At 37.3% G+C, this 57,671-nt stretch carries 49 protein-coding genes (2 of these 49 running past the window's edge); 16 read left to right on the top strand and 33 right to left on the bottom strand.

Going from position 1 to position 57,671, the window contains the following annotated elements:
- Nucleotides 1-248: the final stretch of an aldolase/citrate lyase/malate synthase family protein gene (locus tag A6E04_RS14940; protein WP_017023297.1), read on the top strand. 316 nt of this gene lie to the left of the window's left edge; 248 of the gene's 564 nt are visible here — the last part of the coding sequence; the start codon falls outside the window, past its left edge; the stop codon is at nt 246-248.
- A 53-nt stretch (nt 249-301) separates the two neighbouring features.
- Here the strand turns inward: A6E04_RS14940 and A6E04_RS14945 are convergent, their stop codons facing one another.
- Both A6E04_RS14945 and A6E04_RS14950 read right to left on the bottom strand, forming a co-directional pair.
- Complete coding sequence (locus tag A6E04_RS14945; RefSeq protein ID WP_065611728.1) at nt 302-1,651, bottom strand: diguanylate cyclase; 1,350 nt, start codon at nt 1,649-1,651, stop codon at nt 302-304.
- 119 nt (nt 1,652-1,770) lie between these two features.
- Nucleotides 1,771-2,130, bottom strand: coding sequence for an MmcQ/YjbR family DNA-binding protein (locus tag A6E04_RS14950; RefSeq protein WP_065611729.1), 360 nt, complete (start codon nt 2,128-2,130; stop codon nt 1,771-1,773).
- A gap of 68 nt (nt 2,131-2,198) precedes the next feature.
- Here A6E04_RS14950 and A6E04_RS14955 point away from each other — a divergent pair, with 68 nt between their 5' ends.
- Entirely contained in the window at nt 2,199-2,390 is a 192-nt protein-coding gene (locus A6E04_RS14955) for a hypothetical protein (RefSeq protein WP_065611730.1), read from the top strand.
- Nucleotides 2,391-2,393: 3 nt separating this feature from the next.
- Here the strand turns inward: A6E04_RS14955 and A6E04_RS14960 are convergent, their stop codons facing one another.
- Nucleotides 2,394-3,188: an AraC family transcriptional regulator gene (locus tag A6E04_RS14960; protein ID WP_023604280.1), complete on the bottom strand. Its 795-nt coding sequence runs from the start codon at nt 3,186-3,188 to the stop codon at nt 2,394-2,396.
- Nucleotides 3,189-3,688: 500 nt separating this feature from the next.
- Here A6E04_RS14960 and A6E04_RS14965 point away from each other — a divergent pair, with 500 nt between their 5' ends.
- Nucleotides 3,689-4,072 (top strand): helix-turn-helix domain-containing protein, encoded by a 384-nt coding sequence (locus A6E04_RS14965; protein WP_017023302.1) that lies wholly within the window; start codon nt 3,689-3,691, stop codon nt 4,070-4,072.
- Between the two features lie 274 nt (nt 4,073-4,346).
- Nucleotides 4,347-5,576 carry a peptidase T gene (pepT, locus tag A6E04_RS14970; protein WP_065611731.1) on the top strand — a complete coding sequence of 410 codons (1,230 nt, stop codon included), beginning with the start codon at nt 4,347-4,349 and terminating at the stop codon, nt 5,574-5,576.
- Between the two features lie 90 nt (nt 5,577-5,666).
- Here the strand turns inward: pepT and fdhF are convergent, their stop codons facing one another.
- Entirely contained in the window at nt 5,667-9,824 is a 4,158-nt protein-coding gene (gene fdhF, locus A6E04_RS14975) for a formate dehydrogenase subunit alpha (RefSeq protein ID WP_065611732.1), read from the bottom strand.
- Nucleotides 9,825-10,118: 294 nt separating this feature from the next.
- Between fdhF and glpA the strand changes: the two genes are divergently transcribed.
- The 6 genes from glpA (at nt 10,119) to A6E04_RS15005 (ending at nt 20,321) form a co-directional block, all read left to right on the top strand.
- Complete coding sequence (gene glpA / locus A6E04_RS14980; RefSeq protein ID WP_065611733.1) at nt 10,119-11,801, top strand: anaerobic glycerol-3-phosphate dehydrogenase subunit A; 1,683 nt, start codon at nt 10,119-10,121, stop codon at nt 11,799-11,801.
- A complete protein-coding gene (glpB, locus tag A6E04_RS14985; protein WP_065611734.1) occupies nt 11,798-13,156 on the top strand; it encodes a glycerol-3-phosphate dehydrogenase subunit GlpB in 1,359 nt (452 codons plus the stop codon). Before glpA ends, glpB begins: the two co-directional genes overlap by 4 nt.
- A complete protein-coding gene (glpC, locus tag A6E04_RS14990; protein WP_065611735.1) occupies nt 13,153-14,427 on the top strand; it encodes an anaerobic glycerol-3-phosphate dehydrogenase subunit GlpC in 1,275 nt (424 codons plus the stop codon). Before glpB ends, glpC begins: the two co-directional genes overlap by 4 nt.
- 186 nt (nt 14,428-14,613) lie before the next feature.
- On the top strand, nt 14,614-15,645 hold the full coding sequence (locus tag A6E04_RS14995) for a cytochrome-c peroxidase (protein ID WP_244886282.1): 1,032 nt from the start codon (nt 14,614-14,616) through the stop codon (nt 15,643-15,645).
- Entirely contained in the window at nt 15,642-18,473 is a 2,832-nt protein-coding gene (locus tag A6E04_RS15000; RefSeq protein ID WP_065611737.1) for a PAS domain-containing hybrid sensor histidine kinase/response regulator, read from the top strand. The genes A6E04_RS14995 and A6E04_RS15000 overlap by 4 nt, the downstream gene beginning before the upstream one ends.
- A gap of 162 nt (nt 18,474-18,635) precedes the next feature.
- A complete protein-coding gene (locus A6E04_RS15005) occupies nt 18,636-20,321 on the top strand; it encodes a GGDEF domain-containing protein (protein ID WP_065611738.1) in 1,686 nt (561 codons plus the stop codon).
- Between the two features lie 73 nt (nt 20,322-20,394).
- On the opposite strand, the gene A6E04_RS15010 is transcribed toward A6E04_RS15005, so the two are convergent.
- From A6E04_RS15010 to A6E04_RS15035, 6 genes are all read right to left on the bottom strand, one after another.
- A complete protein-coding gene (locus A6E04_RS15010; RefSeq protein ID WP_065611739.1) occupies nt 20,395-21,483 on the bottom strand; it encodes a linear amide C-N hydrolase in 1,089 nt (362 codons plus the stop codon).
- 159 nt (nt 21,484-21,642) lie between these two features.
- On the bottom strand, nt 21,643-23,190 hold the full coding sequence (glpD, locus tag A6E04_RS15015) for a glycerol-3-phosphate dehydrogenase (protein WP_065611740.1): 1,548 nt from the start codon (nt 23,188-23,190) through the stop codon (nt 21,643-21,645).
- A gap of 181 nt (nt 23,191-23,371) precedes the next feature.
- Nucleotides 23,372-24,139 carry a DeoR/GlpR family transcriptional regulator gene (locus A6E04_RS15020; RefSeq protein ID WP_012551736.1) on the bottom strand — a complete coding sequence of 256 codons (768 nt, stop codon included), beginning with the start codon at nt 24,137-24,139 and terminating at the stop codon, nt 23,372-23,374.
- A gap of 190 nt (nt 24,140-24,329) precedes the next feature.
- Entirely contained in the window at nt 24,330-25,844 is a 1,515-nt protein-coding gene (gene glpK / locus A6E04_RS15025) for a glycerol kinase GlpK (protein ID WP_065611741.1), read from the bottom strand.
- Nucleotides 25,845-25,925: 81 nt separating this feature from the next.
- Nucleotides 25,926-26,780, bottom strand: a complete 855-nt coding sequence (locus A6E04_RS15030; protein ID WP_065611742.1) for an MIP/aquaporin family protein — start codon at nt 26,778-26,780, stop codon at nt 25,926-25,928.
- Between the two features lie 478 nt (nt 26,781-27,258).
- Nucleotides 27,259-28,119: a 5'-methylthioadenosine/S-adenosylhomocysteine nucleosidase gene (locus A6E04_RS15035; protein WP_017023313.1), complete on the bottom strand. Its 861-nt coding sequence runs from the start codon at nt 28,117-28,119 to the stop codon at nt 27,259-27,261.
- A 238-nt stretch (nt 28,120-28,357) separates the two neighbouring features.
- On the opposite strand from A6E04_RS15035, the gene A6E04_RS15040 reads away from it, so the two are divergent.
- Both A6E04_RS15040 and A6E04_RS15045 read left to right on the top strand, forming a co-directional pair.
- Nucleotides 28,358-28,753: a hypothetical protein gene (locus A6E04_RS15040; protein ID WP_012551732.1), complete on the top strand. Its 396-nt coding sequence runs from the start codon at nt 28,358-28,360 to the stop codon at nt 28,751-28,753.
- Nucleotides 28,754-28,773: 20 nt separating this feature from the next.
- Nucleotides 28,774-30,981 (top strand): ATP-binding protein, encoded by a 2,208-nt coding sequence (locus A6E04_RS15045; protein ID WP_065611743.1) that lies wholly within the window; start codon nt 28,774-28,776, stop codon nt 30,979-30,981.
- A 35-nt stretch (nt 30,982-31,016) separates the two neighbouring features.
- Here A6E04_RS15045 and A6E04_RS15050 read toward each other — a convergent pair whose 3' ends face one another.
- The 19 genes from A6E04_RS15050 to A6E04_RS15140 form a co-directional block, all read right to left on the bottom strand.
- The gene (locus tag A6E04_RS15050) at nt 31,017-32,093 is read right to left on the bottom strand and encodes a phosphatase PAP2 family protein (protein ID WP_065611744.1); all 1,077 of its coding nucleotides are present in this window, start codon (nt 32,091-32,093) and stop codon (nt 31,017-31,019) included.
- A 14-nt stretch (nt 32,094-32,107) separates the two neighbouring features.
- The gene (locus A6E04_RS15055; protein ID WP_017023316.1) at nt 32,108-32,749 is read right to left on the bottom strand and encodes an OmpA family protein; all 642 of its coding nucleotides are present in this window, start codon (nt 32,747-32,749) and stop codon (nt 32,108-32,110) included.
- A 34-nt stretch (nt 32,750-32,783) separates the two neighbouring features.
- Nucleotides 32,784-34,052 carry a TadE/TadG family type IV pilus assembly protein gene (locus A6E04_RS15060; protein WP_139078836.1) on the bottom strand — a complete coding sequence of 423 codons (1,269 nt, stop codon included), beginning with the start codon at nt 34,050-34,052 and terminating at the stop codon, nt 32,784-32,786.
- Nucleotides 34,053-34,054: 2 nt separating this feature from the next.
- Nucleotides 34,055-34,594, bottom strand: coding sequence for a tight adherence pilus pseudopilin TadF (gene tadF, locus A6E04_RS15065; protein ID WP_017023319.1), 540 nt, complete (start codon nt 34,592-34,594; stop codon nt 34,055-34,057).
- Complete coding sequence (locus A6E04_RS15070) at nt 34,578-35,066, bottom strand: TadE family protein (protein ID WP_012551727.1); 489 nt, start codon at nt 35,064-35,066, stop codon at nt 34,578-34,580. Before A6E04_RS15070 ends, tadF begins: the two co-directional genes overlap by 17 nt.
- Nucleotides 35,053-35,784, bottom strand: a complete 732-nt coding sequence (locus A6E04_RS15075) for a tetratricopeptide repeat protein (RefSeq protein ID WP_241802846.1) — start codon at nt 35,782-35,784, stop codon at nt 35,053-35,055. The genes A6E04_RS15070 and A6E04_RS15075 overlap by 14 nt, the downstream gene beginning before the upstream one ends.
- A 19-nt stretch (nt 35,785-35,803) precedes the next feature.
- A complete protein-coding gene (locus tag A6E04_RS15080) occupies nt 35,804-36,682 on the bottom strand; it encodes a type II secretion system F family protein (RefSeq protein ID WP_017023321.1) in 879 nt (292 codons plus the stop codon).
- The gene (locus A6E04_RS15085; protein WP_017023322.1) at nt 36,679-37,590 is read right to left on the bottom strand and encodes a type II secretion system F family protein; all 912 of its coding nucleotides are present in this window, start codon (nt 37,588-37,590) and stop codon (nt 36,679-36,681) included. The genes A6E04_RS15080 and A6E04_RS15085 overlap by 4 nt, the downstream gene beginning before the upstream one ends.
- Nucleotides 37,587-38,873 (bottom strand): TadA family conjugal transfer-associated ATPase, encoded by a 1,287-nt coding sequence (locus A6E04_RS15090; protein ID WP_017023323.1) that lies wholly within the window; start codon nt 38,871-38,873, stop codon nt 37,587-37,589. Before A6E04_RS15090 ends, A6E04_RS15085 begins: the two co-directional genes overlap by 4 nt.
- Nucleotides 38,873-40,099, bottom strand: coding sequence for a CpaE/TadZ family protein (locus tag A6E04_RS15095; protein ID WP_241802848.1), 1,227 nt, complete (start codon nt 40,097-40,099; stop codon nt 38,873-38,875). Before A6E04_RS15095 ends, A6E04_RS15090 begins: the two co-directional genes overlap by 1 nt.
- The gene (locus tag A6E04_RS15100; RefSeq protein WP_017023325.1) at nt 40,092-40,601 is read right to left on the bottom strand and encodes a hypothetical protein; all 510 of its coding nucleotides are present in this window, start codon (nt 40,599-40,601) and stop codon (nt 40,092-40,094) included. The genes A6E04_RS15095 and A6E04_RS15100 overlap by 8 nt, the downstream gene beginning before the upstream one ends.
- Complete coding sequence (locus tag A6E04_RS15105; protein WP_370527176.1) at nt 40,598-41,935, bottom strand: type II and III secretion system protein family protein; 1,338 nt, start codon at nt 41,933-41,935, stop codon at nt 40,598-40,600. Before A6E04_RS15105 ends, A6E04_RS15100 begins: the two co-directional genes overlap by 4 nt.
- A gap of 1 nt (nt 41,936) precedes the next feature.
- Nucleotides 41,937-42,719 (bottom strand): Flp pilus assembly protein CpaB, encoded by a 783-nt coding sequence (gene cpaB / locus A6E04_RS15110; protein WP_017023327.1) that lies wholly within the window; start codon nt 42,717-42,719, stop codon nt 41,937-41,939.
- Between the two features lie 8 nt (nt 42,720-42,727).
- On the bottom strand, nt 42,728-43,162 hold the full coding sequence (locus A6E04_RS15115) for an A24 family peptidase (protein WP_017023328.1): 435 nt from the start codon (nt 43,160-43,162) through the stop codon (nt 42,728-42,730).
- 10 nt (nt 43,163-43,172) lie between these two features.
- On the bottom strand, nt 43,173-43,382 hold the full coding sequence (locus A6E04_RS15120) for a Flp family type IVb pilin (RefSeq protein ID WP_012551717.1): 210 nt from the start codon (nt 43,380-43,382) through the stop codon (nt 43,173-43,175).
- A 435-nt stretch (nt 43,383-43,817) separates the two neighbouring features.
- Entirely contained in the window at nt 43,818-44,138 is a 321-nt protein-coding gene (locus tag A6E04_RS15125) for an Hpt domain-containing protein (protein ID WP_017023329.1), read from the bottom strand.
- Nucleotides 44,113-45,261, bottom strand: coding sequence for an EAL domain-containing response regulator (locus A6E04_RS15130; RefSeq protein ID WP_065611745.1), 1,149 nt, complete (start codon nt 45,259-45,261; stop codon nt 44,113-44,115). The genes A6E04_RS15125 and A6E04_RS15130 overlap by 26 nt, the downstream gene beginning before the upstream one ends.
- The gene (locus tag A6E04_RS15135; protein WP_017023331.1) at nt 45,251-46,141 is read right to left on the bottom strand and encodes a helix-turn-helix transcriptional regulator; all 891 of its coding nucleotides are present in this window, start codon (nt 46,139-46,141) and stop codon (nt 45,251-45,253) included. Before A6E04_RS15135 ends, A6E04_RS15130 begins: the two co-directional genes overlap by 11 nt.
- 439 nt (nt 46,142-46,580) lie before the next feature.
- The gene (locus A6E04_RS15140; RefSeq protein WP_017023332.1) at nt 46,581-47,723 is read right to left on the bottom strand and encodes an ABC transporter substrate-binding protein; all 1,143 of its coding nucleotides are present in this window, start codon (nt 47,721-47,723) and stop codon (nt 46,581-46,583) included.
- Nucleotides 47,724-47,861: 138 nt separating this feature from the next.
- Here A6E04_RS15140 and A6E04_RS15145 point away from each other — a divergent pair, with 138 nt between their 5' ends.
- The 4 genes from A6E04_RS15145 (at nt 47,862) to A6E04_RS15160 (ending at nt 52,650) form a co-directional block, all read left to right on the top strand.
- Nucleotides 47,862-48,767, top strand: a complete 906-nt coding sequence (locus A6E04_RS15145; protein ID WP_017023333.1) for a LysR family transcriptional regulator — start codon at nt 47,862-47,864, stop codon at nt 48,765-48,767.
- 111 nt (nt 48,768-48,878) lie between these two features.
- Nucleotides 48,879-50,318, top strand: a complete 1,440-nt coding sequence (locus A6E04_RS15150) for a DUF1254 domain-containing protein (RefSeq protein WP_017023334.1) — start codon at nt 48,879-48,881, stop codon at nt 50,316-50,318.
- Nucleotides 50,319-50,382: 64 nt separating this feature from the next.
- Entirely contained in the window at nt 50,383-51,921 is a 1,539-nt protein-coding gene (locus A6E04_RS15155) for a sulfatase-like hydrolase/transferase (RefSeq protein ID WP_065611746.1), read from the top strand.
- Nucleotides 51,922-51,993: 72 nt separating this feature from the next.
- The gene (locus A6E04_RS15160; RefSeq protein WP_017023336.1) at nt 51,994-52,650 is read left to right on the top strand and encodes a hypothetical protein; all 657 of its coding nucleotides are present in this window, start codon (nt 51,994-51,996) and stop codon (nt 52,648-52,650) included.
- Between the two features lie 58 nt (nt 52,651-52,708).
- Here the strand turns inward: A6E04_RS15160 and A6E04_RS15165 are convergent, their stop codons facing one another.
- The 4 genes from A6E04_RS15165 to A6E04_RS15180 all read right to left on the bottom strand — a co-directional run.
- Complete coding sequence (locus tag A6E04_RS15165; RefSeq protein ID WP_017023337.1) at nt 52,709-54,148, bottom strand: sensor histidine kinase; 1,440 nt, start codon at nt 54,146-54,148, stop codon at nt 52,709-52,711.
- Nucleotides 54,136-54,822 (bottom strand): response regulator transcription factor, encoded by a 687-nt coding sequence (locus A6E04_RS15170; protein ID WP_012551707.1) that lies wholly within the window; start codon nt 54,820-54,822, stop codon nt 54,136-54,138. Before A6E04_RS15170 ends, A6E04_RS15165 begins: the two co-directional genes overlap by 13 nt.
- A gap of 117 nt (nt 54,823-54,939) precedes the next feature.
- Complete coding sequence (locus A6E04_RS15175; RefSeq protein WP_065611747.1) at nt 54,940-56,568, bottom strand: phosphoethanolamine transferase; 1,629 nt, start codon at nt 56,566-56,568, stop codon at nt 54,940-54,942.
- A gap of 117 nt (nt 56,569-56,685) precedes the next feature.
- A protein-coding gene (locus tag A6E04_RS15180; protein WP_065611748.1) for an OmpP1/FadL family transporter crosses the window boundary here: on the bottom strand, nt 56,686-57,671 show its 3' portion. Its footprint extends 238 nt past the window's final position; only the last 986 of its 1,224 coding nucleotides appear in the window; its start codon lies beyond the right edge, outside the window; the stop codon is at nt 56,686-56,688.

Genomic DNA, 57,671 nt, shown 5'->3' on the forward strand with positions numbered 1-57,671 from the left:
GTGGCAGTCATGTAGAAATTGTTTTTGGTCATCATGAATCAGGGAAAAACAAACTGGTGACAATTGATGATATTGAAATGGAAACCTGTACTACGTTTAGTCAAGATTTCAGTTTAGCGGCGATGCGTTATTGGATCAGTTTATTAAAACGAGACGACAAATCACAACCGAAAGCACGCCAAGAAGACAAAGATTATACGGCTAAAAATGGGGGCGATTACCAACTGGCCTGTTGCTTCAGTTTATAATAAAAAGGCCGCTGTATATGAAATAGCGGCCTCTTTTAACGGTTTGATCTAAGCTACTTATGTTTGTTGTAATACATGCTTCTATCTGCTTGATGTAAGAGCTCATCTACGGATTTCATTTTAGAATTAAAACGAGCATAGCCAATACTGGTTGCTACATGAATCGTACAGTTTTCATATAAAAATGGCTTTCGGTTAATACTGTATAACACTTTATTCATGATGAAATGAATATCTTGTTTTTTAAAGGTTCGAGGCAATAATATTAAATACTCATCACCGCCCACTCTTGCCACAATATCGTTACTGCGTAGCACTGTTGCCACTCTTCTAGCCACTTCTTTTAAAACAAAGTCACCAACGGAATGGCCATAAGTATCATTAATCGCTTTAAACTTCTCTAAATCCAAATTCAATAACGTAAATTTCTCACCTTTCTTATGGCCTTTTAAAAAAAGGGTTTTTAAAGTGAACATAAAATAACGTCGGTTTGGCAACTTGGTGAGTTCGTCTTCTAAAGATCGTCTTGTCGCTGTTACGTATAGGCGATAAATGACAATCAAGGAAAGCAAAGCAAGACCAAAGAATGAATAACCAATAATACGAAGTAAATTTATTCGGTACCACGGGAATATACTTTCTAATGATTGTCCTTTTATTGCGATTTGCCAGCTACCATAAGGTAATGTTACCGTTTCAATCGCCGTTGGCTCAACAAACGTATCTAAATACCCAAGAAAAACCTCACCTTCACTGCCTAAGCTGTGTCTTCCTCTTACGGCTACTTGATAAGATTCTTTCAGTTTATATAAACCAGTCCCATAAAAAAGAGCTTCGTTATCAATAACAAGGCTGACCGAACCCCAATAAATACGATTAGTGGGAGGATCTAAGAAAGTAGGCATTCGAACAATAAAAGCATCTCCACCCTGCACTAAGGCAACGGGTCCGGCAATGAATATATTTTCTATTTCTCGTGCCATATTAATGCCAGGCCATCTCTCTGGTGCACGTTTAAAATTTAATCCAATTGCTCTTTCATTCCCTTTTAAAGGAAACACATATTCAACAACATCATCAGGAGCAACGCCCAAACTACGGATATAGCTTGAATCTCGATAAAGCTCCTCAGCAATGGGACTCCATTCATTGAGCGTTGTTCTTGGGTTTACTGTAATTAATGTTGCTAAGCTATTCGCAATAAAGATATCCGAATGAATGGCGGCTTCCAGCTTTGCTCGTACAATCGCCAACTCTTCTTTTGCTTGTCTGCTTACTTGATTCTTCAAATAGATGTACTGCTTCGTATGAAGTTCTTCAACAACAAACACGATAAGTAGAACACTACTGATTAGTGCTGAAAATAACGTTACCTTTCTATTTAAAAATAACAGCAATTTCACTGATTTTTTCCTAATTTGAAAGTACATTTACAATGCCACGAAAACATAAAGCATTCCATATTGATAATATACTATAGTAGCATTTAGCATGGTATTTATCTGTGTCTTTTTAAATCACACTATAGTTTGGTGTTCAAATTCATTTTCTCAGCTTTTGTTAATTTTGAAGTGACTAAAAAGTAAGAATTATCAATCCACGCCTCTAGCATTCCTCTCGATACTTCATCATCAAGAGTAATGGTTATCCAATGTTTTTTACTCATGTGATAGCCTCGCTGGATACAAGTGAATTCTTCGCTTAAAAAAGTAACATCACAAGGTTCTGCTTTCAGCGTAATACATACCCTTCCATCTTTGTTACCAATGAGAGCAAACATTTTATTGAACACTTTAAACACTAATGCATCGGGACCAAATGGGTAAGAACTCTCGCAGCAAGGTTTCGCTAATAAATAATTATTCAATTCGTTTTCTGTCACTTGTTTTCCCTCAATTACAGGTTCATTTATTGGTGATACACTCTTGGCTTAACTCTAGGAGCCTATTTATGTCATCAGAATTAAAACTGATCCCAATTGTATTCTTATGTGCTTTCTTGTCTATTATTGGGCATTTTATTTTAAGCAGTTTGTTTTCTGAAGAAAATTGGCTTGAATATATCGCAGCGATAATACCAATATCGATGATTGTCATTGGGTATTGTGCATTTAAATTTGCGGCAAAAAACGACAATCGATAGGACTCATATCGAGTGCTTTAATTTATATTGTTCAGGGGTACAATCTGCATACCTTTTGAACATGGTAATAAACGGGCTTGCTTGATTATAACCAAGACTGAATGCCACTTCTTTAATCGACATATTCTTACGTAATAAATCTAACGAATATAAATAACGCATTCTCAAGCGCCATTCAGTAAAACTCATTCCTAGTTCATTTTGACAATGTCGAGATAGCGTTCGCTCTGTTGTATGATTTCTACTTGCCCATTCAGAAAGTGATGTCTCATCTGCCGGATTTGCTTCTAGTGCTTTCAATATTGGTTTTAATAATTTATGTTTGGAAGAAGGTACAAATCGTTCGCTAATTTTTGCTACTAATAATTGATCAAATAATACGCCAATTAAACGTTCTTCTTCTTCCGTTGTCGCTTGCTGTATATCTCGTAATCTCAACTCTGAAATAAGTACTTCAACAAGTGGGGAAACTTCTAATAAACAGGTATGTTGAGGCATCCGATCAGCCAAAGAGGGGATGATATTTACCGAGCAATAATCTATCGGCTTTCGGTTATAGCTTTGATGATTGACCCCAGCAGGTACCCAAATGGCAAAATGAGAAGGTGCTAAAAAACGCTGCCCTCCTGACTTCAACTCTAAAATACCACCACTAATGATCTGTAATTGTCCCCAGAGATGAGAATGTGCACGCGTTTCAGTATTCGATCGAAAAGCATCAAACAGTAGAAAGATATCCGATGGTAAGGCATCAAAACTGACCGATGCTTGTATATGCCGTGAGTTTTCCACCTTCATCATTTCCTATTCGTTCACAATTCTTATCACAATATATCTCTTTTAGCCTAATAGGTGAATCTTAGATTCACAAATAAAATAATCATAAGGGAGTATACAAATGTAAAATTACGTTTACACATAAAGATTACTATTCACATTCTATTAAATTATAATAACGTTCTGTTTTTAACCGTTTATTATCTCGCTTTAAACGTAAAATTAATTATAAATCGATTGCATTGATTCTATAATATCATTACTATCCATGCACAAAATGTAACCAAGAAACACGCTTTACACATCAGAAAAAATGCCAGTAATAATATATCTATAAATAACGAAAATATATTTTACATGACTTCTAAATCGCATTTATGATGTGCTCATTCTAAAATAAAAAACATCGATTTACATATTTCAATTCTAGCCTTTCGTGATGTCATTAAAAAATCACTGAAATAAAAAATCTATCATTGAATACACTTCGATATATTATTACGATTTTTCATAGGCATATTATGTTAGATGAACAAACATCTATGGAAAGCATTTCTCGACGGATCGAGGCAAGAAAAACAGAGCTGGGATTATCAAATACTCAAATCTCGACGGCGTGTAACGTATCAACAAGAACCGTCATCAACTGGACGAGTGGTTTATCTAGCCCACATATTTCAAAACTGATCCCATTGAGCTTTGTGCTAAGAAAAGAATTGAGCTGGATCATATCGGGAAGTGAAAACATTCCAGATTGGCTTGGTGTTACTATGCCTGAAGTGATCGATTTTCATAAAGAATTAGCTAAATACTCAAAATCTGAGCGTACCATGTTATTCAAATCGATCAGCAGCTTAATCGAACAGTTTGGTTTTATTTTAAAATCAAAAGATAAAAAAGACTAATACCTAATTAAAAGTATTTAGCATTATTATTTTATAATGCTAAATACTATCGATATATTAATTTAAATTATAAAAATAGATTTATAATCGCTAATTATAAATCGCATTACTTTATTTTAACATTGTCTTCAATCACATAAAAATAACGTTATATTCCCCCAATGTATTTTATCGATAAATACTTATCACTTTCATTTTTTATGATGTACCGCAACAACACATTCTGCATTTAGATCCATACTCATTCCACATTTTTTAATTATGCAGAGGCTCCATGAAACAACTTGTTGAACGCTTTCTTTCTTATGTGAGTATCGATACTCAATCCAACCCTTCAGCACCACAATGTCCAAGTACAGAAAAGCAGCTTAATCTTGCTAACCAATTAGTTATCGAACTAAAAGAATTAAAGCTTGCCGATGTCTCTGTTGATGAGAATGGCTATGTCATGGCTCGTTTGCCTTCAAACGTTGATTATGATGTGCCAGCTATTGGATTTGTTGCCCACATGGATACTGCACCAGATGCGTCTGGTGAAAATGTTAAACCACAAATTATTAAGAATTATCAAGGTGATATCATCGCACTTGGTACGAGTGGTGAAGAACTCAATCCAATTCAATTTCCTGATTTAAATACGCTTATTGGTCACGATTTAATTACCACAGATGGTACAACATTACTTGGTGCCGATAATAAAGCGGGTATTGCAGAAATTCTAACAGCAATCGCAGTACTGCAAGCAAACCCTGAGATCCCACACGGTGATATTTGCATTGGTTTTACGCCAGATGAAGAAATTGGCCGTGGTGCTAATTTATTTAATGTTGAAAAATTCAACGCACAATGGGCCTACACTATTGATGGTGGCCCTGTTGGCGAGTTGGAATATGAAAACTTTAATGCAACTAGCGCTGATGTGATTTGTCATGGTGTTAACGTTCACCCAGGCACAGCAAAAGGCAAGATGATCAACTCAATGAACATTGCCGCACAATTCCAGCTGATGATGCCGACCGATGAAACACCAGAAGGCACAGAAGGCTACGAAGGTTTCTATCATTTGAAATCAATGGAAAGCGGCGTGGCAAAAACCGAGTTGGGTTATATCGTGCGAGACTTTAGCCGTGAAGGCATGGCAGAGCGTAAAGCGTTTATGCAACAAAAAGTCGATGAGCTAAATGCAAAACTAGAAAAAGGCCGTGTTGAACTGATTTTAACTGACAGCTACTTCAATATGCGTGAAATGGTGGAGCCTCATCCTCACGTCATTGAATTAGCAAAACAAGCAATGACAGCGTGTGATGTGCAACCAGACATCAAGCCTATTCGTGGCGGCACAGACGGCGCTCGTTTGTCGTTTATGGGGTTGCCTTGTCCTAATATCTTTACCGGTGGTTACAATTTCCACGGTATTCATGAGTTCATTACGATTAATGGCATGAAACAAGCGGTTGATGTAATTGTAAAAATTGCAGAGCTAAATGCACTGAACAATAAGTAATTTAACTCTGTTCAAAAAGAGAAAAGTCACAAACAAAAACGCCCGATGATTACATAACCATCGGGCATTTTTTATTTTAACGAATAATGATTATTCACACATTTCTGGTACTACGATCTTCTCGACTTTCACTGCGGCAACTTTAAACTCTGGGATCTTCGCATGAGGATCTAACGCTGTTGTGGTTAATTTATTCGCCGCCGCTTCAACAAAGTGGAACGGAACAAACACCACCCCTTCTTGCATACGCTTAGTCACAAATGCAGGAGCCTCAATGGTGCCACGACGGGTCGAGACTCTAACCATTTCACTGTTAGAGATACCAAGACGCTCTGCATCTGCCACACTGATCATAGCTCGCGGCCCTGCAAGGTTGTTCAACCCTTTGGTTTTACGAGTCATGGTGCCGGTATGATATTGCTCTAATAAGCGACCCGTTGTAAGGACTAATGGATACTCTTCATCAGGCAGTTCTGCGGCGTATCGGAATGGCACCGCGGCCATCTGACCTTTTCCACGAATGAATTGTTCGCTATGCATGATGCGAGTACCTTCTGGATTCGCATCATTACATGGCCATTGAAGTCCATTTTTACCAATCGCATCCCAATGCATGCCTTGATACTGCGGCGTAACCTGAGTGATTTCTTCAGTAATGTCTTCAACCGATTGATAGTTCCAATCTCCGCCCATCGCTTTCGCAATTTCTTGAATGATCCACCAATCTTCTTTCGCTTCACCCGGAGGATTAACCGCAGGTGAGATACGCTGAACACGACGCTCAGTATTAGTAAAGTGGCCCGCTTTCTCTGCAAACGAACACGAAGGCAAGATCACGTCTGCGTATGCGGCGGTTTCTGTCATGAAGATGTCTTGTACCACTAAGAAATCTAACGTCTCTAAACCGTGAATAACGTGCGCTTGATCAGGATCACTCAATACCGGGTTTTCACCCATCACGAATAAGCCTTTCACTTCAGAATGACACGCGGCATCGATGATTTCCGTTAGCGTTAACCCTTTCTTATTTGGTAAGTTTGGCTTGTTCCACGCTTTAACGAACTTCTCGTAAACCGCAGGATTCTCCACTTTTTGGTAACCCGGGAAATCCGTTGGCAACGCGCCCATATCACACGCACCTTGTACGTTTGATTGACCACGCAGCGGGTTAATGCCACCACCTTCAATACCAATATTGCCACACAGCATTTGCAGGTTAGCAATAGAACGAACGTTATCATGCCCTGTCGTATGCTGCGTAATGCCCATTGAATAGTAAATAGCCGTACGTTTTGCTGTACCGATATAACGCGCCATTTCAATCACATCGTGCGCTTTCACACCGGTGATAAGTTCAATCTTATCTGGTGTATACGCATCCGACATGACTTCATTTCTCAAATCATCAAAACCCTCAACACGTTCTGTTATGTACGCTTGATCATGCCAGTTATTCTTAATGATCTGCTGCATAATACCGTTAAGTAACATCACATCGGTACCCGGACGCTGCGCTACATATAACTCAGCATGATCCGAGATATCCACTTGCTTAGGATCCGCCACAACCAAACGCGCACCGTGATGACGAATAGCTTGTTTGATATGCGAAGCAATGATCGGGTGAGCAGATGTGGTGTCTGAACCAATAATAAAGATCAGATCTGAATGTTTGATACTTGGAATATCATTGGTCATTGCACCACTGCCGATAGAAGCTTCTAAACCCGTTACCGTGGTTGAGTGACAAAGACGCGCACAATGATCGAGGTTATTGGTTTCAAACTCACAACGAACCAATTTTTGGAAGGCGTAGTTATCTTCATTGGTGGTTTTTGCCGAAGAGAATCCCGCTAATGCATTTCCGCCATGTTGCGTTTTAATTGCACTAAACTTGTCAGCAACAAGCGTTATTGCCTCTTCCCAACTTGCTGGTACTAATTCACCATTTTTACGAATTAATGGTGTTGTTAAACGTTGATCACTACCAACGAAATCAAAACCAAAACGTCCTTTCACACATAACATGCCCTCATTAACTGGAGAGCCTTTCGCGCCTTGTATGTACTTAATTTTGTTTTTCGATTCATCCACTAACATTGTCAACTTACAGCCGACACCACAATAAGTACAAATAGTATCGACCGGTTTTAATAACTCAATTCGACCTTGTGATTTATCACGTGCATCAACCAATGCACCAACAGGACACGCTTGAACACACGCACCACATTGCACACAATTGGAGTTACCCATGTCATAACCATGCTCAAAACCAGCACGACATTCAGGGCGAGAAGCATTGGTACCGTCTTCATTTTTCATGAAGCTCAATACGCCATGTACGCCTTTTTCGTTACACGCTTCTACGCATTGACCACAGCTGATACAACGGTTAGCATCAAACACAATGAACTCAGAGCTGGTATCAATCGCAAATTTCTGCTTACTTTCGTTACTTAAATCGGTTTCATCGGCTTTGTACTCCGTCGCGTAATCACGCAAGCCACAATCAGTATTCGCCTGACACGCACACTCTAAACAACGCTCTGCTTCACGGATCGCATCCGCATTATCAAAGCCCGTTTCGACTTCTTCAAAACTTTGTTCACGCTGCTCTGCCGTTAATTCAGGCATGATAACGCGCATCGCTTTTTGGATGTGCTCAAAATATGCAGGATCAACCTGCTTGGTCTTCTTCTCTTTTTGAGAATTAAACAACTTAGTCGGGATTTTTTCCATATCGCCTTTAAAGAAACGATCAATCGCTTCAGCGGCAATACGTCCATCAGCAACGGCTTCAATCGCTGTTGCAGGACCACGACGAAAATCACCAATACTAAAGATGTTTTTCACACCACTGTGCATGGTTAGGCTATTAGAATCAGCCGTGTTCCAACGTGTTAACGGTAAATCAATAGTGTCGTTTTCTAAAAATCTTAAATCTGGTTTTTGAGATACCGCTGAAATTACAGTATCAAAGTCTTCAATGAAGAATTCACCTGTCGCTTTAGGGCTTCGGCGGCCTGATGCATCAGGTTCGCCCAATGCCATTTTCTCTAAGCGAACTTGAGTAACACGGCCTTCTGAATCTGCAATATTCTCAACAGGATTAGTTAAGAAATGGAATTTAACGCCTTCATGTTCAGCTTCAACCACTTCATAGTCTTCGGCTGGCATGTCTTCACGAGTACGACGATAAATAAGCGTGGTATCTGCACCATCACGTACCGCTGTACGCGCACAATCAATCGCGGTATTACCACCACCAATCACGGCTACTTTTTTACCCGTAATAAGTTTGGATTCCATTACGTAATCTTTTAGGTAATCGACACCTAAATAACACCCACCCAGATCACTGCCTTGATAATGCATTTCAACCGCTTTAGACGCACCAACAGCCAAACACACCGCATCATAATCATCACTTAGTTGCGATAACGAGAAATCTTCACCTAATTTAACCGAGGTTTGGATCTCCATACCGTTGCGGCACATCAACTCAATTTCTTTATCTAAAATCGATTTTGGTAAACGGTATTCAGGGATACCATAGCGTAACCAACCACCTGCTTTAGGCATCGAATCAAATACCGTGACGCTGTAACCTTCGTTGGTTAGGTAATAACCACAGGTTAATCCACCAGGGCCACTGCCAATAACAGCTATGGATTTACCTTTGTCTGCTTTTTTTGGCGGTACATACGATTCTTGAGCATGTAAATCTGCATCAGCCGCGTGACGTTTTAGTTGACGGATAGCCAATGGCTCATCAACTAAACCACGACGACACTCTGTTTCGCAGAAAGCAGGGCACACACGACCAATCGATAATGGCATTGGTAATGTTCGTTTAATGACTTCAATGGCTTTTTGATGATCATTCTGTGAAATATGATACAGATATGACTGTATATCTACGCCAGCGGGACACGCGGTTTGGCACGGCGCTTCGCAATCGGCGTAATGATCAGAAAGTATTTTATTTAATGCACTTTGACGACGTTTTGCTAATGCTTCAGACGAAGTGATCACTTGCATACCATCAACGACTTGAGTTTCACAAGCACGCTGAACTCCTTGCCCTTCAATTTCAACTACACACAAATCACATGGCAATTTTTCACCATTGATGTTATTTCCGCACAGTGAAGGGATTTCAATATTGCATTCCTTTGCCGCTGCTAACAGTGTTATCTCTTCATCGATAGTGAATGTTTGTTTATCTATAGTTATTTTCATCATTCAGTACCTAGATTTACTAATAATTACCTCGATTATATCATTACTTTTTAAGTGGATTTGAACCCCATCGCATCTTTGCAATATTGTCACGACAAAAACGCTTTTTTTACCCATGAACCATCTGGTAAATAGCCTACTTTTGTGTTCGTTTATTTATTTGAATGTGACCTACCCACCAAAACGAAAGCAAATCGAACGCTCGAACGAACATAATTGAGCTAAATCAAAGAAAGTGTCGAACATAAATATCATCATGGTTTCATACATCAAAAGTGGTAAAAAAGAGACCAAATTATGGATAAAACTTCTCGATTAGAAACCTCTGTTATTATCATTGGAGGCGGCGCTACAGGCACAGGAATCATGCGTGATTGTGCACTGCGTGGGATCAATTGTATTTTGATTGAGAAAGACGATTTGGCCTCAGGAACCACTGGTCGAAATCATGGTTTACTGCACTCAGGCGCTCGCTATGCCGTCACCGATCCTGAATCTGCCAAAGAATGTATCCATGAGAATAAAATCCTTAAAAGCATCGCAAAACATTGTGTTGAAGATACCCAAGGCTTGTTTATCTCACTGCCTGACGACGATTTAAATTTCCAAGCACAATTCATTGAATCATGTAAAACCGCAGGCATTGACGCCAAGCAATTAACCCCCAAAGAAGCCCTATTATTAGAACCTAATGTAAACCCTAATCTTATTGGTGCGGTTCAAGTGCCAGATGGAACGCTCGACCCTTTTCGTTTATGTGCAGCAAATGTGCTGGATGCGAAAGAAAATGGCGCGCGTTTGCTCACACACACTCACGTAACTTCACTTATTCGCCATCAAGATACGGTACTTGGTGTGAATTGTATTGATGTTCGTACCAATCAAAAGATTGAGATTTTCGCTCAAGAAGTCATTAATGCGGCAGGGATCTGGGGACAAAATATTTGTGAATACGCCGATTTAAGCATCAAGATGTTCCCAGCCAAAGGTTCTCTGCTTATCTTAGATTATCGTATTAATAATTTGGTAATCAACCGTTGCCGTAAGCCATCAGATGCTGACATTTTAGTTCCCGGTGACACAATTTCACTGATAGGAACCACCTCTGAGCACATTGACTACGATAAAATTGATGACTTACATGTCACAGCTAAAGAAGTGGATATTTTACTGAGTGAAGGCGCTAAGTTAGCCCCAATAATGGCGAATACTCGTGTACTTCGTGCTTATGCAGGTGTTCGTCCGTTGGTCGCTGTTGATGATGATGGTTCAGGTCGAAATATCAGTCGTGGCATTGTGTTGCTTGATCACGCAGAAAAAGACGGGCTCAACGGCTTTACGACGATTACGGGAGGTAAATTAATGACCTCTCGACTCATGGCTGAAATGACCACCGACATGATCGCTAGAAAACTGGGAAACAACCAAGAGTGTACGACTCACTTACGATCGCTTCCTGGATCGAACGGTGCCTCTATTGCCGCCAAGAAAACAGCAAGCCTAGCAAAACCCGTTTATCAAAGTGCGATTTATCGTCATGGTGAACGAGCAGATCAATTCTTAACGGATGATGCAAAAGATCAAGCCGTGATCTGTGAGTGCGAAATGGTGACTCAAGGTGAAATCAATTACGCCATTAAACAATTAGACGTGCATAACTTAGTGGATTTACGCCGCAGAACACGGTTAGGAATGGGACCGTGCCAAGGTGAACTCTGCACCTACCGCGCGGCAGGATTATTTGAAGAATATGGTCAAGTCAGCGGTAATCAATCAAGCCAATTATTAAGTCACTTTTTAGAAGAGCGTTGGAAAGGCATTAAACCCGTATTTTGGGGCGATGCTCTGCGCGAGGCCGAATTCAGTTACTGGGTTTATGAAGGCTTATTCGGTGCCAGTGACATACCGACACTCTCTACAAAAACGGACCAGAGCACTTCGTCTCAACCAAAACAAGAACAACAAGAGGCCACATTATGAAATTTGATACTATCATCATCGGCGGCGGCATGGCCGGCTTAAGTTGTGCACTTCGTTGTCTTGAAGCCGGATTAAAAACGGCCGTAATCGCATCGGGACAAAGTGCTTTACATTTCTCTTCTGGCTCTGTGGATGTATTAGCAAAAACACCCGATGGAAAGCATGTTGTAGACCCAATGAGGACGATTGAGTACTTTAAAGATAATTACCCTACCCATCCTTATTCAGTTCTTGGAAAAGAGACCGTCAGTCGTGCTTTAGCTTGGTATCAAACCAAGCTGTCCGACATCGGGGTGCCATTACGCGCACAACAAGATGGTCATAATCATTATCGTTTAACACCATTAGGCACCATGAAATCGACTTGGCTATCACAACCTTTTGTTCATCAGTTCCCAATGACATTAGAAAATAGCAGCGTAAAGAAAATGGTGTTGATCACCATTGATGGCTTTCGTGATTTTCAACCAAAACTGGCGCAAGACAATTTAAAATTGGTACCTCAATTATCTAATCTTGAGATCACAACCGCGTCTGTTTCTTTGTCTGCATTTAAAGGCATCAAACGTAATCATTGTGAATTACGATCCATTGATCTTTCTCGAATTCTGTCAAAACGCGCTAACTTACAAGAGTTTGCCCACGCATTACAGCAACACGCAAATCCGGGTGATCTTGTTGTGATCCCCGCTATTTTTGGTAATGGCACTGGCCTGGCATTATTAAAAGAAATTGAAGCCCTAACGCAACTGACATTATGCGAAGTCCCTACCATGCCACCATCACTTTTAGGAATACGTTTAGAGGAATCGATGAAACACGCTTTCATTAATCAAGGGGGCACCTTATTTAATGGTGATCACGTAATTCAAGGTGAGTTTTCTTATGTAGAAAAAGAAGACCCGACCAATTCTTATTACCATTTAAACCGACTATTTACTAAGAATCATGGTGATTTTCCACTGCAAGCAAAACACTTTGTTTTAGCCACGGGCAGTTTCTTCAGCCAAGGGTTAAAGGCAAGTGTGGATTCAATGCGAGAACCTATTTTTGGTTTAGATATCGACCAAACCGATTCTCGAACGGATTGGTACAATCCTGAATTTTTTAGTCCACTATCCCATCCATTTTTAAGTATGGGCGTTAAAACTAATGACCAATTTCAGGCCTTAAAGTCAGAGCATGTCATTAATAATCTTTTTTGTGCGGGTGCTATTCTTTCTGGTTACAACCCAATACTAGAAGGCTGTGGCAGTGGTGTGGCAATTAGCACTGGATTCCATGCGGCTGAAACCATTATTAAGCAGCAATCGGTAAAGACTCAACCAATACAACACGCTGAGGTCGCATTATGAGCAGCCCACTATTTCGCTCTAATTTATTAAAAGACAGCTTCTCAAAAGAAAATCTGATTTTCAGAGCGCCAGCTAATACCAGTTTTGATCAGTGTTTAAAATGCACCGTATGTACTGTTTATTGCCCTGTGGCTAAAGAAAACCCTGATTACCCTGGCCCAAAACAATGTGGTCCAGATGGCGAACGTTTACGCTTTAAAAGCCCTGAATATTTTGATGAAACCTTAAAGTTATGCACCAACTGCAAACGTTGTGAAACCGCTTGCCCGTCTGGTGTAAAAATTGGCGATATGATCGCAGTCGCCCGTGGAAAATACGGAAAGCCCGCGTATAACATGAAAGGTATTCGTGATTTCGTATTAAGCCATACCGATCTGTTTGGATCGGTAGCAACCCCGGTAGCTCCTATTGTGAATGCGATGACGAGCGTACCATTAGTCAAAAAAGTGATGCATAAAACGATTGGGGTTCATGATCATAAATCGTTGCCAAAATACTCTCACGGCACCTTTCGTAAATGGTATAAAAAAGAAGTCACTGATCAATCGATTTATCAACAACAAGTGCATTATTTTCATGGTTGTTTTGTTAATTATAATCACCCACAATTGGGCAAAGACTTTATTAAAGTCATGAATAACATGCACATTGGGGTTCAGTTATTAGACAAAGAGAAATGCTGTGGCGTACCTCTTATCGCAAATGGATACCATAAAAAAGCACAGAAAAATGCAGAATTTAATGTCGCTAATTTAGAAGCAGCAATTGAGCGTAGAGACGTGCCGATTTTATCGACCTCTTCAACGTGCTCCTTCACATTGCAACAAGAATACCCACACGTACTGGATGTAGATAACAGTAAAGTGGCGAAGAAAATAGAATACGTAACCCGTTTTTTATTAAAAGAGATCATGAATGGTCGTGGTCCAAAAATGAAACCACTGAATAAAAAAATTGTTTACCACACGCCTTGTCACTTAGAGCGCAGTGGCGGCAATATTTATACCATTGAATTACTGAGGGCTATTCCCGGTTTAGAAGTGCAAGTTTTAGACAGCGAATGCTGTGGTTTAGCAGGCACTTATGGGTTCAAAACCGAAAACTACGATACCTCTATTGCGATTGGTAAAAACGTATTTGACCAAATAAAAACCGCTAAACCTGATTATGCCATTACCGATTGTGAAACCTGTAAATGGCAAATAGAAGAGAATACAAATGTTACGACCATTCATCCAATTTCATTATTATGTGAAGCACTGATGGCATAAACAACATCTACGTAAGATACGTGCTGGTAGGTAAAGGAAGAAATGCGACGTCTTTCTTTACCTTTCTTTTCATACGCAAATGATTATTGATAATTATAACGTTAAGACAACTAAAGCTAGGCACTTTAAATCGAGTTACCTTGTACTATACTTTTCAATAGAGTGTATATACACAAGGAATCAACCGTGCAATTTTTACCATTACGTTGGATTATTCCACTTATCATTATTAGCGTTTGCAGTATTTACTTATATTTCTCTTTTCAAGAGCCTATTTGGGATCTTGATACTCAAACTCAAACCCCAAAAAGTAATGAGTTTTTTTCTAACGCCATCACTGCTATAAATAAGGTTGAAATTAAAGAAAAAAGCAAAGCTAAATTAGGTTTAGAACTCTTTCTTGACCCAAGATTGTCCTCTAACGGGCAAGTAAGTTGCGAATCTTGCCACCACATATTTACGAATGGTGCTGAATCTATTCCCGCTTCTATTGGTGTTCATGGCGAAGGTACTCGTAATTCTCCCACCTTATTCAATATCAGTTTAAACACCCGTTTCTTTTGGGATGGACGCGCAGCCAGTCTAGAGCAACAACTTGATGGCCCTATTCACAATCCATTAGAAATGGACAGCAATTGGACTGACATCATTCAATTTCTTACCTCTTCAGATCACTACTCCAATCGTTTCAAACAGGAATACAATGGAGATATCACAGAAGCCACTGTCAAAGACGCTTTAGTCACTTTTATGGCAACGCTCAATACACCAGATACACCGTTTGATCACTATTTAAAGGGCGACAAAAGAGCCATATCCCAAATAGCCGTCAATGGCTGGGATAAATTCCAACAACTGGGGTGTGTATTTTGTCACCAAGGACAGAATGTAGGGGGAAACTTGTTTCAGAAGTTTGGCAATTTAGCCGCATTAGAAACACAATTTGGTGACTCTGCAAACAACGATCTCGGTCGATTTGATATCACAGGAGACAGCAATGATCGCCACGTCTTTCGTGTTCCTAGCTTGCGAAATGTTGCTATTACTGCGCCTTATTTTCATCATGGAAAAACAGAAACCCTTGAAGAAGCCATTATCATTATGGCTAGAGTGCAATTAGGACAAGAGCTGACACCCATGACCGTTGTGGAGATCAGTGCATTCTTAAACACCTTAACGGCACCAAGACCTGCTGCGTTAGAGGAGTTAATCCAATGATATTAATTAATACGAACAAACTCAGTCTTATATTGATCGCATTTATTACCTGTGCTGCTCTGTATTTGTCGTTGATTATCACCAAAAGTCATTTGGTCGAACAATATCAACGTGCTTATTTGTCATTGTCTGACAGCATCATTCAATCTAGAGAAAGTCTCTATTATTTTAATCATCAAGACAATAAAGCCTATGACTCTTACTCATCTCAGCTGGTCAATGCCGATTTAAAAGCCTCTTTCCTTTCTGAACACTTAGAAAATGACCAAAACTATTGGTTATCAAGTTTCCTCATTAGTAGTGATCAAGCCGTTATTTATGCAAAAAACACCCAAGTAAGCGTCTCGACCTTAGTTAACGATCTAGAAACACTACTGAGATTAAAAGTCTCATACGAATATTCAACACTCACGACTTTACTATTAGAAAAAAAACTATTAACTACCCTACCAAAACTAGAAGATAAACTGTATGTCTCACAATTTACATTAACGGGTTTAATGAGCTCTCCGCCCAGTAATGAATTAAAAAACCAAGTTGGGTTTAAAAGCTTATCTAATTACATCGCCTTTCGTGAACGTATTAAAGTCGAAAGTAAAAACAAAGAAAAAGACATTTTTACCAACAATGTAAAACAAATGCTGACACAACAAAATAATTATTGGTTATCTCAATCCGAATCAATAAAGAATCATATGTTCATTACCGTTATGTTATTTATCTGCGCGATTGCCGCCTACTTCTATCTTCAATTACGTGAACGGTTACAACAAACCTTAATTATAAAAAGAGAACTGGTAAACTCAGAAAAAGAAAAATCGAAGCTTGCCCTTGTTGCCGAGCATGCACACGATGCCATTCTTATTACCGACAACAATGGCATGTTAACTTGGGCAAACCAAAGTTTTTTTACACTCTCAGGCTTCCAACTCGATGAAGTACTAGGAAAGAAACCGGGAGATCTCTTACAGGGTGAAAACACCTCAAAAGACGACGTTACACGCATCTCTGCCGCCATCAAAGAAGGGGGTTCGATTGAATCAGAATTAATCAATTATCATAAAGACGGCTCAGAGTACTGGATAGATATGTCCATTACTCCCACCTTTAATTCTGATGGCTCAGTGGAGCAGTTCATTGCGGTAGAAAGAGACATAACCAAGCGTAAAGCCCTTGAAATTGATTTATTCAATGCAGCAGAACAAGCGGAAGTATCCAACAAAGCCAAATCAACCTTCTTAGCAACCATGAGTCATGAATTAAGAACACCACTTAATGGCATTTTAGGCATGGCACAGATCATTGAGAGTAATATAAAAGATCCCGAACAACACAAACAGATTAGCGTTCTACTCGAATCAGGAGATCACCTACTTTCTTTACTTAATGACATTCTTGATTTCTCTAAAATTGAACAAAATAAACTGGAATTAGATAACCTTCCTTTTGATTTTAAAGATGTGATTAGTCCTATTGCAAATACCTACATCCCGATCTGTGAAGATAAAGGATTAGAATTAATTATCCATGATCAGATTAATGCGGGTGCAGTATTTAATGGTGACAAACCTCGAATTCGACAAATCATCTTCAACTTAATCAGTAATGCCGTGAAGTTCACCCATAAGGGCAGTATCACATTAACCTTCAGTCATACCCTTACCGCAAAAAGTAAACAAGGTCTGCTTATCAAAATAGAAGACAGTGGTATCGGCATACGCGAAGAGCGCCTTGACTATATCTTTGATCCTTTCATTCAAGCAGAATCAGCAACAACACGACAATATGGTGGAACCGGGTTAGGCTTAGCAATAGTGAAGCAACTCGTTGATGCTATGCAAGGTTATATTTCAGTAGAAAGCGTGGAAGGAGAAGGCACTGGCTTTACTATTATGCTGCCACTTGAAACCGTTATAAAAAAACAAATTCACAAAGAAAAAACTCCCGAAGCCCTTGTCTCTAATGACAATGAAGAACTCATCCATCAAAAATTATCGATTTTAGTCGCCGAAGACAATAAAGTGAATGCTTTGGTCGCCAAAATGTTTTGTGAGCGTTTGGGTCATCAAGTCGTCGTTGTCGAAAATGGACAGCTTGCAATAGAAACCCTAAGGTCACAGATATTTGACCTTATCATTATGGATAATCACATGCCGATCATGGACGGTATTAGCGCAACAAAGATCATCAGAAAAGAGCTTAAACTGCCCACCGTTATTTTTGCCTGTACCGCCGATGTATTCCAAGAAGCCCATGATAATTTCATTGAAGCGGGCGCAAACTACGTATTAACGAAGCCTCTTCAAGAACAAGGGTTTATGGATGCAATAAAACAACATCAACAGTTAATTACTTGTAATAATACGGAAACCAAACCATTCGATAAATCGACTGAAAATGTCATCGAATTAAAACGTCATTCAAAAGAAAAAATAACGACATTAGCACTCACCGAAGCCGAGTTAAGCTTAGCATCATTAATTGCTATTTGTGGTGACGATAATGATATTTTAGATGAGTTCTTACTGTCATTTATTGATATCTCCGAAGAGAGCATTACTTCATTAATCACCGCTTATGACAATAAAGAAATTGCAAATATTCGCTTACATTCCCATTCAGTAAAAGGAATGGCAAGTAACTTTGATGCTCTCCGCCTTGTTGAAAGCGCAACATCCATTGAAATGTTGACGAAAGTAGGTTCAATGCCTGAACTGAATGACATACAACAACTTATCAATTTATTAGAAGTAAATATTCAACAAGCTGTCCGTTTATTACACAGAAATATCAATAAAAACACAAATAATGTTCATATTTATCCGTAATGCTTTACAAAGTAAAAATCATTACTGACGGTAATGTTACTTCATTACTCATTCAAACTATAAATTTGGCATAGCTCGCATTTTGTGTGATTATTCATACAAGTAACTTGTCATTAACCATGATAAATTAGCAAAAATTTCAATTGGGATATAATAAAAATAATGCTTGAGAATAAATACTTCATTTATCAGCCTAATTTCTTTGAAGGTTCTATTGTCTCTTATGAAGCACTACTAAGATTCAAAAACTCTGACGAATCGCCTTTGCACTTCATTTCTACGATTGAAGATAAAGAGAACTTTGATAAAGCTGTAATCTCTCAAGTACTTTCCGACAAATTAAGCTTAAAGAACCCAAAAAACATTAATCTATCCATTAACATTTTTGCCCAAAGCTTAGTATCAGAATCATTTATTGAATATTGTGAATCCGTGTTCCAAAAACACAAAGGGTTTACCTTAGAGTTGAACTTCAATCATCAACAGTTTGACTTAGAAAAAATCCGCTTGCATATGCAGCGCTTAAAAAATCTAGGGGTTCTTTTTACCTTAGATGATTATGGTACAGAATGTGTTAATTCTGACCCCTTGTTAGACTTAAACTTTGACTATATAAAAATAGACCGCTCTCTTATTAGCGCCATTAGCGATGATTATTTATCGTTTTGTTTTTTACGTTCGCTTTACCACAAATTGAATAAATTTTTAGGCAATACGGTCATTATAAAAGGCATAGAAAGCGTTAATCAATTAAACCTGATTAACTCTTTTGGTTCAGTGATAGCACAAGGTTATCACCTTTCATACCCATTGCCGCTGTCAGCCCTTGACGATAATCTTGATACACAATCAGAACAATCGTTAAGTAAAGAGAATTCGGTAAACCCACCGATTGACCGTTTTATTTACAATATTAATATTGCAAAAAACAAGACAGAATTAACTGCCGCTTTAGCGCTGTTCAAGCCTCAAGACCCATTCAATTTATTAGGCATTGATTACAATAATTTTGATCTGGACGCACTCAATCGAAAGTACCAAGAATTATTAGATGGCATTAAAAGCCCATCGATTCTATTCACTACCAATTTAATGAAGCATTGTAATTGCCTTTTTATCTTAAGAGACGAACAAGGTGTGGCCATTTATAACAATAAAAAGCATGTCGATTATTTAGAATGTGATTTAGTTGGGATGCCTGCCGATGATGTACTCGCTCGATTCCCAGATTATCAAATGTGCTTACAGCTTGATCAGCAGTTATTAAATAATGACTCTGATATTTTAATGTCCAATGAAACGGTTGAAGTCGGCTCACAAACGACACACTTCCACACCTATCGCCAAAAGATAAAATATTTCGATAAAACATTTATCATGATTTTTGTGTATGAAGATACGCAGGATACACAAACATCAATTGATCCTTTGACTGGCTGTTTTACAAAATCAAAATTAGAACGTCTTGATATTAATACCTATAATTCCTTGGTCTTTATTGATTTGGATGGATTTAAAAATATTAATGATAAGCTTGGTCATCAAATCGGAGATTTACAACTAAAAGAAGCCGCTCGATTAATCAAGCAATATTTGAGAAAAGAAGATCTTCTTATTCGATTTGGAGGTGATGAATTTGTACTTTGCTTTAACTCGTATTCTGTTGAGGATATTCACGCAAAGATGTTGGTCATTCGATCCCATTTCGAGCGCTATTTTGAAAAAAAAGACATGTATCTTTCCTTTTCATTTGGTACCGCTTTAATTCATACCGATGTTAAAGAAGCCTTAGATCTTGCCGACCAACTGATGTATACAGAAAAAAGACATCGAAAGCTGCAAATCTAATTTACATCTAGCCCATGAAAAAGCCTCAAATATGAGGCTTTTTATCTAGTCGTTCTGTTTATAACGTATTATTTTATAATATAGGCGTAACATCTTGAACATGAAACTGCCCAGAATCTAATCGGCGCTTCTCTTCTGTTTTACCATTAAAGTTAATCTTATTTAAATCCACTTTTTTAATGGTGCTGTCTCTCATCGTTTTATAAAAAAACTGTCCATTTGTTTGATCAATCACTGAAGTCCATTGCGTCGCACTCGGTAGATCTGGAATGTGAGCTTTACTATTGAATTCACTCCCGATAGGAATATCAAAGTTATTTAATATATGAAACGCTTGAGACACGGCTTCTTCTTCATCTTTCATCACTGGTGCCGAATTAACATAAAACGCGGCACGTATGAATCGAGATGGTGGCGTAATATCGCCTGGTAAACCTAAAAAGCTAGAACCCACACCAAAGGAAAACGCTTCTACATCGTTAATTTTTTGCCCTTTACTTACCCCCGGAGTCAAATGAATATAGTTATTAAGATTCGTGACTTGCCATTGATAATCAGGTGCATTGGTTAATACTTTTGCCGTATTTTTATGAATCTTAATTTTGCCGTTATTCATAATTTCAATAACGATATTATTGCCCGCTTTATCTGAAACACGCCAATGAGCAGTAGGCGATGGGATCCCTTTTGCATCAAGATAAACAGGCACTATTTTTATCGTATCTAACGCATTTTCAACCTCAGCAACGGTGGTAAATTGTGACAACATCCAACGAATAAAGTCCATGTCGGTTATCGTTGTTTTTGTGTCTTTCGAATTGTATTTTTCTAGCGACCCATAGTTTTTAAAATAAAATAAACCGGCGCTTAATCCCTCTTCATTTATCCCCTCAGCAATAAAACGATCATCACTGACAGAAATACCAACAAACCCGTATTTAGACGTCCAATCTAACCCTTGCTGTTGATTTGGCATTGTCGAGGAGTAGTGATAATTACGAGGCGATATTATCAACTTGCTCTCTAAATCATTCTGCCCCCACTCAATCGTTCGACCTTGAATATAATCATGATTGGTTGTTGAAAGAGAAATACCAGTACAAGCACTGGCTGAATACGCTACGCAAGACGCAATAAGCATTGAGAGGAATTTAATTTTCATTTTACTATCTCATTTTAATGACATTCAGATAGTACTCTTATCGATAATAATGCCAAGAGTAATCTTAATTCATTGGTAATTTATATAATAAAAAATGCACCTAATTAGAATTAGATGCATTTCATTTATTGAATTATCTGAGTACTTTTTATCTCTTATTTAACTCACTTGTTCTAATTTAACGTCAACCTTTGATGCTATTGAACTATTCATATAATCAGCTACTTTTGCTTGTTCTTCTTTGTTTAAATACAGACCAAGTTTAGTTCTTCTCCACAATACGTCTTCTGCTTTTTGTGAGAACTCATGGTGCATTAAATAATCAATTTCAGCTTGATAAACCCCTTCACCGAATATTTGTCCCATATCCGCTTCACAATCCATGTTTTCTAACAATGTCCAGACTAAGGTACCAAATTGATTCACGTATCGTGTTGCTGTTTTCTCTGCTAACCACGTATGTTTACTGCAAATGTTATTCACTAATTGCGTACGAGGATAATCAAAATCACCACCAGGCAATGCGACGTCTCTTGTCCACGACGCACCTATTTTCATGAAATATGGGCTCAGCATTTTCATTGCCGTTTCAGCCAGTTTTCGGTATGTCGTTAGTTTTCCACCAAAAATAGAAAGCAATGGTGCTTGGTCTAGCTCTTGCTCAAGTTCTAATGTGTAATCACGTGTAATCGCTTGTGGTGAATCAGATTCGTCATCACATAATGGACGTACACCACTGTAAGTCCACACCACATCATCACGTTGAATTTGCTCAACAAAATGTTGATTAACGACATCAATTAAGTAGTTTACTTCATCTTCTGATATTTCGACTTTGCTTGGGTCGCCTTTGTATTCTACATCTGTCGTTCCGATGATTGAAAAGTCTTCCATGTAAGGAATAACAAACACAATACGATTGTCTTTATTTTGCAGAATGTACGCTTGCTCTTCATTGTGAATTCTAGGAACCACAATATGAGAGCCTTTCACTAAACGAATATTACGAGGCGATTCTTCTTCTAAGCTATCATCGAAAAACTGTTTTACCCAAGGACCCGCCGCATTAACCAGTGCTTTGGTTTTACGCTCAAAGCGCGTGTTCGTTTGCTCGTCAAAAATAGTAACATTCCATAACCCCCCCACACGAGTCGCTTTCTCAACGCGGCAATAGTTTTTCACTTCTGCGCCATTTTTCTCTGCGGCCATGGCATTTAAAATAACCAAACGCGCATCATCAACCCAACAATCTGAATATTCAAATCCTTTTTTCATCTCAGGTTTTAGTAAACCAGACGCCGCTAAATTAACCGAATGACTTGCTGGTAATGTGGTGCGTTTGCCTAAATTATCATAAAGGAACAGACCTGCACGGATCATCCATGCTGGACGTAAAAATGGGCGATGAGGCAAACGGAAACGCATTGGTTTAGCAATATGTGGCGCTTTGGCTAACAGAACTTCACGCTCAGCTAAAGATTCTGAAACTAAACGAAATTCATAATGTTCTAAATAACGTAAACCACCGTGAATCAACTTTGAGCTTGCTGATGACGTTGCAGAAGCAAAATCTGATGCTTCATACAAACCAACGGTTAAGCCTCGCCCAGCAGCATCAGCGGCAATTCCTGCACCATTAATACCACCACCCACTACGATTAAATCTAAAACAGCGCAGGTTGTGTGTGTTTGGTTTCCATTATTCATAGTAGTGACCTCAAAGACTCATAATGAGCGAACGAACATTAAATACGATGAATTTACGATAACTTAACTTTCGTTTTGAGTCACTTTATATTTTCGATTACGAACATTTAGTGTGATGGAGATACAAAAAATCCCTGATCTTAATCAAGATCAGGGATCGTTTATTCGTTAGAAGTGAGAGCTACTTTGAAATTACTTCATAAGGGATTTCATTTTCTTTCAAAATAGTCACTATTTCTTCAGGTGGCTCTTGGTCAGTAATGATCATGTGCAATTCAGTAATACTTCCTAAATTAACCATCGCATTACGACCAAACTTAGTATGATCAACCGCAAGGTACACACTGCGACTGTTTTCAATGATCGCTTTTTTCACTCGAACTTCGTGGTAATCAAAGTCCAACAATGAACCATCATAATCAATACCACTGATCCCTAATATGCCAAAATCCAAACGGAACTGTTTAATGAAATCAAGGGTAGCTTCACCAACAATACCCCCATCACGATTACGAACTTCACCACCAGCCAGAATCACTTTAAAATCGGGATTCGCCATTAAGATCATCGCTACGTTAATGTTGTTGGTAACAACGCGTAAATCCTTATGGTTTTTGACTAAGGCTTTTGCTACCGATTCTGGTGTCGTACCAATATCGATAAACAAGGTAGCGCCATCAGGAATATGCTTTGCAAGCGCTTCTGCAATCGTGTCTTTCTCATTCAACTGCATCACTTTACGAGTAGTGTAAGCCGTATTAACAGAGCTAAGAGGGATCGTTGCACCACCATGATGACGGCGTATTTTGTTCTCATCTGCTAATTCGTTTAAATCACGGCGAATCGTTTGTGGACTGACTTTGAATTGCTCCACTAAATCTTCAGTACTGACATAACCATGCTGTTGCACTAAATTCACAATTTCTTGATGTCTTGATATTTGCTTCACGAATTACTCCCCTAATTTCGAACAATCAATGACTTATTATTTTTATCTGAAATCAGTGTACAAAGAAGCCATAAAGATTGGAAATATTTGACATGAATATGCGTGATATATATCAAACAAAGTTCGAAAAAGAAAAAGGGAGCACAATATTTGTGCTCCCTTTGTTTAATTAACCATCAAATTAGGTTAATTACTCTTCATCGTGCAGCTCAGCCCATGATTGAGCACATTTTACTGCGCGTTTCCAACCACGGTAACGTTGATTACGTTTAATTTCATCATGATGAGGGTCAAATGAACGATCAATCACAGCTTTACCAGCCAATTCATCAAGGCCACCCCAGAATCCAACGGCTAAACCAGCAAGGTAAGCAGCACCTAGCGCAGTCACTTCTGTCACTTGTGGACGATGAACCGCTACATCTAATACATCCGCTTGGAACTGCATTAAGAAGTTATTAGCAACCGCACCACCATCAACACGAAGTGCCGATAACTTGATACCTGAATCCGCTTGCATTGCATCAATCACATCACGTGTTTGATAAGCAATACTCTCTAATGTTGCTCGAATAATATGATTTGAACCACAGCCGCGCGTTAAGCCAACAATGGTACCACGAGCATACGCATCCCAATATGGAGCACCTAGCCCCGTAAAGGCTGGAACCACATACACGCCATTTGATGAATCTACTTTAGTTGCAAAGTACTCAGAATCTTTCGCATCCGCTAATAGCTTCATTTCATCGCGTAGCCATTGAATCGACGCTCCGCCCATAAACACCGCACCTTCCAGTGCGTAAGACGCTTCGCCACGAGGACCACACGCTAATGTCGTTAATAGACCATTACGAGACGTCACTTTTTCTTTACCGGTGTTCATTAACAAGAAACAGCCCGTACCGTACGTGTTTTTCGCCTGACCTTGCTCTACACACATTTGACCATAAAGCGCCGCTTGTTGATCCCCTGCAATACCTGCAATTGGAATACGCGTACCGCCTTTACCACCAATGTTTGTTTCGCCGTACACTTCTGATGATGATTTCACTTCTGGCATCATAGAAAGAGGAATATCCAATTCTTTCAGTAATTTCTCATCCCACTGTAGTGTATTAATATTAAATACCATGGTACGAGACGCATTGGTGTAATCGGTAACGTGAACACGCCCTTGTGTCATTTTCCACACAAGCCACGTATCAACGGTACCAAACAATAACTTACCCGCTTCAGCGTCTTCACGAGCGCCTTCAACGTTATCTAAAATCCACTTAATTTTTGTACCAGAGAAATATGGGTCAACAACCAAACCCGTATTTTCACGGATGTATTCTTCAAGACCTGCTTCTTTCAGTTTTTCACATGTATCTGCCGTACGACGACACTGCCAAACAATCGCGTTATAGACTGGTTTACCCGTTTCTTTATTCCAAACTATCGTCGTTTCACGTTGGTTAGTAATACCAATCGCCGCAATTTGATCACTGCGAATACCTGCTTTCGCTAAGGTTTCAACTAACGTCGAACTTTGTGTTGCGTAGATTTCTAGTGGATCATGCTCAACCCATCCTGCTTGAGGATAAATCTGAGTAAATTCACGCTGAGAAACACTGACAATATTGGCATCGTGGTCAAGAATGACGGCACGAGAGCTAGTAGTTCCTTGGTCAAGTGCAACAATGTATTTTTGCTCAGTCATGATGGAATCCTTTTATGTATTAATTTTTAATTTATTAGCTCGTAGGGAGATAATTGTTAGTATTATGTTTAAAGTCTTTTATTACACTTCAGCAGTTTTAGTTTCGTCTTCTGGGTCACACTGATTAGGAATAGTACAACCATGCCCAGCTTTTGGTAAATAAGCGCCAATCAGTTTAGGGTAAGCCCAACCACCAAAACACGCACCAGCAATAGGAGCAAGAATTGGAACAATAAAGTAAGGAATCTCTCTAGCACCTGTTAATGCATAATCCCAACCCGCTAAGTAAGCAAAGAGTTTTGGACCAAAATCACGAGCAGGGTTCATTGCAAAGCCAGTTAGAGGCCCAAGAGACCCACCAATCACGGCAATTAATAAACCGATAAGTAGAGGATTCATTGCACCACGAGACGCGCCATTATGCTCGTCACCTAATGCTAAGATGCCAAACATAAGAACCGCAGTAATAACAAACTCAACAGCAAACGCGCCTAGTATCGATAAAGAGGGGTGTGGATAAGTAGAAAAGATACCAGCCGTTGATAATGCAGCTTCACTGCTTCTTAAAAAACCATTCGCAATTTCATAATCAGCAAATAAATTACTGTATAACGCGTAAACTAACGCAGCAGAGCAAAAAGCACCAAGTACTTGAGCAATGATATAAGGGATTACTTTTGCTTTATCAAATCCATGAAACGCAGCCAGTGCAATAGTTACAGCAGGATTAAGGTGAGCACCAGAAACACCCGCAGTACAATAGATGGCAATAGAAACACCTATCCCCCATATAATACTGACTTCCCATTGACCAAACTCAGCCCCCGTTAACACTAAGGCAGCGACACAGCCGACACCAAAAAAAATCAATAAACCGGCACCGATAAATTCAGCGATGCATTGTCCAAGTAATGTATGTTGTTCATTATTCACCATGATTCATTCCTTTGTTTCGTTATTAGCTCATTTCATCAAGTTTTGTATGTATACGCTCTCATACACCAGATAAACGGCTCAATTATTATTCAAGTAGGTATACAGCATTCACGTTAAGCAGCACGAAATGTACTCCTTTGTATTAATATTTTAAATATCAACAAACCCAAAATGAGCGTTCGAACACATAAAGTGCGTGTTAGAATATTAAAAAGAAGATCTAGAGCATAAAAGATCAAGGCCGCCAGGTACGACCAGATCGAATTTACAGAGAAAATAGAACGAAGGAGAGAAACAAAACAATCAAAAATAAAACAACAATTAAACGCTAATCCATTGAATTAACAGATATTAAACTAACAAAAACAACACTAAAGTAGCAATGTAATACGAAAGGCAAAAGAATAAAAACAATGCTCGTTTATAACCAAAAAGAGTCATAAACGAACATGGATATATTAAATGGAAGTAAACTATATTACTTATTTATATCGCTAATATATTGAACTACAACCTCTTTTACATAAGATTGGCAATATTTCGCGGTATTAGGATTGTAATGACCACCATTAGTAATGTTGTTTGATAAAATACGAATCGCTAAAAATGGAACGTGATACGCTTCACTGATTTGAGCCGCAGACGCACTTTCCATTTCTTCAGTACTTGTACCAAAGTTATCATGGAACCAATTAATACGATCTAACTCACTGTTCCAAAAGTTCGCAGAACCAATCGTCCCTTCAACCACTTTTCCTTCCGTGTATTTCACTTTATGAGCAGAAGCAATTAATTCACTGCTCCCTTCATAGTAACGAATTTTATTTGCATCATCACCACCAGCGGTACCAGCAGAAGCCATAATATCCATCGGGATCCAAGTGAGTGAATTAGAGCCTTCACCTTCTTTCGCTTTCGGTGTTTTTAAATTACCTATATTTACCGTTCTCTTACCTAGAACAATATCTGCAACATTTAAGTTTTTATCATGCCCACCAGAAGTCCCCTGATTAATAATAGCTATTGGCTTATAGCGCTCTATCGCTATCGCCGTTGCCGCCGCCGTGTTCTCTAAACCCTTCCCTGTTTGGCTTACAATGACAGGATATCCATTTAGCGTGCCTTTATAAAAAACAAAAATCCCCGTTTTTTCGATCGTGACATCATCAAGTAATGCAGCAAAATGTTGAGCTTCAATAGGCATAGGCCCTTGAATAATAATGGGTTGCGGTGCTGCGTAAGAATTACCTTCAACAGTCACACTTTTCATCCCTGCCACAGCAGAAAGACTCAAAGGTAACGTAAGTAAAGTAACTAAAAAGCCTTTAATAAAGCGCATAATATCTCCAGTAGTATTAATTTTGTAAATAAGGGTTTCAGAAGGAGTATAAAATGATTTTTGGCAACAAAAGTCAGCGCAAAGCAAACGATTGCTATTTAAGCCCTCTAATCAAGAAAACCAGCGCTCGACAATGAATAGGCACATAAAAATAAACAATCTTCCAAGATGCTATCAATACAAAAGTCAATAAGGTCTAGCATCATTATCTAATATTCTCTACATACTGAGCAAAAGCGTGAACATATTAATAGTAAGTAATTATTTTCTAATCAAAGATGTAGCGAATAAAGTACTGCGTGAGCTCAGTGATGTGCATGAAACAAAAACAATGAATGTGGCTAAGTTTCACAGCTTAACCACGAAAGACATGCATGACTCCCCCCTCCCCGATCTTGTTGTTTATGATCTCGATAGCGAAAAATATTCAATCGAAGATAAAATGCAATTTTTAAATGACAATGCATATTATCCTTTTTCTGAAGCCAAAAACTTTATCCTAATGGGATCGTTTGAAAAATTACGCGAAATGAAGCAATACAATATTTCACATAAAGCCATTTTAGAGAAACCATTTTCAATAAAGACGCTTCAAAATACAGTGAAGAAAAAGATTACTCTTTATCACACATAATAATAACTAAAGGCCAATTAATGCTTTTAAAAAATAAATTCTTTGTCGCTCTTACCGGAACCATCACCGTTTATTCAATCCTCATATCTATCGCTTCGTATCAAATTATCTCAACTAACGAAAAAGAAATCACCTCCGTAGCAACCAGTGTCGAAAATAAATACATACACAAGAATGTCTCACACTACGCAAATAATATTAGTCAATTTTTAAATCTAGAAATGAAAGAAATTGACAGTATTTCTCAAAGGTACGCAGAAATAATTAAAGGTGCGGGTGAAAACACTAATAATATATTAAAAATATCAAATGACGAATTAAGAAAATATTCAACCTCTGTTTATCTAACAAAAGTTAAAGTCATACCATTAAATGAAAATGATAAATTCACAATAAAGCAATATTATGTTGATAATGGATTTTATTTAACATTCAAAATAAACATAACAAGATTAATATATAAATTGGCAAGAAAACAAAATGAGGATGGTTTTTTATCATTAATTATCGATCAAGATATGAATATGGTAACAAAGAACAATAATGCACAAAAATATTTGTCAGAATACAAAGTTAAATTAAACGACATAACAAAAATAAAAGAATTAACATTTAATGAAATGATAACCATGCGAAATATATCAACAAAAACCGCTTGGGATTCAGAAATACATTTAGGAAAAGAAAAATATATAGTCGCCATTCAACCAGTAAAAGACTATCCATGGAATGTGGCCGTTTTAATAAAGAAGAAAACAACCACAAGTTACAGCCAAGAACTAACGGAGAAAATACATAATAATTATAATGTATTCATAAAAAAAATCATTAATACCATAATAATGTTAACCATACTCACTTTATTATTATCAACTTTCATCACTAATTATATTAAGGGTCCATTAATATTATTCAGTCAATGGATAAAAGAGATACAAGAAGGTAACTATGAATATAACAACCCTTTGTTATATAGGAAGGATGAGCTTGGTGTACTCGCAAGAAATGTGGCTTTAATGGCTCAACACATATCAACGCTAGTTGATGATTTAGAAAGAAAAATCGATGACAGGACCAATAAGCTAAAAAAATCTAAAGAAATTGCTGAATCAGCCAATATTAAAAAATCCAAGTTCATTGCAAATATATCACACGAACTTAGAACGCCTCTTAATGCAATTTTAGGGTTAAGCTTATATCTGATCGAAAAAGAAGAAGACCAAGAAAAAAAGAAAACATTAAACACGCTCTATAAAGCAGGCGAAGGATTACTGGAGATGGTTAATGATATTTTAGATCTAAGTAAAATAGAAGCAAATAAAATAATATCAAATAAAGAACCAAATTCAATCGATAATATTATAACTAACATCATTGATGTCATTAGTTTTCAGTCAAATTCAAAAAACATAAAAATAGATTATAAGAAAAATGAATTCTATAATTTAAACATAGATAAAAAACATTTAAATAAAATAGTTATGAACCTTTTAAGTAATTCAATAAAATTCACAGATAAAGGTGGTAAAATAAATATTAATGTCAAATATATAAACTCAACCAATTTATCCACTGATTTAGTATTAGAATTTACGGATAATGGTCGAGGAATAGAAAAAAAAGACATAGAGCGTATATTTAATCCGTTTGAACAAATACACGATCAAGATAAAGATCAAGGAACTGGTTTAGGGTTATTTATAACAAAGAAAATTATTGAAGATATGAACGGAAACATTTCAATAGAAAGTGAAGTGGGTGAAGGAACCTCTATTTTCATCACATTAAAAGACATTGAAATAATAAAGAGTAAAATAATAAATAAATACCACCACATGAAAAGAGAAATTCATGAAATGAAATCAAAGAAAAGCATCGCTATCGTCGATGATATTGAATTCAATCGTGAAGTACTCAAAAGAAAATTAGAACCTTATGATTTCCATATTATTGAGGGTATCAATGGAAAAGATATTTTAGAAAAACTAAAAAACACATCCTCCCTACCTGATGTTATTTTTACTGATATTAAGATGCCAATAATGAATGGTATTGAACTATCTCGACGAATAAAAGACTCAAAAGACATGAAACATATTCCTGTTATCGCGATAACAGCACAAGGCATGCTTGATGAAGAAACAAAAATAAAGAAATATTGTGATGGATACTTAATAAAACCGATTGATAATAAAAGCTTAGATAGCATAATTTCAAGTTTATTTTAAAAAGAGAGTAACAGATGATACTCTCTTTTTATCGTTTACTTGGTAAGGTATTTACTGCCGCATAAGCGCCAAATAATCAACGTTACCGGACCACTAACGAGTCCATCGACAGCGTAATGCCAACCTAAAGTAAATGAGCCAACATAGATAATCAGTGCAAACAACCAAAAGAGAATCCCTAGCTTTCGATTAAGAGAACTTACCCCTAAGGCCATAAGCACAGCCATAGACACATGCATACTCGGCATGGCTGAAATACCACTACCTAACATTTCTTTTCCCGTAGTATAAGAAGTCCACAAGTAATCTTGAGTACTCAAAGAGCTAAGTGAAATATTCGGACTATATTGTTGTAACCACATGTCTTGCTGATGTAACAATTTCATTAATGGTAGATAATCCGAGCTTTCAGGATATAAACGTCCAATAAAGGTCGGACCTACTGAAGAGAATAAAAGGGCTAATATATTTCCAATTACAATCCAACACAATAACCAGGCTAAAACATAACGCCTTCTTTTTTTACCTTTTTTAATAAGTAAAAATACAATTAACACCCCGTAAACCAGGAAAAACCACAAACTGTAAGCGATATCTAATGCAAAAGTTATCCAAGGTGATTGATACAAATCATGAATTAACCGCCAAGGTTCTCGCCCAAAAAATAACCATAAGTCCATATGACGAATACTCTCGTCAAACTCAAACGGATGAAATACGGGTATCATTGCTTTAAACGTTGAATAATAGGATGAAAAAATACTAATCGCTACAAGCAATAAAAAAGCAGTAATTATTCGATACCGTTGTTCATAGAAAAAAATCATTTGTTGCCAAAAACAATATAACGGCTGTTTCTCCCTACGACAAACCAAAACTAAAAAATACCCTACACTTCCAATAATGAATGACAACTGAAGAACAACTGGTAACAATAATAAATAGCCAGTTAGCTGGCTTTTACTTTCATAACCATTGTGATTAGCGACTATTGTGACAAAAAAAGCAAACGTAATAATTAGTCCATAAATAACTTTATCCGCTTTTATGTTCTTATAAATAACTAGCAAATTACTTTTCCAGAATTCCGCCTCAACCAACCTACGTAGCATATATACCTTCTGTATTATAATTGTTGGATCTCAACCCGACGGTTTTTATCTCGTCCCGCAGAAGTTGCATTACTCTCTAACGGTTCTTTTTCACCTTTTGAACTTGGTGTCAATTTCTTAGGATTTGCTCCATGTGCAACAAGATATTTTAATACCGTATAAGAACGCTTTAATCCAAGATCATAATTATAGGCTTTACTCCCTTTTGCATCAGTGTGACCAATGACTTTTAGGTGCGTATTTTCCTCTTCAATCTTAGTGAAAACTTGGTCTAACACATATTCAGAACGCTTCGTTAATGCGGATTGATCAAAATTAAAGTAAACACGAGCAAGCATATCAGGGCTGTTTGTTTCTACTGTTGATGAATGACTTAACAAAAATTCAGAACAACTGACATCAACGTTCATTTTATCAAGCTGGCTGCGGATAAAAGAGGCTTCTGGCGTTACTGCATCTACTTGTTGAACTTGGTAAAACCCACCTTGGTTAAGAGACACTTTCACTCCATCTCCTACCTGAATTTCTTTTTGGTATTCACCGTCAGAAGTACCACAATAAAGTAAAAGTGATTGATTTAAATCCATATTATCTTCTGCATATGCATTAAATGACAAACTTGCAGACAGCGTTATTATTGTTAAATACTTATTCATTAGTTAATTCTCTACCTTACGCTCTAAGCGCTATTTATTTTAAATGTCCAATTTCTTCACTGATTAATTCAAGAATTGTATTTAGAATATCATCAGCATTTTCTGCTTTATAAACATTCTCTTCACCAACACAATCTTTTAGTGCTTGGTTTTCACTGGGTTCATAATCAAAACCAATCACCGCCATTTGTGCTCTAATTGGCCGATTATCTAGTGTTTTATCAGATTCTAATCCTTGTTGAATATCACGACACATGCCTTTATTAACTAAACTACTGGTCAAGTTATTATCCGTATCCATTCCATCAGAAAGTACAATTAATAATCGACGAGAATTTGTGCCATACTTAAGAAGTTGAGCACCCCGAATTAAAGCTTGATAGGAGGACGTTCCTCCTTTAGGCCAAAATCGACTGACGTCTTGATTAACAACATCAAAATTTGACGTTAAGGGGATATCATTAAATTGACCACTATTATAAGAATTATTACAGTGATCTTTTGATTTTTCATTCCAGAGTTCCTCAATCGTTTTTGAAATTGAAACTCCTCCCCAGAAGCCGTCAGATTCGGCTTGGCTTAGATAACAATCATCACCCCACCAACCACCTGAAGATCCCGAATACTGAGAATAGGTATATTCGTTATAAGCGGTGATGCCCATGGTGTTATCATTATCGTTATGCTCTAAATCATTAAATTTTTGTAACTCTTTAGAAATACTATCAATAATATCAATTAAGTCTTCGTACTTTTTATTACCTCCAGTCCAACGATCTCCCATAGATCCAGAAAAGTCAGCAGCAAACATAACATCGACCGCCTCACTCTGATATTTACGAGCTAAAGAATGCCCACTTGTCGAGAAGCTATCTCCCATCCCAACAATGGCATCATTACCAGGAAACCACGATTTTTGACTCGTTGTCACACCAACCTCATGCTCAAAATAGCGAGGTTCTCCAGCAGCTAAACCAGCTCTACATTCTGGGATCTCTTCACAAGTACGTTTATAGACTTTAATTTCTTGGATAGAATCGACATCACTGATATAAGCATGAATATAATCCCTGACAATTTGTTGGTTAGTAGAGCTCGCAGAGCCGCTACTACTATTGCCTTGATCTGGGTCGTTATGAGCAGAGATAGCAAGCGTAGCAACCTCTGCTGCATCCTCAATTCTGGCCTTAGTTTGAATCGCTCTTGCCCCATCACTTGCTAACGTAAAAATCCCAAATAAAGCAGGGATCATCATGGCAAATAGAATAGCCGCATGACCTTTTTGATGACGTCTTAATTTCACAACTATCTCCCGATCATAATGGATGACGAACTGACATTCGTGTAGCTTTCGTTAACAAGAGAACCAAACATGTTGTCGGTGTTATAGCATAGCGTGACGCGATATAGCGTCGCTTGCCGAGTCCAAGTAGTGACAACGGAAAGATAGTCAAACTCATTAATAGTCTGTGCTAATGGGCAAGCATAGCCCCCTAAGTTATAGCGCCTTGGGGCGTTTGGATTCCCAATACCTCGAAAGGTAAGCTCCTCAACAACACCACCAAAGTTTTTATCCTTATAACTTTGTTGCATACGACGAAGTGAATTTTGTGCAATGGTAAATATGGTATCGGCTTCGCTTTGTGTGATGACATAATCTTCGTCATACAATTGAGTTCGTTCTTTTAATACATTCACCAAAGAATACGATAACCGATCGAGTTTGCCTCGAATTGACAGTTTAATGATGACATCAGCACTGAATACAAACATAATACTAAGTGCTACTCCGACAACGGCAAATTCAACAGTAAAATTTCCTCGTTGTTTAAATCTCAAAGGCATCACGCTCGTACTCCTGAATAACAATAACTTCACGACTAAAAAGACTTTCCGTGTCGACAAAATACGTAAAAATAGAAGAAAAACGATAATCTATCCGATAAACTGCGATGGCTCTGTTTTCTGATTCACCACATTCAGCGGTGACTTCGGCATCAGGCACTACGCATGGGTCAACTAAACCACCTAATTCATTGACACTTTCAAGATATTGAATCGACATTGTAAATTTAGTTGGATCAACAACGCTTCCCCATAACGATTGATTCTCAGTAATGGCTCGATTAAAAGAATCCAAGTAGTCCGCTTCTTCTGTTTTTGATTCACGAGCAGATTCTGAAACAATTAAATCACTGATCGCTGAGATATAAGACATATAACTCATCTCAACCCATGCCATACAAATGAGCCAAAAAGCCATAAACCCCAAAACGAATTCAATACTGGCAGTGCCTTTCTGTTTATTGATTCTCATCGTTATTTTTGACTCCGGTCGGTGTGACTTTATTTCTTTGAAGCTCTGTCTTTCTTAACGCAATATAGCGATCCGATATTTGACGTTTTGTGTACTTAGGAGAAAGCACTTTTTCCATAAAATCCAAATCCCCAGATTTAGCCATCGCTAACATTAAATTCGATTGAACTAATGCGTCATTTTTATCATTCAGATACAGATGCAATAAGCGAGCATTCGCTTTGTCATACTTGCCCTCAAGAATATCGAGTACCGCTAAATTGTTCTTAATTTTCATATCACTGTATAAATGTTTTCTCGCCAAATTAAAATAATGCCTTGCTTGAGGGAGATCTCGCTTCGCTGCGTAAATAACACCCAATAAGTTTTCTATCTCTGCATTATTGTCATCGAGCAAATACGTTTTATTTGCAGTCTCCAATGCGTCTTCTACCATGCCCGATTCTAGCTGTGCATTTGCTTCAATTAAAAAAGAGTGAATCGAGCGAGAATCGTTATTCAACGATGCAATGGTAAATAAAGCGGATTCGGGATCGCTTGAATCTAGATATACTTGAGCTAACTTCTCTCGAACCTGTTGGTTTTCTTTTTGTTTCAATTGATTCTTATAAAAAACAATTAATTCAGCGTGATTTTTCGTATTGACTAAGATCGTTTCTTTTGCAATTTCAGTATCAATGCTTGATTGAGTCACACAACCAGCAAGACTTAATAGCATAATTCCTACCATTATATTTTTAATACACACCTGACATCATCCTCATTATTCCTGGCGCAGCAATTAGAATTACAACCGGTATCATAATAAACAAAATCAATGGTACCGACATTTTAGCGGCTAACTTACCTACTTTTTCTTCCAGTGAAAGAAGACGTACATTACGAATATCTTCTGCTAATGTATTTAAAATTCCGTAAATGGAGCTACCGTAATGCAAGCTTTGCTTTAAGGTCATAACAAAACTTCGCATTTCATTTGTTGGCACTTTGATGTAAAGCTCATCCAATGCCACGCTTAATCCCACAATTCGAGCACGATCATTTGTGCGGCTTACCATATGTGCGAGATCTTTATCAAAACCACGCATTTCTTTAGCAAGATAAGCCATTGATGACTCAATCGTCATACCGGTATGAACGCACATGGCCAAAAGATCGAGCAAATACGGTAACTGACTAGATAATTTATCTCTCAGCGTTTTAATACGAGAATTTAAGATCAGATCAGGTATCAAGATACAAATAACGAGCCATATACACATATAAGCAATGATTTCTTTTGGATCCGTATCGCTTCTATTCAACCAATAAATAGTCACTCCACCTATTGCAGCTGCTGCATATTTAGCAGGCATATATAAATGAGCCCATTTGAATTGATAAAAACCCGCAGAGTAAAATTTTCTCTCAACATCGTCTGCATTCGTCGACACTGAACTGGGTAAGAATTGCTCAACTTTATTAATCACGTTCTCATTACGAGTCAATATTTCATTACTCGCTAAAAATTTAAGTAAGGCTTTTCTTTGTAATACGATTTGATACAACAACCAAAATAATAAGACTAAACCAAAAGAAACTAAGACTGCATACAATACAACGGATGACGTTATCATGAGCGCACCCCTTTCATTAATAACCATATAGTTAATATCCCTATCGATTCACTAATTAATACGTAATATAAAATAGGTCGACCATCGGGATTAAACATTACATATTCATAGTTCTCTGGGCTTAGGTATTGCAACATAAACAAAAAGATAAAAGGAATTGAAGCTACAATTTTTGCTGACGTTCGAGCTTCCGACGTTAATGCATACTTCTTTTTTTCAATGGAACGCGCACCAAACATTAAGCGATTAAGACGCCTCATTATCTCTTTTAACTGCCCCCCTCGCTCCATGCTTGTGCGTAACGTAATGATAAAGAATTGAAAGGAAGGGTATGGAAAACGAGCACACGATTTTCTGAACACCGTATCGGGAGATTCACCTAATTGTAATTGCTCTCCCATGCGTTTAAATTCTTTCCCTACTTTGCCATCGAGAGAGGCCCCTACGAATATAATCGCGTGCATGATTCCTTCGCCTGAACTCACGGCACTTGAAAGCATGTTTAATGCGTCAGGAAAAGAATCTTCAAATCTATTTTTTTCTCGCTTACCTAGCCATAATATCGCACCAAACACGCCTACAACTTCAACAATCACTACTACAATAAAGAAATTACCGTGAATGAACGTTTGATTAATATAGATACCAAGTAACGCCATCAGAACGCAATAGAGTGAAATTTTCACATTGGCTAGAGAATCGATTTGTTGATACGTATTTTTTAAAAAACGCACTAACCTTTTACTGATATCAGCATCAGACAAAGAAACGAGTTTAACCGCTTGGCGATCATTATCAGAGGGTGAAATTGAAGCATGATTAAGATGATCACGATGCCTACCACTATAAGTAGACATCAAATACAGCACTAATAACCCACCAAAAATTAAAGAGATCCCATAAATCATGCTGTCTCATCCACCTTATTAAACGCCGCATTTAATTGTTGCTCTAAACCAAAGAATCGCGCTTTCTCTACCAATACAGAACGCTGCATTAAACCCGCGGTTGAATACTGACCCAGTATCTTTCCATCACTCCCATGCTGTCCTGAAGAATGAAATTTATACAACTCTTCTAACACAACATTGTTTCCCTCAAGACCAACAACTTCAGTGATACTCATGACTTTTCGGCTACCATCGTGCAGTCGACTGATTTGAATAACTAAATCAACCGCACTTACGATCGTACGGCGAATGGCTTCTAAGGGCAGATTATTGCTTGCCATCATCACCATCGCTTCAACACGCGCCATTGCATCTCGTGGCGTATTCGCATGCAATGTAGACATTGAACCATCATGACCCGTATTCATTGCCTGAAGCATCTCAAAGGCCTCACCACCACGACACTCACCGACAACAATACGATCTGGTCGCATACGTAACGCATTGATCACAAGATCACGCTGCGTAATTGCGCCAGTGCCTTCAATTCCTGAATTTCGAGTTTCTAATCGCACCACATGGGGTTGAAGTAATTTTAATTCCGCGGCATCTTCAATAGTAATAATGCGTTCTTTTTCCGATATAAATTGAGAAAGCGCATTCAACATGGTGGTTTTACCTGAGCCTGTACCACCAGAAATTAAGATATTCAAACGACAGCGCGAGGCAATCATAAGGATCTGAGCCATTTCTGGACTAAGCGCCCCAAATTCAGTCAGTTTGTCCAATCCAATACTGTCTTTTTTAAACTTACGAATTGACATTGATGTGCCATCAATAGCAATTGGAGGTATCACTATATTAACTCGACTGCCATCTTGTAAGCGGGCGTCACACGTTGGTGAAGAATCATCAACACGGCGCCCCACTTGAGATGCAATACGTTTGGCAATATGTATAAGTTGCTCTTCATCAATAAAACTGACTGGAGCAACTTCGACTAATCCATTACGTTCAATGAATATTTGATTATGACCATTAATCATAATGTCACTGATCGATTCATCTTCCATTAGCACCTGTAATGGCCCAAGCCCTTGCAGTTCATCCACAAGGCTAGTTACAAACTCGGCACGGATCATGGTACTCACTGACCACTCTCGACGTTCGATCAGCAAATCAATCGCCCCACTGAGTTGCTTACTTAACTGCTCTTTAGATAAAGAGTTAACCGCTTCAGCTTCTAATGCTTCAAAGATCTGATTACGAATTTCGATATAAATTAATTTATTCTGATTCATTATTTCATTCTCTGCGTTAAGCGTTTAAGTAAACTCGGTTTCTTAACCGTTTCACCGAGCAAAAGTGCAGTAACATCATTAAAACTCTGACTTATAAGCATATTTTTTGAATGAATACTTTCTCCATGCAGTAACGCTGACCCTATTTTTGGCTCAAATGGACAAATAACATCAACGCTTCTATCAATGTGTTTTTTGATATCTTTTAAATCTACCGTGGAATATTTTTCTGGTTTCGTATTATTCACAACGATAATAAAGCGCATTTCTAGTTTTTTCTCTTTTACTACGCTTAATACTCTTGAAGCTTCTCGTAAACTCGACACCGTTTGGTCAATAACCAGAACTACAACATCAATGTCTTGTTCTTTAGTCAAAAAACCGATTTTCTCACTTGCTGAGCCAGAAAGATCTTCAATAATAAAGTTCGTTTCAGTCGCAAGCTGAGTCGATAATACATGGATGTATTCTTTAAGCTCTTCAACCGATAAATTATCTGACTCAATCGACAACAAAGAGAGCATTTCATTTACTTTCGTTGTCATTCCCATCGCATATTGAGCATCCAAATTTGCAATAAGCATACCTTGAGGTAATTTTTTCCTAGTAAATTGTTTAACACCCAACATAATATCAAGATTGCCACCGCTAAAATTATGATCGATAACAATGCAGGAACTATTACGTTTTTCTGATAACTCTTTACTAAGCTCTGCCGTAAGCATCGAGGTACCAACGCCCCCTTTCGAGCCTAAAACAATAATTTTTTTTGCTTGGCGACTCTTACTTAACGTATTGTTTCTTGTGAGGTTATCATTAACGCCTCGGATAAAATCAATCAATTCCAGCTTAGTAATAGGCCAAAATAAATAGTAATACCCCATCGCCCTCAAGTCTCGAATTGTCGATATGGAATTTTCACTACCAATCACAATGACAGAGGCACTGTTCGGTAATTGGTGACTAATTTGTTCGATGTCTTGCGTTATATTATCGCTCTCATTAAGTTCAATCATAATAATATGATCGGTAAACTCTTGAGCGTTATCACGAATAGCCTCATCACTGTATTTAAATACAACAGGAGCAGTTACACCTTCAAAACGGAAAACTTCTTCCATTAATTCTCGGAACCTTTCCGTTTGGTAGAATAAGATTAATGATAATTTTTTTTCTTCATTGATTTGTATTTTCATTGAATTCGCTAAATCAAACATTTTACTCATTCCCCTCTGCTACTGATTTTTTGGTGTCTAATAGCATTTTTTGAGGGTTCACCATGGATGCCCAACGCGCGTTTTCAACAAAACAGCCACTAGCTTGATTACCGATGCCACCAATCTTTGCATACTCACAAGACGAAACTTCAACTTTAGGCTTTATCAACGTTAACTTAAGATCAAAATGAGACACTTTCTTCTCATTATGACTGACTGTAATTAAATCACGGTTAACACCACGAATAAGAAGATCTTTACGGATGTCATTAGCCCATTTTTCCCCAACAGTATTAAACCATCGAATCTCTAATCCATAGTTCAATATATCTTTCGAATGATCGGTAAAAAACGCCGACAGTTTCTCGTCTGAATCGTCTGATTTAGATAATGAGATGGAAAATGTGACCGGGAAGATTTCAATCTCAGGGCCATAACGCTCATTTACTTTCTCGACGCAACCAATCATGAATACCAACGGTAAGAACAACGCATATTTCCAATTAATCATTTCTTAAATCCTCCTGTTGCTAATAACTCTTTTGCCCATTTATCGCTGGCCGTAATATAAGAATCCTCTAGAGCAAAAAATCGGCTCAATGTAGTCGTTTTTTTCATCATTGGCAGTTGTATTTGAGAAGGATGGATTGGTTGAACTAAATTAACCGTCGCAACAATGATCAATTCAGTCTTATTTCGTTGTGTTACAGAATTACGAAATAACGCGCCAAGAATTGGAATATCACCAATGAATGGGACTTTTTGTAAACTTTCTTTATCTTCAGAGTTAAGTAATCCACCTAAAACAAAGCTTTGTCCATCACCCAACTCAACGGTCGTACGCGCACGACGCGTTTTTAACGCGGGTAAATTGTAAGAGTCATTTTCATATTGGGTGTCTAACGAACTCACTTCAGGAACCAAAGAAAGCGTTATTTTATCGTCTTTCTTTACCTTAGCCATGAGCTCGAGTCGAACACCAAACTCTTTATAAACCACATTGGTACTGTTATTAACCGTCGTTACAACCGGTAACTCTCCCCCCACTAAAAAGCTCGCACTTTCCCCGGAGATAACAGACAAATTAGGCTCGGCTAATATTTGACCAACAGAGTCATTTCCGATTGCAGTAATAACAGACATGATATCCGAAGAGCTAAAACTGGTCAGCGGTTGCACAAACACACCCGGTACACTTGCACTCGTTCCATATTGAATACCGATTTGCTCAAGAAAAGATTGGGATACTTCAGCAATCGATATTTTTACATTCACTTGTTTCGTCGTCGCTACAACAATATTATTAACAACGCCTTCGTATTCATGACGCTCCATAAACTGTATTTCATAATCTTGATCTTCCATGTCTTGTTCAAACTGGAAATCTTTTCTGCTTTTCTCTAATAATTCACCAACAATACCGTTAATCTCATCTTTTTCTTGTTCCGTTGAGACTGTACCATTCAAAACGACTTGCTCACCGACATTGAATATATCAACCACAGTATCTGGGTATTTCACTGAAATATATTGCTGAATAGTGGCCAAGCTTTTGTTAACCATTATTTTTTTATTTGAAAGTGTATTCCCTTTCTCACCAAAAATAAGCACAGAACTGCTGCCAATACTCTTTCCATAAATAACAATTTTTCGTTTATCAATCACTTGGTAATCGGCAATTTTAGGATCAGAGAGAAAAACAGAAGAAATATCTTGCTCTACTGATATTGTTTTTGCTCCTCCCTCCGACATGTTAATAATACCCACAGCATGGCTAGAAAAAGACATCATGAATAAACTTAATGTAATTATAGTTTGGTAGCTTTTATTCCACATTCCATTCATCCTATTTAATAACCACTTCATTCGCGCGATATTCAGTAATCGCATTAAAATCTTTTAATATATCCCCAGCATCTGCTTGTAAATCGCTAGAATCATACTTTCCTGTTGATTTATACACTTCTATATCTGCAATTTTTTTAGCGACAATCAACTTGGTTGCTTGCTCACGGGTTAATTCAAGAATTAAGCTAATCACTTCGGTTTCAACATCATTGCGATTGCCTTTTATGACTGAACGCTTCACTTGCAGGACTTTTACCCCAGTAAAGATGGGGGTAATTGAAACCGATTTTTTTACATTACGGGTAGAATTGTTCATATTCTGAGGAGACGTCAAAGCAAGAATATCAACAATCGTTCCACTTCGAATCACTCCACCAGTAATAGATGAAGGGTCAACCGTAATTGGGAAAGGAATTCGTTCTGGAGCAATAACATAATCAATATAACCATCTTCTTCTGGCGTGATTAAATCGCTCATTGAAATATAAGTGCCTTTTTTAAGTTCACTTTTAAAGACGGTCCCTGGGATTAAATCTAACGTCACATCTTCAGAAAAACTCAGAGCATTCGCTTTTTGCTCTGGCATTAGCTCTAATGCCAACATATGACGACTAATCTCTTCACTCATGTTGACATCTTTTTTTAGACGCCACACTTTGATTTTCACTTCTTTAGCGGGCTGTATTTTCTGAGGAGTAAACAAAGACAAGCTTTCCCCTAAGCCATATAAACCAAATAAAATAGTCATTACAGCAAGTACAATTATTAATTTAACTTTCATCTTTTACCTTAAATTGATGCTGCAATACCAAATAAATAGCCTATACAAATAGGAACACCATAAGGAACACCATCTATTTTTTCATTAGTCTTACATTTTTTCCAAGCCAATTGACCCAATGCAATAATCCCTCCAAACAGTAGAATAATAGTAATTACTAATAGTTGGTATTTTGGGTTAACTGCAATGGAAAAAGCAGCAGCGAGTTTAATGTCCCCTGCTGCAATTATATTGAATGAAAAAAGAACAAATCCAGTAATAAATATTATCGCTGGATAGAATATATTTTCATAATTATCAGTAACAACGCCAATCATTATGCAAATTATGAAAACAAGCATACATGCTCGATTTGATATTATTCGTTTCGTAACATCTTGATAGCATATAAAATAAGAAATGGCGGCTAATAAAAACCACCATATTATTAAAAAAATGTTCACTTAATAATTATTAACTTTTTACATTAGCAGAATCAATGTTACTTGAGATAGTACCCATAGCGCCTACTAAAGCATCTTTAAGTGTACCATTAAACATCAACAAAACGATTGCTGAAATAGAAACACCAATAATTGCATATTCAATCGCAGTCACACCACGTTGATCATTTTTGAAATTTTCGAAAGCCATTTGAGAACGAACAACAAGCTTAGTTAGCATTTGATAACCTTAATATTAAAATTTTCCACTTACAAAGAAATAAACATTTACTTTTTTGCTATGTATATTCATTGGCACTGATTAACTTTGGAATCAATGTATCAATAAAGTGAAAACATCATAATAATTTGGCATAAAAATGAATAAGGCATATTTTTTTAATATAAAGATAAAAGTGCCAACATCATGACTTTCATCTTATTTAACAAATAGATACGAGCAATGTCACACTTTACACCCAAAACAAAAACAACAAATATAACCATAAAGTATTACAGTCATCACAATTCAGAGCTCATTCAAACGGTTTAGGTACAACTAAATTTATATAAATATTCATATGGATAGACATGAAATTTAGGATAAGATAGAAAATAAAATAAATAAAGACGTATAAAAAAAGCATGATAATAATCATGCTTTTAGAATACGAATTCAAATAATAAAATTTTTATCCTTTAAAATACTTTCATACTCCTTATTTAAGGTGGTTTTTATCAAATCAAACGTCATCACTTGATGATAATTCTCTAGTCTAATGCATATTTCATGCATCCTGTTTAATCCTGCATAACTTGATATACCTTTAATTGCATGAATAGTATCTTGAATTTTTTCATACTCAGCAGAATTGAGTTCATTTTCAATGCTTTCTTTTATCATCGTTTTAAAAAATAAAGCGTCCGATGTTTGGTTTCTAGTGCATGTTCCATTTTCAAACTCTTTAACATTAAATTCCTGAAGTCTCTGATTCATAGTTCTTAATCCATTTATTGATATCTATCGGGTTCATTAATGGTGATAAATAATTGCCCTGTTGATATTTTAATCCTTGTTCAATCAAACTATTTTTAATTTCATTATTATCGACATCATAAATAATAAGGTCATTATCATTTATAGATAAACTGTTACGTATATGTAGTACATCAGAGTTAGGTACATTCTGTTCTATCGTTACGCCTGATAGGGACATTTTCTTAAATGTATCTGAAATATAATTTTTATCACATTGTTTACAAAAATTTATCGCGATTCCAATGCCAATATTTTTTAACTTATTCGTATTATCGATTAATTTAACGTCATCTTTGATCTTATCGTGACAATCAATAACAAAAACTATCTTATTAAAAGGAATTCGTTCTTTTTTACTGGAAATAGATTCGATAAATTCATCATCACAAATGATCTTCAATGGGATTTTTAAATTTACTTTAAAATTTTCACCCATATCATAAAAATAAGCATACACTTCATCAAAGAGCATCAACACTGATAACCTCATGAAGTTTAATAGCTTTTTCATATCATCAATTTTAGGCATAAAGACATTCTTAGACACTGAACTGTCTTCTTTATTCTTCCATTGAATAAAGGCTTCGGCACCAATCATAACCTTATCTTTTGTATTGATTTGAGGTTGATAAAACAATTCAACTAAAGCAGTTTGTCTTTCTTCATTAAGATCATTATCTTCAGATTTTCGTTGATGGAAAATAAAGCTCTCAACTGATTTTATAATGTCTTCGGATGATATTGGCTTTTTGTATGAATTAATAATATTCACACCGCTTACTTCAGCCAGATTCATAATTTTTTCAAGTATGCTCATTTTCACAGACGATACGATCACAATAGGGATTCTATGGTTATTCGTAGAGAGTATGTTAATTAAATCAAATCCATTTCCATCAGGCATGATTATATCGGTAATAATTCCGTTAATTATTACGTTACTTTTAAGTATTTTCTCTACATCGTGGCTATTATTTGCTTCTATAATATTTACGTCATCATTAAATTTCTTTCTTATTATGTAAGAAATTACTTTTCTTGAGAATTCAATATCATCGACTATTAAAATATTATTTTTCATATTCTTTTCTTCTAAAGCCCACAAGGAAATACAATGCTTCTCTTGAACTATTAATGTCAAATTTTGTTAACTCAGAAATCTTCTGGTTTTTTCCGTTATAAATTTCATTATATTTAACTTTGGATTTAAGTTTAACAAATAACTTATGTATATTTTTCTCAAATGATGCCATATATAATTTAGATTCAAGATTAGGAATATCTAAAAATTTATTCAACACATTCCCAATGATAAACTTTAATGTAGTAAGTGTTGAAGCATGAAATGAGATCACAAACGGATTGCTTCCAGAGTATGACTCTATATTAGATAGATCAATACTGTTACTTACCAGATCTTTAATGAAATCAGGTTCAATATCAAGAGTAATAGAATGAGCAATTATTCTTTTTTTATACTTACAAATAATAATTTCCGCATTAAATTTTTCTATCATCATTTGGATAACGTGCTCTTCTCTATCTAATTTAAATGAATCAAATAATCTACTGATATATACATCACCATCTTTGATTAATTCAATTTCACCAATAAAATTGATTGCCTCATCAATGTTCGTACGATTGAGGCAATAAGAATAAAACTCATTAACTGAGTCCGTGTAATAGTCAGTAATGACATAATCTTCACCCTCTATTTGTGGTAAATCTATATCAAGTTCTATTATCTCATCAATTGGATCAACCCCAAGTAATCGATATATCTCAATTTGTTTCCTGAATGGTGGGATAGTGATCCCTCTCTCCCATCGACTAAAAGTCACATTGTCTAATTTTTTCAAATTGGATGAATTATTACTCAATAAATCGACCATAAACTCTTGAGTAATTCCGCTTTTCATTCTGTATTTTTTTAAAATTTGCTCAAATAAATTCTTCATAAAAATGAACTAATCCTCTACCTAGCTTGAGGGTAATATTTTATTTTTTTAACACCCATAGCATTTAAAATATGGATATAAATAAAAGTGCCTAGACTAAAATGATTCTATAGAACTTTATGGGAAATTAAAATGACATTATTAATATAATTAACTGTTATATATAAGCATTTACTTAATAAGGTTGTAATTTATTACTTACAATATAAATTAATTATATAAAAATATTTCTAAATTAGATTTAACTAAAAGTTAAATCATTAAAATAAACTTTCAAATAAACTAAAAAATCAATAGGACAAATCCCAAAAAATATACATAAATCGTCTCTATTTTAAGAATTCAACTTATTATTTTAAGTTTTTCTGTGTCACAAAAAAATAGGCCGTATTCGGTATTACTACCAAATACGGCCCATTTAAATCATAATATAGTGAATTCAATTACCGTAACGTACTAACCATTCTTTTTCTAGCGCCACTTGCCAGCTTGGGTGTGGCTCAGCTAATGATTTAAATAACGTCGTATTTTTTGCTGACCCCATTAAATACTGAGATTCTAATACTGATGGATCTCCCCAAATACTTAAATCACCTTTACGAGATTGTGCTTTAGGGCTTAGTAAAAAGTTAATCGCCACTTGTGCTCCCTCTTTTGCGGATGCATTCCATGGTATTGCTAGGAAATGAATATTAGACAATGCCCCCGCTTCCATTGCATAAGCTTCCGTCGTTTCCACTAATTTACCATTAGCTTGAGCTGAAAAGACTTCATTTGGATTGAATGTGATCGCGAGATCTATCTGCCCATCATCAAGCAGTTGAATTGACTGTGCGCTGCCTGATGGAAATTGCTTTCCTTTACGCCATGCCGTTTGATGTAATTCATCAAGATATGCCCATAGCGGTTTTGTTACCTCGGCAAAATTAGCATTTTCCACTGGTTTCATTAATTGAGGATTATTATTGGTCAATTCAATTAGCAGTGCTTTTAAAAAGCTCGTGCCATGAAATTCAGGAGGTTTAGGATAAGTAATTCGATTAGGAAATGCCTTACTGTAACTTAATAACTCAGAAAAAGACTGTGGCGGGTTATTTAATGTCGCTTTATCATGAATAAAAACTAATTGACCAACACCCCATGGCGCTTCTAATCCTAATGTTGGCTCAGAAAAATCACTGTCTATTGGCAACGATTTATCTACGTATTTCCAACTTGGTAAACGATCAACAAATGGACCAAAAAGCAATTGACTGTTTTTCATAGATTTAAAGTTTTCACCATTAATCCATACCATATCAACACTGCCACCTTCATTTTTACCTACGGTTTTTTCGGCAATAAGACGAGACGTACTTTCTGCAATATCAGCAACTTTAACGTGTTTTAGTGTCACTCCGTAGTCACGTTGCAACTCTTTATCTGCCCAACGAAGGTAGTTATTTATTTCTTGGCTTCCTCCCCAAGCATGAAAGTATACCGTTTGTCCTTTGGCTTTTTGTTCTACTTCTTTCCATGTATCTGTCGCATTCACACCAAAAGAAAAGATTAAGCTATTGAGCAATAACAACCACTTTTTCATCCGTTTTTCCTTTATCCATTAATTGTATTTTTATTATGTTGGTCCCGATTATAGTGTATAAATGATGAACATTCAGACGTTTATCGTTATATTTATTTCACATTATAAAAGAAAAATAAACGGCACTAAGGACGCATCATGCACAATAAAGATCTCAATTTACTTAAGCTGCTTATCATTCTAAATGAAGAAAGACAAACTATATTGGCGGCAAAGCGAATGAATTTAAGCCAACCAACCATCAGCATTATGCTCAAGAAATTACGGGACCAATTTGATGACCCCTTATTTATTCGTGATAAAAACAACCTAATACCCACGGTAAAATGCGCTCATATACTATCAACCCTACCTGATATTTTGACGCAGATTGATGTCTTATATCGTGATAATACAGAGTGGGATATCTCTCAGCTCGACGGCGAGTTGCACCTCTTACTCTCTCCACCACTCGTATCAACATTAGGCACTCAATTAGTTAAGCAATTAACGTTATTGGCTCCTGATCTTACAGTTCAATGCTCTCATTGGAGTATAAATACCCCAAAAAAACTTGAGATCAACTCTCACCAGCACTTTGGTATTACTTATTTACCGATGGAGACCAACAAAACATTAATGGAGCAAGAAGTTGGCGGTGATACCTTTGCCTTTGTGGTTCGTCACGATCACCCAATGACAGAAGCTACCATTGAAAACCTTATTCCTTATCCTATCTCGATTTGTATTATCCCTGGAGTGACCGGCCCCTCTAAAGCGGAGCAGTTGATTCGTCATTTTAAATTGAAGAAGAAAATTAATTTAAGAACCAGCGATGTTGCTTTAATGACCAACTTAATGAAAGAAAGCGAGTATGTCGGCATCATGCCACGATCTCTTCAAAACTCGATCGGTGATGATTTTCGTTTCTTAGCGATTCCTCACGAATTTGTGCCGGAAGATTATCAACGTAAAATTGCTTTTTTCTGTCACCAAAAAAATAGAAAGCAACCCCTTACGGAATGGCTAATAAAAGAAACCAAGCGAATATTAAATACTCTTTAATCCGTTGTTTTAGAAACATATCCCATCTCTATTAAAAATACCTATAGAGAGTATAGACACAATTTTTAACCAAAAAACGTAAGCTGCTTCTATCATTCGAAGGAGTCGTTTATGTTTAAAAAACAAATTACATCAACCATTGTTGCTACCGTTTTAATGAGTTCCCTCAGTATTCATGCTCAAGAATTAACATCCCCCCCACCGACTCCCTCAGTGCAAATCCAACACGATCAAGCAATCACATGGCTTGCTCAAGAAAGCTATTTATTGGCTACAAATGCGTATTTATGGGGCTCAACCCTCGTACGTATGGAACAAATTTCCCGTCAATATACTGATATGTCTCAACCTCAAAATGACACCAGTTACCGAGCTCCTTTAAATCATTTTGGTCATGCTCGTCGCCTTCCAACCGATCAAGATACAGACATGCCAACAGCAAATCGCGACACCTTATATTCAAGTGCCATTGTTGACGTGTCAGATGAACCAATGATCTTATCAACTCCTACGGTAAAAGATCGCTACTTTGTCATCGATATGTTTGATATGTGGCACAACTTATTTAAATATGTGGGTACACGAGCAACGGGAGAATCGGCCAAAGAAGTCATGATAGTGCCACCCAATTGGCAGGGTGAAGCCCCTAAAGGTATGACGGTAATAAAAGCGCCCACAACAAAAGTCTGGTTATGGGGTCGCACCCAAGTATTTGGTGAAAAAGACTATCCTGCTGTTCATGCAATACAAGACCAATATACGTTGACACCACTAAGTAAATACTTATCGCATGATACAAGTACCTTCATTTCGCCTGCATTGTCTCCTAGAGTAGGAAAAGCCGACGACCCACTTCGTTTTTATGAAGAGCTTGGTGCTGGCTTAAAAGCTAATCCGCTCCCTGAACGTCAGCAAGCCTTATTAGGCCAATTCAAAAAAATTGGTTTAACTAACGATGGGTTTGACCGCTCAAGACTGACGCCAGCAATGAAAGTTCAACTTGAAAAAGCCGTTAAAGATGGCCAACAAATAGTCGCCGCTCAAAGCTCAAACCCCGTCACCCTAAAAATGAAAGATGGTTGGTATTACTCTTTTGTTCTTGACCAATTCGGCGACGATAATGCACTTCGTTCGTTGATATCACACCCGTATTTAGGCGGGCAAGGCGCGAAAGAAGCCATGTATCCAATTACCTACACGGATTCAAAAGGCAAATTGTTATCTGGTGACACTCAATACACCATGCATTTTGCCACTGCGCCTCCAGTAGATTCATTTTGGTCTGTCACCGTGTACGACGCAAAAACTAAAATGTTAATCGGTAACCAAATACATCGTTTTAATATTAATGATCAAACGCCGATTCAGAAAAACAAAGACGGCTCTTTTGACTTAATGTTGTCTCATAAAAAACCCAGTAACAGTAAAGACATTGCAAATTGGCTACCAACATCAAAAGGCAATTTCTATGCAATTACACGTTTATATATTCCATCACAAGACATTCTCGATATGACGTGGACAGTGCCACCTATCAATCCAATGAAATAGAGTTAACGACTATCGAGTTCATTACTTTCTGCCTTAACCGCTTTCTATTTACAGGTACTTTGACATGAAAACAAAAACCATCGCAAAAACAGCACTAGCCCTCGCGGTTACGTCCTTTGGCGCTCATGCGGCTCAAACCCAACCTAACATCATTACCATAATGGTAGATGATGTTAGCCCTATGGACATTTCAGCTTATCACCGTGGTTTAGGGGCCATTGAAACCCCTAATATAGACCGAATTGCCAAGCGTGGCATGATGGTCAGTGATTATTACGCACAAGGCAGTTCAACCGCAGGTCGAAGCGCGTTTATTACGGGGCAATACCCATTCAGAACGGGGTTAACGACGGTAGGTCAACCAGGCTCAAACATTGGCTTACAGAAAGAAGACCCTACGCTTGCAACAATGTTAAAAGCAAAAGGATATGACACTATTCATGTCGGAAAAAGTCACCTAGGTGATCGCAATAAATTCTTGCCTACGGTACATGGCTTTGATGAATTCTACGGGTTCTTGTATCACCTCAATGTAATGGAAATGCCAGAACAACCTAATTTCCCTAAAGATCCAAACTTTGTTGGTCGACCTCGTAATATGGTGCACAGCTTTGCAACCAATAAGTACGATAAAACAGTGCAACCTCGCTGGGGTGAAATCGGAAAGCAACGTATAGAAGATAAAGGATCTCTTGGATCTGAGCGTATGAAAACCATCGATGACGAATTCGTTAAATTCTCAACAGATTGGTTAGACAAGCATGAAGCGAAAACACCAGATAAGCCGTTCTTTATGTGGTTCAACCCATCACGAATGCATCAACAAATACACGTAAAAGACGAGTATTTAGGAGCAAGTGGTCACACCGAATACTTCGATGCCTTAAAAGAGTTGGATGACCAAATTGGTGTCTTACTGAATAAGCTTGATGCCCTTGGAGAGACCGACAATACCATCATTATGTTTACTGCTGATAATGGTATTAACCTTGATCACTGGCCAATGGCGGGAAGTGCAGAGTTCCGTGGTCAAAAAGGAACAACATGGGATGGCGCGTTTAGAGTACCTATGCTGATTAGTTGGCCTGGACACATTCCTCAAGGCGAGTACACCAGCGGATTTATGACTTCTGAAGATTGGCTGCCAACCCTAATGGCGGCAGCAACGGGCGATACGACGGTGAAAAAAGACCTATTAGAAGGCGCTAAGATTGGCGATGCCAATTATAAAGTGCATTTAGACGGTTATAATCAAATGGACATGTTAACCAAAAAAGGACCGAGTAAACGCCACGAGTTTTTCTTCTATAACGAGCAAGATTTAAATGCCGTTCGTGTCGATGACTGGAAAGTTCATTTAAAAACGAAAACGGAATGGACTGAACCTGCAAAAGCATGGCCGCTTGGTATTATTCTTGATATTAAAGCCGACCCATTTGAACGAAGCATAGATACCAATGGCTGGTTCTTATGGATGAAAGAGCGCTCATGGATCGTTCCAACCATACAAAAATCGATTGTTGAATATAAGCAATCTCTGAAAGCCTTCCCACCACGTCAAAAATCAGGTGGCATTGGAATGTCGGATAACTCAGTGAAATAAGCGTAGTACAACCCAAAGAGGAGCATAACCGCTCCTCTTTTCTTATCTGTCTTATTAAAGCTAAGGATTCTAATGAAATACATCACTCTTTCTTTTTTTCTTATCTCACTCACCCCCTTCTACTCAAATGCAAAAGAGACCGTCCAAAATCACGATGACGTTGATATGTCTGATCCTATGTCAGTTTACACTGGCGGCGATATTAAAGCCGGAGATAAAGGGCTTGGAGGCTCACTGCAATTCTCTGTCGGTCAACATAATTGGGCAGCAATGGGAAAAATAGAAGGAACAAATAACTTTGAAACCTATCGCGCTCGTATTTTTGTTCCCAATAAAAAAACAGGCACTGGCATTTATATTGATTCCGGTAAAGACGACCATATTGATGGCCTTAGTTCAAATTATGCGACGGTTGGTTTACTGCAAGTTATCCCTATTAATAAGAAATTAAAACTCTATGCTGGAATAACCTATGGAAAATCATGGGAATCCAATCATCTATATAAAGACACCAACCTTATTAATACCCAAATATACGCAAAATATAATATTAACGACAAATTTTTCATTCTCGCCTCACCACAGTATCAATATGGATTAAATGGAGAAGAGTTTAGAGATTTTTATGCTGAGCTTAATGTGGGGTATAAAATAGATAAAAGTAACGTGATTCTCTTTACTGGCAGTACTGATGAACAAACATGGATCACCTATAAATTTAAGATCTAAACGTAAATATACGCGGCTAATTAATCAAATAGCCGCGTATATTTATATTTCGAGCGATTTATATCTTTACTGGAATTAAAGGGAAACTCACCGTAAATGATATTTCATTCGTTTCTGTTTTATATGTCGTTTCTAGAGAGAATGAATTTATCTCGCATAAATTTTTAACAATAGACAAACCTAACCCATGTCGCTCGGTGTTAGTTCGAGAACGGTCCACCTGATAAAGAGGTTGTAATAAATGATCTATATTTTCTTGGGTTAATGCGATTCCTGAGTGATTAGAGAGACATAATACAACATTATTTTGGCTATGATCTACGCACAAAGACACAGAAATTGAACTTCCTTTTGTACTGTAAAACAATGCATTATCAAGTAAATTTTTAATGATCACTTCCATACAAAACTTATCGGCATGTACGGCCGGTAAATGAGACGGCGATGTTAATAACACCCGATCTTTAATTTCTGGATATTTAAAGGCCAATTCACTCATTACCATCTCAACAACGGGATAAGGCTGCACTGATTGCTGTGTTAACGAAAAACTCTTAGACCCACTTTGATTTAGCATCATTAACTGGTTCACAATATTTTTCATGTTATTCGAAATCGAAAGAACATCTTCCTTATAAGTGGCCGAAATCCGAATATCATCAGGAAAACGAATATTCATTTCGCTTAAGCTAATTAACTCCGCGATTGGGGTTTTTAATTCATGAGCAATGTCTGAAGACAAACGCTTTTCATTTGCAATGATTTTTGCATTTAAATCAAGGTATCGGTTCAATTCACGCCTTATCGGTGCAATTTCTTGGCTTTCTTTCGGATTATCTTTAATTTGAATTGCATTAGCATCGAGCTCTGAAATTTCTTTATTCAAAAGGGACAGTGACTCTAACTCTCTATCAACAACGTTAATAATCACCATTCTCATCCCAAATATGGTGGTGAGAAAAACAAACAAAAGAGATAAATCCGCAAACAAAAGGATATTCGTTACTTTTTGATTCGATATCGCCAACGTGAGGTGCATGGTCCCAATGTACTTAATATCGTTAGGATCCATCTCAGAGGACAACTGAGGTTGAAAACGCGCCGATATGGCTTTCCCCATACTTCCATCGGGCAACTTCAATTTAAAAATTCGACTCTCATGCGTGGGGACGTCTTTATATTTAAGATCGGCATCATTAAAAAAAGCCAAGGATTCGGATTTAGCAAACGTCTTATTATCTGACCAAATCTGAAAAAATTCGGCATCTTCTTTTCGTTCAAATTGAGGCATGAACCCTTTATGGTATTCAAATTCAATCTCATCACTTTCGACTTCGATAAGTGATTTAAAATAATTGGATTTTTCAATTAATGCTTCATCAAATTGCTTATCAACCCAAGCATCAAGAATGAAGTCCAATGATAAAAAGACCACTAATAAAATAGCACCGATGATCACGGTTAAGGCATTAACTAATCTGCTTTTTATTGAGTACATTCGTTTCTATCCAAGTAATAGCCAAAACCACGTTTATTTTTGATCGGCACTTCGCCACCAAGAAGCTTTACTTTTTTTCGTACTGACGATAAGTGAGACTCTATCGTATTTTTAGATAAAGAATCGAACGAGCCCACCACATAATTACTGATGTTTTCAGTGGTCATGACTTGGTTCTTTGATAAAAACAAACACTCTATAATTTTGTATTCATTTTTCGTTAATTCAACCAAGGTTCCTTCAAATTCAAATTCTTTCTTAGCCAGATCGAGCCGGAATCCTGCAAGGTTCACGTCATCATCACTATTTTTTACAATGCCTCTTCGCCCTACGGTTAAAATACGAGCATGAAGTTCATCAAAAGAAAAAGGTTTAACTAAATAATCATCCGCACCAGAAAGTAGCCCTTCAACTCGATCTTCTGGTAACGATTTTGCCGATAGAATAATCACCTTTACGTCATTTCCCATCTTGCGGATGCTTTTTAACAGAGTAATACCATCTACATTAGGTAACATAAGATCAAGAATAATAAAGTCATAGTCATTCGTGATTGCCATTGATAATCCTTTTGAGCCATCTCCAGTCTCATCAATCGTAAAGCCTAAATTACTTAACCCGACAACGAGACTACGACGTAAATGTTCAGAATCTTCAATCAGCAATATATTCATGTTTTTTACCACCTTATGTATTAGTGAATTATAGTAACAAAAAAAGAGGGTTACCATTCTCATGATTCCCCTCTTTTTCTGTATTAGTGCCACATCATGGCAATTTTTGTTTTATGGTTAATTCACCATAATATCCAATGCATTATCTTTTGCTTTCGTGGTTACGCCATACAAACCAAGCAAAGTGTGGAATAAATTATCATGCGAATATTCTCCGGTTGCCGCTTTCTCAATCACACTCGCTTTATCGATGCCTTTTTGAGTTGCATAATCGTCACTCATCCAAATATACCAAGGTACTTGAGTTTGTTCTTTTGGTGCAATCATATAAGGCGCGCCATGTAGATATAATCCATTCTCACCTAATGACTCGCCGTGGTCTGAGATATACAACAATACAACATTGTATTTATCTGAGTAGGTTTCTAGCTTTTTAATCGCTTTTGCAATGATGTAATCGGTATACACTAACGTATTATCGTACACATTCGTGATCTCTTCATCACTGCAGTTTTCTATGTCACTTCGATTACACGCAGGACTGAATACCGCCATATCTTCTGGGTATCTTTTCCAGTACGTCGGACCGTGACTGCCTATCGTGTGAAGAGCAATGAGTTGATCACCTTCTGTTGCCGCAATGCGCTCATCAAGACCTTTAAATAAAATCTCATCGTAGCAGCTTAACCCATCACATAACTTAGGATCAGAATGATCAGTGATCATCTTTTTCTCAATGTTCTTCGCGACGACTTTATCTCCCCCATCGTTATCAATCCAGACCGATTTTACGCCTGCATGACTTAAAATATCTAACGCATTATCTTGGCTGTTTGCGCGCTCTCTGTTGTAACTTGTGCGGGGCATATTCGAAAACATACATGGAAGAGACAATGCGGTCGCGGTTCCACACGAAGATACATTTTGAAAGGCAATTAAACCAAGATCTTTTGTATAAGGATTCGTTTCTCTTTCATAGCCATTATACGTATTGTTTTGTGCACGAGCGGTCTCACCCACAATCAAAAACATTAACGTAGGCTTACCATTTTTAGCAGGAATAAGTGCCGCATCTTCACCTAATGTTTTGTACTCCATCGGAGCAGTAAAATACGTATTATTTAAATATTTGACCGTATTAAAAGCATCGGCTGGATTAATCATTTTATTAAGGTAAGAGTTATTACGACCAATCGACGCATAATCTTTAAAATAAACAACTGAGATAGATAACAGACCAATAATCGCAAGACTGACGAGTAACGCACGGTGAAACAATTCTTTTGACCATGATGCATGACGTACCACTTTCACTTTAAGCAACAATAAAGTTGGAACGACACCAAAAAGAATAAAATAAAGAACAGAAGCGCTGCTCAAATACGATGTAGCCTCACCGATATTGGTTTCAAAAATATTCTCTACCATCGCATAATCAAACATCGTGTTGTATTGCAACGCGGCATAGAACGCCATAGCAGAAGTTAAAAGAAGAAGGGTAACGATGCCTTTAAATACATAAGGAAAAGCAAATACCGAAAAAATAATAATAAAGGCACACGTCAAAATCGCAGGTGTTAAGAAAAGAAAAATAGATTGCCCTTGAGACAAAAGATAAATCTTTTCATTAATTGGATAGTTAAAAACAACCGCAAAGTAAAGTGAGACGATGGGGATTAATGACACCATATTCATCGTAATAGAATTGTTTTTAATTTTTGAAATCAAAGTAGACAAAATGAACATACCTTCAGAACCTTTAAGAGTGACATGAGTGTTTCATATCAAACTTAAGATTCGCTGAAGATAAACTTATGATTCGCTGTTTTTCATTATTAATTTAAATGAATGATAGAGATCTGCTTATTTAAACGCCATATTCATCGTAATGCCGATAAACTGATTAGAATTATCGAATTGCCCTATCATACCGCTGTTATTGATTTCAGGATCACCATAATCCACATAACTGTAATAGGTGTTGAAGGACGTGTCTTTTGTCCACTGATAAGTCGCACCGATGCTGTATCTGTGTTGAGTATCTACTGGTAAATCAGCACCTTGAGATTTAGGATCATCTAACGGTGACGTTGCATAACCAATACCCGACTCCAAGCGTAATTTTGGTGTTAATTGATAACGAGCACCAACAGCTCCTGTCCATACATCATCAAAATTACGTTCTATTTGTTGAATGTGGTTACCATCATTAATAGAAACCGTGGTTGATTCATTATCACTCCATTGCTCAAAACCTAAGCTCCAGACGACACTGAGTGGCTGGCTCAATTGATGCAAACCTGATAATTCAAGTTGACGAGGATTAAGAACGTTTAAGCCCGCTTGACCGGACATTGCTGGAATAGGAAGGGGGACTTTTGGGTGACTTGGTCTATGAACAATCATTGATTCAGTGCTCATTTCTCCCGTCAAATCATGGTTCATACGAGAACGATACGCGATACCCAAACGGTTATGGTTATCGATCTGATACATAACACCAAGGTTATATCCCAATGTCCAACTGTCGGTTTCAATATTACCCTGCCCATATAACAAGGTTTCATCAAAGCTGGCATAGTCAATTTGCAATCCTCCCCCTATCGACAATTTATCATTAACTTGATAAGACACACTTGGGTTCAATTGAATCACGGATAATCTAAGATCATTTAAACTCAGAGCCCCCGCATAAGAGGTTCCATAATCCAATGCGCTGCCTCCTTGTGCGGACACGCTCATTCCTAAATGGATATCATTGTTAAGCTGATGGACGTAATACAGAGAACCATAAGGTTGAAGACCACCCGCATTATCACTGCTGTTTTGCAGATCATTCGCATCATCAT

Source organism: Aliivibrio logei, from assembly GCF_001691055.1.
Taxonomy (GTDB): domain Bacteria; phylum Pseudomonadota; class Gammaproteobacteria; order Enterobacterales; family Vibrionaceae; genus Aliivibrio; species Aliivibrio salmonicida.

What these genes read in the sequence shown, in the direction of transcription:
- A6E04_RS14955 (WP_065611730.1), top strand. Translation starts at nt 2,199, where the DNA reads ATGTCATCAGAATTAAAACTGATCCCAATTGTATTCTTATGTGCTTTC.
- A6E04_RS14960 (WP_023604280.1), bottom strand. Translation starts at nt 3,188, where the DNA reads ATGAAGGTGGAAAACTCACGGCATATACAAGCATCGGTCAGTTTTGAT.
- A6E04_RS14965 (WP_017023302.1), top strand. Translation starts at nt 3,689, where the DNA reads ATGTTAGATGAACAAACATCTATGGAAAGCATTTCTCGACGGATCGAG.
- pepT (WP_065611731.1), top strand. Translation starts at nt 4,347, where the DNA reads ATGAAACAACTTGTTGAACGCTTTCTTTCTTATGTGAGTATCGATACT.
- fdhF (WP_065611732.1), bottom strand. Translation starts at nt 9,824, where the DNA reads ATGATGAAAATAACTATAGATAAACAAACATTCACTATCGATGAAGAG.
- glpA (WP_065611733.1), top strand. Translation starts at nt 10,119, where the DNA reads ATGGATAAAACTTCTCGATTAGAAACCTCTGTTATTATCATTGGAGGC.
- glpB (WP_065611734.1), top strand. Translation starts at nt 11,798, where the DNA reads ATGAAATTTGATACTATCATCATCGGCGGCGGCATGGCCGGCTTAAGT.
- glpC (WP_065611735.1), top strand. Translation starts at nt 13,153, where the DNA reads ATGAGCAGCCCACTATTTCGCTCTAATTTATTAAAAGACAGCTTCTCA.
- A6E04_RS15000 (WP_065611737.1), top strand. Translation starts at nt 15,642, where the DNA reads ATGATATTAATTAATACGAACAAACTCAGTCTTATATTGATCGCATTT.
- A6E04_RS15005 (WP_065611738.1), top strand. Translation starts at nt 18,636, where the DNA reads ATGCTTGAGAATAAATACTTCATTTATCAGCCTAATTTCTTTGAAGGT.
- A6E04_RS15010 (WP_065611739.1), bottom strand. Translation starts at nt 21,483, where the DNA reads ATGAAAATTAAATTCCTCTCAATGCTTATTGCGTCTTGCGTAGCGTAT.
- glpD (WP_065611740.1), bottom strand. Translation starts at nt 23,190, where the DNA reads ATGAATAATGGAAACCAAACACACACAACCTGCGCTGTTTTAGATTTA.
- glpK (WP_065611741.1), bottom strand. Translation starts at nt 25,844, where the DNA reads ATGACTGAGCAAAAATACATTGTTGCACTTGACCAAGGAACTACTAGC.
- A6E04_RS15030 (WP_065611742.1), bottom strand. Translation starts at nt 26,780, where the DNA reads ATGGTGAATAATGAACAACATACATTACTTGGACAATGCATCGCTGAA.
- A6E04_RS15035 (WP_017023313.1), bottom strand. Translation starts at nt 28,119, where the DNA reads ATGCGCTTTATTAAAGGCTTTTTAGTTACTTTACTTACGTTACCTTTG.
- A6E04_RS15045 (WP_065611743.1), top strand. Translation starts at nt 28,774, where the DNA reads ATGCTTTTAAAAAATAAATTCTTTGTCGCTCTTACCGGAACCATCACC.
- A6E04_RS15050 (WP_065611744.1), bottom strand. Translation starts at nt 32,093, where the DNA reads ATGCTACGTAGGTTGGTTGAGGCGGAATTCTGGAAAAGTAATTTGCTA.
- A6E04_RS15055 (WP_017023316.1), bottom strand. Translation starts at nt 32,749, where the DNA reads ATGAATAAGTATTTAACAATAATAACGCTGTCTGCAAGTTTGTCATTT.
- tadF (WP_017023319.1), bottom strand. Translation starts at nt 34,594, where the DNA reads ATGCCTTTGAGATTTAAACAACGAGGAAATTTTACTGTTGAATTTGCC.
- A6E04_RS15070 (WP_012551727.1), bottom strand. Translation starts at nt 35,066, where the DNA reads ATGAGAATCAATAAACAGAAAGGCACTGCCAGTATTGAATTCGTTTTG.
- A6E04_RS15075 (WP_241802846.1), bottom strand. Translation starts at nt 35,784, where the DNA reads ATGCTATTAAGTCTTGCTGGTTGTGTGACTCAATCAAGCATTGATACT.
- A6E04_RS15080 (WP_017023321.1), bottom strand. Translation starts at nt 36,682, where the DNA reads ATGATAACGTCATCCGTTGTATTGTATGCAGTCTTAGTTTCTTTTGGT.
- A6E04_RS15085 (WP_017023322.1), bottom strand. Translation starts at nt 37,590, where the DNA reads ATGATTTATGGGATCTCTTTAATTTTTGGTGGGTTATTAGTGCTGTAT.
- A6E04_RS15090 (WP_017023323.1), bottom strand. Translation starts at nt 38,873, where the DNA reads ATGAATCAGAATAAATTAATTTATATCGAAATTCGTAATCAGATCTTT.
- A6E04_RS15095 (WP_241802848.1), bottom strand. Translation starts at nt 40,099, where the DNA reads ATGAGTAAAATGTTTGATTTAGCGAATTCAATGAAAATACAAATCAAT.
- A6E04_RS15100 (WP_017023325.1), bottom strand. Translation starts at nt 40,601, where the DNA reads ATGATTAATTGGAAATATGCGTTGTTCTTACCGTTGGTATTCATGATT.
- A6E04_RS15105 (WP_370527176.1), bottom strand. Translation starts at nt 41,935, where the DNA reads ATGAATGGAATGTGGAATAAAAGCTACCAAACTATAATTACATTAAGT.
- cpaB (WP_017023327.1), bottom strand. Translation starts at nt 42,719, where the DNA reads ATGAAAGTTAAATTAATAATTGTACTTGCTGTAATGACTATTTTATTT.
- A6E04_RS15120 (WP_012551717.1), bottom strand. Translation starts at nt 43,382, where the DNA reads ATGCTAACTAAGCTTGTTGTTCGTTCTCAAATGGCTTTCGAAAATTTC.
- A6E04_RS15125 (WP_017023329.1), bottom strand. Translation starts at nt 44,138, where the DNA reads ATGAATCAGAGACTTCAGGAATTTAATGTTAAAGAGTTTGAAAATGGA.
- A6E04_RS15130 (WP_065611745.1), bottom strand. Translation starts at nt 45,261, where the DNA reads ATGAAAAATAATATTTTAATAGTCGATGATATTGAATTCTCAAGAAAA.
- A6E04_RS15135 (WP_017023331.1), bottom strand. Translation starts at nt 46,141, where the DNA reads ATGAAGAATTTATTTGAGCAAATTTTAAAAAAATACAGAATGAAAAGC.
- A6E04_RS15140 (WP_017023332.1), bottom strand. Translation starts at nt 47,723, where the DNA reads ATGAAAAAGTGGTTGTTATTGCTCAATAGCTTAATCTTTTCTTTTGGT.
- A6E04_RS15145 (WP_017023333.1), top strand. Translation starts at nt 47,862, where the DNA reads ATGCACAATAAAGATCTCAATTTACTTAAGCTGCTTATCATTCTAAAT.
- A6E04_RS15150 (WP_017023334.1), top strand. Translation starts at nt 48,879, where the DNA reads ATGTTTAAAAAACAAATTACATCAACCATTGTTGCTACCGTTTTAATG.
- A6E04_RS15155 (WP_065611746.1), top strand. Translation starts at nt 50,383, where the DNA reads ATGAAAACAAAAACCATCGCAAAAACAGCACTAGCCCTCGCGGTTACG.
- A6E04_RS15160 (WP_017023336.1), top strand. Translation starts at nt 51,994, where the DNA reads ATGAAATACATCACTCTTTCTTTTTTTCTTATCTCACTCACCCCCTTC.
- A6E04_RS15165 (WP_017023337.1), bottom strand. Translation starts at nt 54,148, where the DNA reads ATGTACTCAATAAAAAGCAGATTAGTTAATGCCTTAACCGTGATCATC.
- A6E04_RS15170 (WP_012551707.1), bottom strand. Translation starts at nt 54,822, where the DNA reads ATGAATATATTGCTGATTGAAGATTCTGAACATTTACGTCGTAGTCTC.
- A6E04_RS15175 (WP_065611747.1), bottom strand. Translation starts at nt 56,568, where the DNA reads ATGTTCATTTTGTCTACTTTGATTTCAAAAATTAAAAACAATTCTATT.